The following is a 54,371-nucleotide window of genomic DNA, read 5'->3' on the forward strand; positions in this document are numbered from 1 at the left end:
TGGCTCGCCGCGACGACCTGGGCCGTCTGCTCCGGCCCGTGAACCAGATCGGTCAGCTCCTGCGCCAGCCGCCGCTGCCCCGCTCTGGCGGCGGGCCGCTCCGCCGTCGCCGTCTCGAGTTCGGCGATCTCGTCGCGGTCGAGGAAGGTCAGCAACTTGAGGTACTCGGACACACTCGCGTCCGGCAGGTTGAGGAAGTACTGGTACCAGGCGTACGGCGAGGTCAGTTCCGGGTCGAGCCACACGTTGCCGCCGCCGGTGGACTTGCCGAGCTTGCGGCCGTCGGCGTCGGTGACCAGCGGCGTGGTCAACCCGTGGACCTGCGCACCGTGCACTCGCCGGACCAGGTCGACGCCCGCGACGATGTTGCCCCACTGGTCGGACCCGCCGACCTGGAGCGTGACCCCGTGCCGCTCGTAGAGCTCCCGGTAGTCGTGCGCCTGCAGAAGCATGTAGCTGAACTCGGTGTACGACATGCCGTCGCCTTCGAGCCTGCGCTTGACCGTGTCGCGGGCCAGCATCGTGTTGATCGAGAAGTGCTTGCCCACGTCCCGGAGGAAGGTCGGCAGGGACATGGATCCGAGCCAGTCGAGGTTGTTGACCTCGACCGGCTTCAGGTCGGGGTCGTCGAAGTCCACGAACCGGGCCAGCTGGCCGCGGAGGCGCTGCGCCCATTCGCGGACGGTTTCCTCCGAGTTGAGCGTGCGCTCCCCCACGTCCCGCGGATCGCCGATCAGGCCGGTTCCCCCGCCCGCGAGCAGGACGGGCCGGTAGCCGGCGTTCTGGAAGCGGCGCAGGGTCAGCATCTGCACGAGATGCCCGGCGTGGAGGCTGGGCGCGGTCGGGTCGAATCCCGTGTAGACGGACACGGGGCCGGCGCTGAGATCGCGCCGCAGCGTCTCGATGTCCGTGGACTGGGTGATCAGTCCCCGCCAGGTCAGCTCGTCAAGGATGTGCTCACTCACGCGCCCATTGTCCCCGGCCCGCCGCCGCGGACCGCTGCGGCCCCGGTCACCGGCGCGCGCGACCGCCGCGCCGGTAGGTGCTCACGGCGGGCGACCCGTCGATCCAGAACCGCCACGGCACGTCCTGGGCCGCGGCGACCCCGACCCGCGGCCCGGTGCGGATGCGTTCGGCCGCGACGTCGTCGCCCTGCAGCAGCCGCACCGGCGACGCCCCGTCGGTGAGATCGACGCCGTTGTGCGCCGCGTCGAGCCCCAGCAGTGAGGTCAGGACCGCGGGCCCCTTGGCGACGGCACCGTTACCGCGGGCGGTGGGCCGCCGCGATCGCGCCAGCTCCCGGCCCTCGATCACCTCACCGGCCCGCACGAGCACGGCGCCCGGCTTGCCGTCGGTGAGTCCCACGACATTGGCACAGAAGTGCATGCCGTAGACGAAGTAGACGTACAGATGCCCGGCCGGGCCCCACATCACGTCGTTGCGGGGCGTCCGGCCGCGGTAGCAGTGCGACGCCGGGTCGTCGAGTCCGCGGTAGGCCTCGACCTCGGCGAGCCGCACCCGCACCGTGCCCTCGTCGCTGCGCGATTCGAGCACACAGCCCAGCAGCCACGGCGCCAAGGCGACCGGATCGACGGCGAGGTCGTCACGGCTCACCACCCGCACTGCGTCGTCGATCATGCCGGGCAGGATAGCGTCATCGTCACGGCCGCCCGTCCGCCCGCGCGGGCGTGGCCGCCCACGCCCGGTGCCCGGAGGCACGTTCGACGAGCCGGTCCCGCTGCTCGGCCACCCTCGCCGGGGCGGTCCCGCCCTTGGCGTCACGGGAGGCCACCGAGCCCGCGACGGTCAGCACCTCGCGCACGTCCGCCGTCAACTCCTGGTGGATCGCCGACAACTCGTCGTCGGTCAGGTCGTCGAGACCGACACCGCGCCCTTCGGCCACCCGGACGCACTCGCCCGCCGCCTCGTGGGCGCTGCGGAACGGCACCCCCTTGCGCACCAGCCACTCGGCGACGTCGGTGGCGAGCGTGAACCCGGCCGGCGCCAGCGCGGCCATCCGGTCGGTGTGGAACGTCAGCGTGCCCAGCATTCCCGCGAGCGCGGGCAGCAGCAGCTCGAGGTGCGCCACCGAGTCGAAGACCGGCTCCTTGTCCTCCTGCAGGTCGCGGTTGTACGCGAGCGGCTGCGCCTTGAGCGTCGCCAGCAGGCCCGACAGATTGCCGATGAGCTTGCCCGACTTGCCGCGGGTGAGCTCGGCGACGTCCGGGTTCTTCTTCTGCGGCATGATCGAACTGCCGGTGGCCCACGCGTCGTCCAGCGTCACGTAGCCGAACTCCGCGGTGTTCCAGAGGATGACCTCTTCGGCGATCCGCGACAGGTTCACCCCGAGCATCGCGACGGCGAACGCGAACTCCGCGGCGAAGTCCCGCGACGCGGTGCCGTCGATGGAGTTGTCGACGCTGCCGTCGAAGCCGAGTTCGGCGGCGACCGCCTCCGGGTCGAGACCGAGCGACGACCCCGCGAGCGCACCCGATCCGTACGGCGACTCGGCCGTGCGGGCGTCCCAGTCGCGGAGCCTGCTCACGTCCCGCAGCAGCGCCTGCGCGTGTGCCAGCAGGTGGTGCGCCAACAGCACGGGCTGGGCGTGCTGCAGATGCGTTCGGCCCGGCAGTACGGCGTCCGGATGCCGGTGCGCCTGCGCGACCAGCGCGTCGACGACGTCGAGGGCGCCGGTCACGATGCGCCGGGCGGCGTCCCGCAACCACATGCGGAACTGGGTCGCCACCTGGTCGTTGCGGGACCGGCCCGCGCGCAGCTTCCCGCCCAGCTCGGCGCCAGCCCGCTCGAGCAGCCCCCGTTCCAGTGCGGTGTGCACGTCCTCGTCGGCGATCGTCGGCGTGAACGCGCCGGAGGCCACGTCCTCGGCGAGTGTGTCCAGCGCCGCGAGCATGCTCTCCAGTTCGCCGGAGCTGAGCAGCCCGGCACGGTGCAGCACCCGGGCGTGCGCCCGCGATCCCGCGATGTCGTACGGAGCCAGCACCCAGTCGAAGTGCGTCGACGCCGACAGCGCAGCCATGGCGTCGGCTGGGCCGCTGGCGAACCGCCCGCCCCAGAGCTTGACGTTGTCGTTCATCAGTCGGTCCCGTACTCCATGGCGGCCTCGTCGAGCGGCGTGGGCGTCTCGCTCGAGGCCTCGGGGTTGTCGGTGATGCGGTCGGCGCCGCCCGAGGGCAGTTCGCCGAACAGCGTGCCGTTCTCGACGAGCACCTGGCCCTGGTCGAGCGGCTGCTGCGCGTAGAACTCGAGCTTGTGCCGCGAGTCGGCGATGTCGAGGTTGCGCATGGTCAGCTGGCCGATGCGGTCGGTGGGGCCGAACGCGGCGCCCTCGACCCGCTCCATCGACAGGCGCTCGGGGTGATACGAGAAGTTGGCGCCCTCCGTGGCCAGGATCGTGTAGTCCTCGCCGCGGCGCAGTCGCAACGTCACCTCGCCGGTGACCAGCGAGGCGATCCATCGCTGAATCGCCTCCCGCATCATCAGCGCCTGCGGGTCCAGCCACCGGCCCTCGTAGAGCAACCTGCCGAGCTTGCGGCCCTCGGTGTGATAGTTCTCGACCGTGTCCTCGTTGTGAATCGCGTTGAGCAGCCGCTCGTAGGTGATCCACAGCAGTGCCATGCCCGGCGCCTCGTAGATCCCGCGGGACTTGGCCTCGATGATCCGGTTCTCGATCTGGTCGGACATGCCCAGGCCGTGGCGGCCACCGATGGCGTTGGCCTCGACCACGAGGGCGACCGGGTCGTCGAAGGTCCGGCCGTTGATCGCCACCGGCCGGCCCGCCTCGAACCGCACCGTGACGTCCTCGGCCGGGATCCGTACATCGTCATCCCAGAACTTCACGCCCATGATCGGGTCGACGGTCTCCAGCGAGACGTCGAGGTGCTCGAGGGTCTTCGCCTCGTGCGTGGCGCCCCAGATGTTGGCGTCGGTGGAGTAGGCCTTCTCCGCCGGATCGCGGTACGGCAGGCCGTGCTCGGTGAGCCACTCGCTCATCTCCTGGCGCCCGCCCAGCTCACGCACGAAGTCCGGGTCCAGCCACGGCTTGTAGATGCGCAGCTCCGGGTTGGCCAGCAGGCCGTAGCGGTAGAACCGCTCGATGTCGTTGCCCTTGAACGTCGAGCCGTCGCCCCAGATGTCGACTCCGTCGGCCTGCATCGCACGGACCAGCATCGTGCCGGTGACCGCGCGGCCGAGCGGTGTGGTGTTGAAGTACGCCCGCCCACCGGAACGCAGGTGGAACGCACCGCAGGCCAGCGCGGCCAGCCCCTCGTCGACCAACTGCCGCTTGCAGTCGACGATGCGGGCGATCTCCGCGCCGTAGTCCTTCGCGCGGCCGGGCAGGCCGTCGATGTCGTCCTCGTCGTACTGCCCGATGTCGGCCGTGTAGGTGCACGGCACCGCGCCCTTGTCACGCATCCACGCCGCGGCCACGGATGTGTCGAGACCGCCGGAGAACGCGATGCCGACGCGCTCGCCCTTCGGCAGGGACATGAGAACCTTGCTCAATTTCGCTTCCTTACGTTCTGGGGTCAGTCGGGGTCGGTCGGGTGACGGTCGGCCAGCTCGGTCAGCAGGCGGGCCAGTGCGGGGCCACCCGCAGGTTCGCGGGCGATCACCATGACGGTGTCGTCGCCCGCGATGGTGCCGAGCACGTCGCCCAGCGCCGCCCTGTCGATCGCGCTCGCCAGGAACTGCGCCGCACCGGGCGGGGTGCGCACCACGGTGAGGTTGGCCGAACCCTCCGCCGACACCAGCAGCTCACCGAGCAGCCGCGACAGCCGCGACGTGCCGCCCTGCACGCCCTTGACCGGACTGCCGTCCTCCGGGATCACGTACACCGGTGCGCCGGAGTCGGCACCGCGGAGCTTCACGGCGCCCAGCTCGTCGAGATCCCGCGACAACGTAGCCTGTGTCACCTCGACGCCTTCGGCCGCCAACAGCTTCGCCAGTTCGGTCTGGCTACGGATCGCCACGGTCGACACCAGCTCGGTGATCCTGGCCTGCCGCGCCACTCGGGAATGAGTCATCGTCGTGTCCTGCTGGACACCCTCCCCTGTTGTGGCGCGAAAGCGTGCCACAACAGGGGCCCAACCCGGTCGGCTTTGGTGAGCCAGGCTCCGCAAGCTCCGCCATCGTCGCTCACGCAGCCTCCTCACGGTCCATCAACCACGTCAGCAGCGCCTTCTGGGCGTGCAGCCGGTTCTCCGCCTCGTCCCACACCGCGCTCGCCGGGCCGTCGATCACCTCGTCGGTGATCTCCCAGCCGCGGTGCGCGGGCAGGTCGTGGAGCACGATCGTGTCCTTCCCCGTGCGGCGGAGCAGATCGCCGTTGACCTGGTACGGCCGGAACGGGGCGACCCGGTCCTTGCCGTCGTTCTCCTGGCCCATCGACGTCCAGGAGTCGGTCGTCACGACGTCGGCACCGTCCACGGCCGCGTGCGGATCGGTCAGCACCGAGGCGCTGCCGCCCGTTTCGGCGGCACGCTTGTGCACCGCGTCCAGCACCCACGGCATCGGGTGGAACCCCGCGGGGGCCGCCACCCGCACATGCATGCCCGCGGTGACCCCGCCCAGCAGCAGCGAATGGGCCATGTTGTTGGCGCCGTCCCCGAGATAGGTCAGGGTCAGCCCGGCGAGCGAGCCCTTCCGCTCCCGCACGGTCTGCAGGTCGGCGAGGATCTGGCACGGATGGAACTCGTCGGTGAGCGCGTTGATCACCGGCACCGTGGCCACCGACGCGAGCTTGTCGATGCGCGCCTGGGCGAACGTACGCCACACGACGGCGTCGACGTACCTGGCCAGCACCCGCGCGGTGTCCTCGATCGTCTCCTCGCGCCCCAACTGCATGCTGCGCCCGTCGACGACGACCGGATGCCCGCCGAGCTGGGCGATGCCCACCTCGAACGAGAACCGCGTGCGCGTGGAGTTCTTCTCGAAGATCACCGCGATGGCTCGCGGACCGGCGAGCTGGTCGCCGTGCGGCCGCTTCTTCAGTTCGTCGGCCAGATCGAGGATCGCGGACTGCTCGTCCGGTGTCAGATCGTCGTCACGGAGGAAATGGCGTGGCATGTCAGTCCTTTGCCTCGAGCGCCGAGGTCAGCACGGCCGGCAGCGCCGACACGAGCTCACCGGCCTGATCCCGGGACAGGACCAGCGGCGGCGCGAGCCGGATCACGTCCGGCTGGATGGGGTTGATGAGGAAACCGGCTTGCTGGGCGGCTGCCGCGGCCTTGCCCGCGACCGCTTCGGTCAGCTGCACACCGAGCAACACGCCGCGGCCGCGCACACCCGCGACGAGCGGATGGTCGAGCGCCTCGACACCGGCGGCGAGATCCTTGCCGACCGTCTGCACGTGATCGAGCAGCCCGTCGGTGGAAATCGTGTCCAGCACGGCCAGGCCCGCGGCGCAACACACCGGGTTGCCGCCGAACGTCGTCCCGTGCTGACCGGGCTCGAACAGGCTCGCCGCGTCACCGAAGGCCAGGCACGCGCCGAGGGGCAGTCCGCCGCCGAGGCCTTTCGCGAGGGTGACGATGTCCGGCGTGATGCCCGCCTGCTGATACCCGAACCAGCTGCCGAGCCTGCCGATGCCGGTCTGCACCTCGTCGACCACGAGCAGCGCACCTCGGGCTCTCGTGATCTCCCGTGCCGCCTGCAGGTATCCCTCCGGCGGGACGACGACACCGTTCTCGCCCTGCACCGGCTCGACGACGAACGCCGCGGTGTCGTCGTCGATGGCTGCCTCGAGCGCGGCGACGTCGCCGTACGGGATGTGTTCGACACCGGGCACGAGCGGTTCGAACGGCTCCCGTTTGGATGGCTGGCCGGTGAGCGCGAGTGCGCCCATCGTGCGGCCGTGGAACCCGCCGTCGGTGGCGACGACCTTGGTGCGGCCGGTACGCCGGGTGAGCTTGAACGCCGTCTCGTTCGCCTCGGCGCCCGAGTTGCAGAACAACGCCTTGCCGCCGGCAGCACCGGACAGCTCCAGCAGCCGTTCGGCGAGCGTCAGCGCAGGCTCGTTGATGTAGAGGTTGGACGTGTGGCCGAGCGTGCCGACCTGGCGCGTCACCGCCTCGGTCACAGCCGGGTGCGCGTGGCCGAGCGCGTTCACCGCGATGCCGGTGAGGAAATCCAGATACCGCGTGCCGTCGGCGTCCCACACCACCGCGCCCTCGCCGCGCGCCAGCGACAGCTGCGGAGTGCCGTAATTGTTCATCATCGCGGCCTGCCACCGCCGCTGATAGTCCTGATTGGACATTACAAGCCCTCCTGCGAACCGTCGGGCAACACCATCGTGCCGATGCCGCGTTCGGTGAACACCTCGAGCAACACCGAGTGCGGGATCCGGCCGTCGATCACGTGCCCGCTGCTGACACCACCGCGGATGGCGCGCACGCACGCCTCCATCTTCGGGATCATCCCGCTGGCCAGCTCCGGCAGCATCACCTCGAGCCGGCTCACCCCGATCTTGTCGATCAGCGACGAACGGTCCGGCCAGTTGGCGTACAGGCCTTCGACGTCGGTCAGCACGACGAGCTTCTCGGCCCCGAGCGCATCCGCGAGCGCACCCGCCGCCGTGTCGGCGTTCACGTTGTGCACCACACCGTCGGCGTCCGGGGCGACCGTCGACACCACGGGGATCCGACCGGCGTTGACGATGTCCTGCACCGCATCCGGATTCACCCCGGCGACCTCGCCGACCAACCCGATGTCGACACTCTCGCCGTCCACCGTGGCCTGTTTCCGTTCGGCGGTGAACAGGCGCGCGTCCTCCCCCGAGATACCGACCGCGTACGGACCGTGCGCGTTGATCAGGCCCACCAGCTCCCTGCTGACCTGGCCGACCAATACCATCCGCACCACGTCCATGGTCTCCGGCGTCGTGACGCGCAACCCGCCCTTGAACTCGCCATCGATGCCGAGTCGGTCCAGCATCGAGCTGATCTGCGGCCCGCCACCGTGCACCACGACCGGGTGCACGCCCGCCAGCCGCAGGAACACCATGTCCTCGGCGAACGCGCGCTTGAGCTCGTCGTCGACCATCGCGTTGCCGCCGTACTTGACGACGACCGTCGCGCCGTGGAACCGCTGCAGCCACGGCAGCGCCTCGATCAGCACGCCCGCCTTCTCCGACGCCGTGGCCAGGCGCTCGTCGGCGGGGACCAGGGATTCCGGATCACTCATGTCGAATACGCCGAATTCTCGTGCACGTACGCGTGCGTCAGATCGTTGGTCCAGATCGTGGCCGACTCCGTCCCCGCCTTCAGGTCGACCGTCACGCTGACCTCGCGCTCGTTCAGGTCCACCAGTTCGCGCGAGTCCCCCGGCTCGCCGCCGCGGCAGATCCACACGCCGTTCATCGCCACGTCGAGCTCACCAGGCTCGAACACCGCGCCGGTCGTCCCGACCGACGCGAGGATCCGGCCCCAGTTCGGGTCCTTCCCGAACACCGCCGCCTTGAACAGGTTGCTCCGTGCGACCGACCGGCCCACCTCGACCGCGTCGTCCTCCGACGCCGCGTTCACGACCTCGATGGCGATGTCGTGATCGGCACCCTCCGCATCGGACAGCAACTGCTGGGCCAGGTCGTGGCACACCTCGGTCAGCCGCGCCGTGAACACCGCCTCGTCGGGCTTGACCCCCGAGGCGCCGCTGCTCATGAGCAACACCGTGTCGTTCGTGGACATACAGCCGTCCGAATCGAGGCGATCGAAGGTCACCCGCGTCGCCGCCCGCAACGCGCGGTCCGCCACCGCGGAATCCAGCTGCGCATCGGTCGTGATCACCACCAGCATCGTGGCCAGCGCCGGGGCGAGCATGCCCGCACCCTTCGCCATCCCGCCGACCGTCCAGCCGTCGCCGGAACGCTCCGACTCCTTGCTTCGCGTGTCCGTCGTCATGATCGCCTCGGCAGCCGCGGTCCCACCGCCGGCCGACAACGCATCCGCCGCACGCTCGATACCCGCCGAAAGCTTGTCGCGGTCCAGCTGGTCACCGATCAGGCCCGTCGAACACACGACGACGTCGATCGCACCCATGCCCAACCGCTCGGCCACCAGCTCGGCACTGGCATGCGTCGTCTGGAATCCCTCCGGCCCCGTGTAACAGTTCGCACCACCGGAGTTGAGCACCACGGCCTTCGCCCGGCCGTCCGCGGTAACCTGCTCACTCCACAACACCGGATTCGCCTTGCACCGATTCGACGTGTAGACACACGCCGCCACATCGGACGGACCGTCGTTCACCACGAGCGCCACATCGGACGTGCCACTCGCCTTCAGCCCCGCCGTGACCCCCGACGCCCGAAAGCCCTGGGGAGACGTGATCGTCATGGTGTCGCCTCCAACGTTCGCGATGCGGCCGCAGCCCCCTGCGCCGCATCCGCGCCTACAGGTACGTCGGCGGCATGCTCCACCGCCTCCGCGGGAACAAGTACGTCGGCGGTCACCCCGGCCGCCTCCGCGGGAACAAGTACGTCGGCGGTCACCCCGGCCGCCTCCGCGGGAACAAGTACGTCGGCGGTCACGGCGCGACCCCCGCCGTCGGCAACCCGGTCGTCTCGTCGAGACCGAGCGCGATGTTCATCGACTGCACCGCACCGCCCGCGGTGCCCTTCGTCAGATTGTCGATCGCCGCCACGACCACCAGCCGGCCCGCCTGCTCGTCGACCGAAACCTGGAGTTGCACCGTGTTCGACCCCACGGTCGCCGACGTCGTCGGCCACTGCCCCTCCGGCAACACCTGCACGAACGGTTCGTCGGCGTAGGCCGCCTCGTACACCCGCCGAGCCGCGGCCGCGTCGCCGGTCAGCGGTGCACTCGCCGTCGTGAGGATCCCCCGCGGCATCGGAGCCAGCACCGGCGTGAACGACACGGTGACCTTCCGGCCCGCGACCGCGCTCAGGTTCTGCACGAACTCCGGGGTGTGCCGGTGCGCGCCGGCCACGCCGTACGCACTCGTGCTGCCCATGACCTCGGATCCGAGCAGGTGCGGCTTCAGGCTCTTACCGGCCCCCGACGTGCCCGTCACCGACACGATCGTCACGTCCGTCGTCACCAACCCCGCGGCCACGGCTGGCGCTAGCGCCAGCGAACCGCCCGTCGGGAAGCAACCGGGCACCGCGACACGGCGCGTCCCGTGCAACCGTTCGCGGGCACCGGGCAGCTCCGGGAGGCCGTACGGCCAGGTACCGGCGTGCTCGCCCCCGTACCAGTGCTGCCAGTCGGCGGCGTCGCGCAACCGATGGTCCGCGCCCAGGTCCACGACCAGTACATCCGGACCGAGCTGCTCCGCGATCGCACCGGAATGACCGTGCGGAAGTGCGAGGAACACCACGTCGTGCCCGCCGAGCGTGTCGGCCGACGTCTCGCCGACCACACGGTCGGCCAACGGCGGCAGATGTGGTTGCAGACTTCCGAGCGGGGTACCCGCACTGCTGGCGGCCGTCAGCGCGCCGATCTCCACGTCCGGATGGGCTAGCAACAGCCGCAGCAGCTCGCCACCGGCATATCCGGTGGCGCCGGCCACCGCAACCTTCACCGTCATACGAATGATTATGCATGACGATGCAAGTCCAATACAGTCGGGGCGACGGACACCACGCCATCGGATGAGCACCCGCCCCGCGCGAGCGCTGCAGCTCGGCTTCACCACAACGCGACGTCACCCCCGCGCCCCGCGACGACGTCACCACGGCGCCCCGCGACGTCACCACCGCGTCAGGACACCCCACAACGTCAGGGCGCCTCACGTCACAGCACCACACGTCACGGGTTCGAACACCAGGGACGCAACGGCGTCAACTCACCACAGCGCGCTACGCAACCGCGACTCAACCACGCCGCGACTCGACAGCACAGTCTCGTCAGCGCCGCTGTGGATCAACCCCGCAGCGCCACAACCCCGCAGCGCCACGACACCGCAGCGCTACAACCCCGAAGTCGATCCACCGCGCGGTGTCTCAGGCGTGCTGTGCCACAACCGGACAGTGCCTCAGCTGCGCAGCGTGGCGCCGAACCGTTCGGTGACCGCGGCGACCGCGGCGTCCCGCGCCTCGTTGGCCTCCTCGGCCGTGAGCGTGCGGTCGCCCGCTCGGAACCGCAACTTGTACGCCAATGACCGCTTGCCCTCGCCGACCTGCTCGCCGGTGTAGAGGTCGAACAGCGCCACGTCTTCGAGCAGCTCCCCACCGCCGTCGCGCAACGCCGCGGCCACCTGCGCCGACGGCACGTCCGCGTCGACGACCAGCGCCACGTCGAGCAGCACGGGAGGGAACGCCGAGATCGACGGCGCGGGCCGCACCTCTCGCAACGGCAACCCGTCGAGGTTAAGCTCCATCGCGACCGTGCGCTTCGGCAGTTCCAGTGCCTCGAGCACCTTCGGGTGAAGCTCGCCGGCGTAACCGACGGTCTCGCCGTCGGCGATCAGCCGGGCACAGCGGCCCGGGTGCCACGGCAGCGTATCGGCGGCCTCGATCTCCAGATCGGTCCTCGCCGCCGCAGCGACGAGGCGCGCCGCCTGGATGGCGTCGGCCCAACCCGCCGGTTCGCCTTTGCCCCACCAGCCGTCACGCAGCCGCTGCCCCGCGAGGACCACGGCGACGTGCCGCGGCTGTTCGGGCACGGCGGCCTCGAGCGCCGCCAGCTCGTCGGGGTTCGGACGACCGTCGACTCCGGGGTCCGGCGCGGCGGCGCGCTCGTCGCCGCCCAGCACGACCTGTCCGATGTGGAACAGCGAGACGTCCCGTGTGCCGCGGGAGATGTTGCGCTGCACCGTGTCGAGCAGCCCCGGCAGCAGCGTCGTCGTCAGCTGGTTCTTGTCCGCCTCGAGCGGGTTCCGCACCGCGACGGTGCTGCGCCGGGGGTCGTCGGCGGGCAGGGACAACGCGTCCCACACCGATGCCGACACGAACGGGAACGGCAGCACCTCGACGTAACCTGCCTCGGCCAGCGCCCGCGATACGGCGCGCTCCCGCCGCTGGGCCTCGGTCAGCCCTCGTCCCGCGGGTGCGGGCGGCAGCTCCGACGGAATGCTGTCGTAGCCCTCGAGCCGCAGCACCTCTTCGACCAGGTCGGCGGGCTGGATCAGGTCGCTGCGCCAGCTCGGCGGTACGGCGTGCACGAGGGTGGTGCCGTCGTCGGCCGTGTCCACGGCCACCTTGCAGCCGATCTGCGTCAGCCTGCCGACGGTGACGCCGCGCTCGTAGCGCACGCCCGCGACCCGGTCCGGCAGGTTGATCGGCATCGTCACCGCGGGCGCGGGCTCGACCTCGCCGACCACGGTACGGCCGGGCTGGATGCTGCCGTCACCGTGCTGGCGCAGCAGCTTCGCCGCCCGCTCCACCGCGGCCTCGCACAGCTGGGGATCGGTGAACCGCTCGAACCGCTTCGCGGCTTCGGAGAACAGCCGGTGCCTCCGCGCGGTGCGGCTGATCGACGCGGGATCCCAGTGGGCCGCTTCCAGCAGCACGTCCGTGCTCTCGGTGCCGATCTCCGTGGTGGCACCGCCCATCGTGCCGGCGAGCGAGATGACGCCCGTGTCGTCGGCGATCACCACGTCGTCCGGGTCGAGAGCACGCTCGGCGTCGTCGAGCGTCGTGAGTTTCTCGCCCTCCTCGGCCCTGCGCACCACGATGTCGCCCTTGATCGCGCCGGTGTCGAACGCGTGCAGCGGATGGCCGAGCTCGAGCATCACGTAGTTCGTCACGTCGACGGCGAGCGAGATCGGTCGCATCCCCGCGAGCAGCAGCCGGCGGCGAATCCACCACGGCGTCGGCGCGCCCGCGTCGAGGCCGGTCACGCGGCGCAGCACGAACCGCGGGCAGCCCTGCGGATCCTCGACCCGCACCGGCCACGCCTCTCCCTCGGGCTCGGGCACGTCGAGCTTCGCCGGATCGCCGAACGGCACGTTCAGCGCGCACGAGAGCTCCCGCGCCAGCCCGCGTACCGACAGCGTGTAGCCGCGGTCCGGCGTCGGCGTCAGCTCGAGGACCGTGTCGTCGAGGTCGAGGATCTCGCGTGCGTCGTCGCCGGGCGAGGCTGTGCCGGGGGGCAGCACCAGGATGCCGGAGTGGTCCTCACCGATGCCCAGTTCTCTGGCCGAGCAGATCATGCCCTGGCTGAGGCGCCCGTAGGTCTTGCGCTCGCTGATCGTGAAGTCACCGGGCAACGTCGCACCCGGCAGCGCGACGACGACCAGGTCGCCTTCCGCGAAGTTGGTGGCGCCGCACACGATGCCGTTGGTCCGCGGCTTCGGCAGCCCGGCATCGACCTCGGTCTCGTCCGCGTCGTCGCCCTCGGCGTCCGCCGTGTCCGCCTCGTCGGTGTCATCGGTCTCGTCGGAACCGGCCTCGCCGATCTCCACCCGGCAGTAGCGGATCGGCTTCTTGAACTCGGTCAGTTCCTCGACCTCGGCGACCCTGCCCACCACGAGCGGCCCGGTGACCTCGCCGACGCGCTCGACCGACTCGACCTCCACACCGAGGTTCACGAACGCCTCGACGAGTGTGTCGGGGGTGACCTCGTCGTCGAGCTCGAGGTGTTCGGTCAGCCAGCTGACGGGGACTCGCACTACGCCTCCTTGCTGCCACGGTGCGGACGCATCGGAATCCGCATCGCAGGGTTACCGGAACGGTGGTGGGAACGGGCGCCGGTCACGGTGCCGTGCCGGGGTCCGGGGCGGGCCATCAGGCCTCCGTCCCGAACGGCGCGGTGAACCGGATGTCGCCTTCCACCATGTCCCGCATGTCGGGGATGCCGTTGCGGAACATCAGCGTCCGCTCGAGCCCCATGCCGAACGCGAAGCCGGAGTAGATCTCGGGGTCGACGCCGCACGCACGCAGCACATTGGGGTTCACCATGCCGCAGCCGCCCCATTCGACCCAGCCCGCGCCGCCCTTCTTCTCCGGGAACCACACGTCCACCTCGGCGGACGGCTCGGTGAACGGGAAGAAGTGGGGGCGGAACCGCGTTCCCGACTCCTCACCGAAGATCGCCTTCGCGAACGCGTCGAGCGTGCCGCGCAGGTTCGCCATCGTCAGGCCCTTGTCCACGGCGAGACCTTCGACCTGGTGGAACACGGGCGTGTGAGTCGCGTCGAGCTCGTCGGTACGGAAGGTGCGACCCGGGCACACGATGTAGACGGGCAGGTCGCGGTGCAGCAGTGTGCGCGCCTGCACCGGTGAGGTGTGGGTACGCAGCACGAGGTTGGAGTCCTCCTCGCCCGCGTAGAACGTGTCGGCCAGCTGCCGCGCCGGGTGGTCCTTGCCGAAGTTCAGCGCGTCGAAGTTGAACCACTCGGCTTCGAGCTCGGGGCCTTCGGCGATCTCGTAGCCCATGCCGACGAACACGTCGGCGATGCGCTCGGCGATCGTCGTCACCGGGTGCCGGGCACCGCGGGGCACCCGGTCCCAGGGCAGCGTGACGTCGACGGCCTCGTCCTGGAGCACCTTCTCGTCCCGCTCGGCCTTGAGGGCGGCCAGGCGCTCGTCGTAGGCGGTCTGCACCGCCTGCCGCGCCTCGTTCACGCGCTTGCCCGCGTCGGCCTTCTCCTCCTTGGGCAGCGAGCCGATCGCGCGGCGCGCCTGCGGCACGGGCGCCTGGTCGCCGAGGTGAGCGGGCTTGACCGCCGCCAGCTCGTCGAGGTCTGCCGCAGCGGCGAAGGCCTGCTCGGCCGCGGTCACCGCCGCCTGCAACGTCTCGGGTGCAAGTGCCTCTCCCCCGATGGCGGACTGCTTATCGCTGGCTTCGGACATGTCTCCTCGGCGCGTGAGCTGGTGAGATCGTCAGGACACGGGACATGCCCCGCGGCGTCTGCCGACGCCTCTTCGGATTCTAATGACCGGCCCTGCGCTGCCACCGATCACCCTCGGTGCGCACAACAGGACGCCGCGGACGGCTCACCCGTCGCGGACCACGCGGGCGTACAGGCACACCGCGGCAGCGGTCGCGAGGTTCAGACTCTCGGCACGACCGGCGATCGGGACGCGCACCGCGTCGTCGGCGGCCGCGGTCACCTCGGCGGGCAGGCCGTGGGCCTCGTTGCCGAACAGCCACGCGATCGGACCGTCGAGCGAGACCTCGGGCAGCTCCTGCTCCGCGTGGCCGTCCGTCGCGATCGTGCGCAGCCCGGCCCGGCCGCAGGCCTCGAGCACGGCGGCCGTGTCTCGTTCCCTGGCGACCGGCAGGTGGAACAGGCTGCCGGTGGAAGCGCGGACACACTTGCCGTTGTGCGCGTCGACCGCGTCACCCGCGAACACGACGGCATCGGCACCGGCGGCATCGGCCACGCGCAGCACCGTGCCCGCGTTGCCGGGATCGGCGATGTCGCAGAGCACCGCGACCAGGCGTGGCTGCCCGCTGAGCGCCTCGTCGAGCGGCACCGTCACGGTGTCGCACACCGCGATAAGCCCCTGCGGTGAGACCGTCTCGGACAGCAGTTCGGCGGCGCGGCGGTCGATCAGCGACACCCGTGGCGCCTCGGCGACGAGGTCGGCGTGCCGCTCGGCAGCCGTCTCGGTCACGAACAACTCGTGCACCCGTCCGAAGCGCAGGGCCTCGCGCACGGCCTGGGCGCCCTCGGCGAGGAAACGCCCGGCGTCGTCGCGGCCCGACTTCGTGGTCAGGCGCCGAGCAGCAACGACCCGGGGCGTCTTGTGCGTGAACACGGTGACAGCCCCGGGTCGTGACGTGCGCGCGGTCAGGCCGACTTCTTCTCGTCGGTGTTGACGTGCTGCTTGGCCACCTCGGCCAGCGAGGCGAACGCCTCGGCGTCGTTCACGGCGAGCTCGGCCAGGATCTTGCGGTCGACCTCGACACCGGCGGCCTTCAGGCCCTGGATGAGCCGGTTGTAGGTGATGCCGTTCTGACGGGCGGCCGCGTTGATCCGGGTGATCCACAGCTGGCGGAAGTCACCCTTGCGGGCACGGCGGTCCCGGTACGAGTACTGGAACGAGTGGAGCGTCTGCTCCTTGGCCTTGCGGTACAGCCGCGAACGCTGGCCGCGGTAGCCGCTGGCCATGTCGAGTGTTGCGCGACGCTTCTTCTGGGCGTTCACCGCCCGCTTGACGCGTGCCACGGATCCATCCTGTCGTTCGGGGGGCGCCTGGCGCCCCGGTGGTTACGGCGGGTGCGGGAAAGTCAGCGACCGAGGAGCCGCTTGACGCGGGGCACGTCGGAAGCGGCGACGTCGGTCGTGCCCTCGAGGCGCCGGGTGAGCTTGGTGGGCTTGTGCTCCATCAGGTGCCGGCGACCGACACGCTGACGACGGAGCTTGCCCTTGCCCGTCACGCGGACGCGCTTGGCCGTCCCCTTGTGCGTCTTGTTCTTCGGCATTCTTCCCTCTTTCGAACGGCAGCACGCCGGCTCGCGGCGTGCTGCACACGTGGCCGCCCGGAAGCGTCCGTATCGCTCCCGGGCGAGCTGCCGTGATGGGGGCCGGTCAGGACTCGGCGCCCTCGGCTTCCTTCGTCGCCTTCGACTTGGTCTTCGTCTTCTTGTGCGGGGCCAGCACCATGATCATGTTGCGGCCGTCCTGCTTCGGCTTCGACTCGATGAAGGCGAGATCCGACACGTCCTCGGCAAGCCTCTCCAGCAGACGGAACCCCAGCTCCGGGCGGGATTGCTCGCGACCGCGGAACATGATCGTGACCTTGACCTTGTTGCCCTGAGCGAGGAAGCGGGACACGTGCCCCTTCTTCGTCTCGTAGTCATGCGGGTCGATCTTCGGCCGCAGCTTCTGTTCCTTGATGACGGTCATCTGCTGGTTGCGGCGCGACTCGCGGGCCTTCTGCGCGGACTCGTACTTGAACTTTCCGTAGTCCATGAGCCGGGCTACCGGCGGCCGCGCCTGCGGGGCCACCTCGACGAGGTCGAGATCGGCCTCTTCGGCGAGCCGCAGGGCGTCCTCGATGCGGACGATGCCGACCTGCTCGCCGTTCGGTCCCACGAGGCGAACCTCGGGGACTCGGATGCGCTCATTGATGCGCGTCTCGGAGCTGATGGGGCCTCCTTGGTCCAAGTGTCGCTGGTTCTCGTTCGACCCTGGTGCCCACAGTGCCCACATACCACGGGCCCCGGTCACCGGTACTCTGAGTACCTCGGTGCGGGGCCCATCAATCCGATCGCGGCCTCGAAGCTTTGCAGCGGTGCTGCGTTGCCACGAGACGTTCCGCTGGCATTCACCGGACGGCGAATACTGCGGGACCGGACCCGGCCGCCTTCGCATGGCGGCGACGCGGGTGGGAGCGGGGCTCCACTTGCGGCCCCCGATCGCTCGGGAGCTGGTCGCACATGGAAGGGTACCAGACGTGGTCGACGACTCTTTCAACACACCGGAAACCGGCGATAATCCCGTAGCCGGAGCGGCCGCCTCGGCGGTCTCCCCGGACGCCGCGGACCCGGCCGAGGCCGTGCGTGAGCTCGAGGAGATCCCCAGCGTCGAGGTCATCAGCCGCGCGGCGGTGATGCTGCTGTCGGCGGCGGCCGAGCGGCTCGGCCTCGCCGACGAGGACCCGGAGTCCAGCCCGCGCCGCGACCTGGACGAGGCCCGCAGACTCATCACCGCGCTGGCAGGCCTGATCACCGCCTCGGCCGAGTACCTGGGCGTGCACGCCGCTCCCCTGCGGGACGGTCTGCAGTCGCTGCAGAAGGCGTTCCGCGAGGCGTCCGCCGTCCCCGACGCCCCCGGCCAGGGTCCCGGCGAGAAGTACACCGGCCCCGTGCACTGAGCCGCACCTCGACGAGCGGCTGTTGCCGCGAGTCCGATCCGCCGCCGACGACCCGCTCGGACGCCTCAGCAGGGCAGCCGCCTAACCGAGCACGGCCATGGCGTCGATCTCCACCAGGAAACCGGGCGGCAGGCCGACGTAGACGGTGGTCCGCGCCGGGAACGGTTCCGGGACGAGCGCGTTGTAGGCGGCGTTCATCTCGGCGAAGTGCGCCGGTTCGGTGAGATAGACGCGCAGCATGACGACGTCGGTCATACTCGCGCCCGCCTCGTCGAGGATCGCCTCGATGTTCGCCAGCACCTGCCGGGTTTGGCTGCCGACATCGCCCGCCACGACCTCGCCGGTCGCCGGGTCGATGCCGACCTGGCCCGCGACCTGCACGATGTTTCCCTTGCGCCGAGCCTGTGAGTAGTTGGCGACCGGCTTCGGCGCTCTGCCGGTACTGATGCTCGTCATGGCCGTCCACCCTACGGATCGAAAGACTGGCGATGGACCTGTTCTCGGCCCGTGCCGCGGCCGCACGGGACCGCCTCCGCAGGCGGTTCGGTTCCGCCGCCGACACGTGGTGGGCCGAAATGCCCGGGCTGTTGCGCGACCTGGCTGCACGTTGGGAACTGGACCTCGGCGAACCGGTGGGCAGCGGCAACACGTCGCTGGTCCTGCGATGCCGCACCGCGGGCCGCGCCGCGATCCTCAAGATCACTCCCGACGCCGCGATCGCGACGGCGGAGGCGGCGGCACTTCGGGTGTGGGCGCCGACCGGCCGGGTGCCGGCCGTGTACGCCGAGGCCGGCGGCGCGTTGCTCCTCGAGGCGCTCCCTTCGGAGACCACGCTGGCAGACCGGCCGGCACCGGCCCCGCTCCACGACGTGGCGGACCTGATCCGCGCGCTCCACGGGAGCAGCTCGGCGGACCGCGCCGCCGATCGGGGTTTCGGCCCGCCGACGGACCGTACGGACCTGCTGTTCACACTGTGGCAGGACCGTGCGGCAGGCGATCCCGACCAGGTCGCGGCGCTCGCACGGGGGCACGCGCTGGCACGGGAACTCGCCGCGGCGCCGCCGCGGCTCGTGCTCGCCCACGGCGACCTGCATCCGGGCAACGTGCTGCCGCCCGGGAACGCGGCGCGCGGGCTCGTGGCGATCGACCCGCGGCCGTGCCTCGCCGACCCGGCTTCCGACGCGATCGACTGGGTCGTCCTCGGCGACCCCGCGCGCTGGCGCGCCACGGCTGGGGAGCTCGCGGACCTGATCGACGTCGACGTGGAGCGGTTGTGGGCGTGGTGCCGCGCGTTCGCGGCCCGGCTGGCCGCCACCGAGGACGATCCCGGCCGCCGTCACGCCTTCCGCGACATCGCCGCGTAGCGCACCTCGGGCCTGCCGACCCCGCCGTAGTGCGGCTTACGCCGGGCGAGTCCGCTGTCGGCGAGGTACTCCAGGTACCGGCGCGCGGTGACCCTGGCGACGCCGACCGCGTCGGCCACCGCGGCCGCCGACATGCCCTCGCCGTCGTCGGACGCGTCCTCGCGCGCGGCATCGGCGAGTACGGCCGAGATCGCCTCGAGCGTCTCGCCGCTCATGCCTTTCGGCAGGGCGGCGTGCTCGGTGGTGCGCAACGTGGCGAGCATCCGGTCGACCTCCGCCTGCCCGTCGACCTCGCCGGGCTGGGCGGCGCTGTCGCGGAACCGCGCGTAGCTCTCGAGTTTGTCCCGCAACGCCGCGAACGTGAACGGTTTCAACAGGTACTGCACCACCCCTGCCGACACCGCGGCGCGCACGACGCCCAGGTCGCGGGCGGAGGTAACGGCGATGACGTCGACCGTGTTGCCGTCGGCCCGCAGGGTGCGGCACACGGCGAGGCCGTGGGTGTCGGGCAGGTAGAAGTCCAGCAGGACGAGATCCACGGGCCGGGTGCGGCAGAACCGCACCGTCTCGGCACCGGAATGGACGACCCCGGCGACGGTGAAGCCGGGAAGTCGCTCGACGTACGCACGGTGCGCCTCGGCCGCGACCGGATCGTCCTCCACCACCAGCACCGCAATCATCCTGCCGCGAAGCCTACCCAGTACGACTCAACCGGCACTGCCGTCCCGGCCGGCGCCGCCGTCCTGGTCGCCGGCTCCACCCGCCGGGTCCGCGGCTCCGATGTCGTCCCCGGCGGCGGTGTCGTCCGGGGCAACGGTGTCGTCCGGGGTGCGTGCCGTGGACCGGCCCAGCGGAATCCGCGCGGTGAACACCGCACCACCCACGTCGGCGGCGCCCTCGTCACCGCGGGAGACGTCGACCGTGCCACCGTGCCGGCGCACGGTCTGCCCGACGAGGGCCAGCCCTAGCCCCCGGTCGCCGGCGGTCCCGTCCGGCTTGGTCGACCAGCCTCGCCGGAAGATGCCCGGTACGACGTCCGGTTCGAGGCCGGCACCGCTGTCGGCGACACGCAGCAGCAGTTCGGTCTCGTCGGCTCGCACGGTGACGGCCACTCGCGGTGCGCGCTCGGCCGCGTGGTCGACGGCCGCGTCGACGGCGTTGTCGATCAGGTTGCCGAGGATCGTGATGAGATCCCTGGCCGGCACGGCGAGTGCGGTCTCGTCCACCGAACTGTCGGGGGTCAGCGTCAGATCGGCGCCGCGCTCGGCGGCCTCGCTGGACTTTCCCAGCAGCAACGCCGCCAGCACCGGCTCGGAGACCGCGCCCACCACCCGGTCGGTCAGCTCCTGCGCCGTTTCCAGTTCGGCCGTCGCCAGCGCCACGGCCTGGTCGGTCCTGCCGAGTTCGACGAGCGAGACCACCGCGTGCAGCCGGTTGGCCGATTCGTGCGCTTGGGAACGCAGCGACTCGGCGAAACCGCGCACCGTGTCGAGCTCGCCGGTGAGTGACTGCAACTCGGTGTGGTCGCGGAGGGTCACGACGTTGCCCATCGCCCGGTCCCGCGCGTGCACCGGCGCGGTGTTCACGAGCAGCACCCGCGTGTCGGTGATGTGCAGTTCGTCGGTGGCGGGCTCGCGCGAGACGAACGTGCGCGCGAGGTCGGCGGCGAGGTCCAGATCGCTCACGGCGGTCCCCGCGGGATCGGTCGCCACGCCGAGCAGCTCGCGCGCGGCGTCGTTGCACAACACCACGACGCCGTCACCGTCGACGAGCACGAGGCCTTCCCTCACCGACCGCAGGATCGCCTCGTAGTACTCGAACATCGACGACAGTTGCGCCGGAGCGACGCCCCGGGTCTGCCGTGCGAGCCGTCTGCTGACGAGGTAGCTGCCCGCACCGCCGATGAGCAGCACGCCGCCCGCCACGAGCGCCACGAGCACGAGCCGGCCGGTGAGCTCGTGCGACAGCGCCTTCAGCGTGATGCCCACGGCTACCAGCGCCACGATCCTGCCCTGCGCATCCCGTACCGGCGCCACCGCACGCACCGAAGGGCCGAGGGTGCCGGTGTAGGTCTCGGTCAGCAGCCGCCCCTGCAGCGCAGGTCCGACGGTCCCGATGAACGGCTGCCCGATGCGCCGCGGATCCGGATGCGTGATCCGGGTCCGGTCCGGCGCCATGATCGTGATGAAGTCGACGCCGGTGTCGGCGCGCACTTTCTCCGCGAAGGGCTGGAGCGCGCTACTGGGGTCCCGCCGTGCAACGGCCTGGGGCACGTCCGGCGAATCGGCCAGCGTCACCGCGACCGACGTCACCTCCTCCCTCGCGGCCTCCTCGGTCGCGTCCGAGGCGTCGATGTACGCCAGGACCGCGCCGACCGCGACCAGGACGGCCACCACGACCAGCTGCAACACCAGGAGCTGCCGCGCCAGGCTCCACCGTCTCGGTGGCGCGGTCGATCGAACACGCACGACTCCCATGAGAGCAGGCGCCCGCGAACGAAATGAACACAAGGTGGACTTCGCTCACGGCGCCGCCGATAGTCGCCGGTAATCCAGTGGTGATCTCCGTGGCGGTCACGCACGTCCGCACCCGCTGCCGGAACGCGGCACGTCACGACCTCATCGCAGGCGACATTTCGTGAGGAGGCAACGTTGCCCGAATCGTCCACGACGGAGCCCGAGATCTCCGAGCAGGCGCCCAAACGCCGAGACAGGATGCACTACCTGTACATCTTCGTGATCGTCGCAGTGCTGCTCGGTATCGTCGTCGGTTTCGCGTTTCCCGAGACCGCGACGAATCTCAAACCGCTCGGGAGCGGTTTCGTCGATCTGATCAAGATGATGATCAGCCCGATCATCTTCTGCACCATCGTGCTGGGTATCGGCTCGGTCGCGAAGGCCGCGAGCGTCGGCAAGGTCGGCGTGCTGGCGGTCGGCTACTTCCTGGTCATGTCGACCTTCGCGCTCGGCATCGGCCTGGTCGTCGGCAACATCCTGCACCCCGGTGAGGGGATGCAGTTGGACCCGAACGCCGTGTCCGAGGTCCAGAACCAGGCGTCCGAAGGCGGTGAGGGCACCGTCGACTTCCTGCTCGGGATCATTCCCGAATCGATGGTGTCGGCGTTCACCGACGGCTCGGTACTGCAGACGCTGCTCGTCGCGCTGCTGGTCGGGTTCGCACTGCAGAAGATGGGACCCACGGGCAAGCCGGTGCTACGGGGTATCGAGCACATCCAGCGCCTCGTGTTCCGGGTCCTTGCGATGATCATGTGGGTGGCCCCGGTCGGCGCGTTCGGAGCGATCGCGGCGGTGGTCGGCGAGACCGGCTGGGAGGCGCTGCGCAGCCTCGCCGTGATCATGATCGGGTTCTACCTGACCTGCCTGGTGTTCATCTTCGCCGTACTCGGCACGGTGCTGTGGCTCGGCGCGCGGGTGAACATCTTCAAGCTCCTCGGCTACCTGGGCCGCGAGTTCCTGCTGATCGTGTCGACCTCGTCGTCCGAGTCGGCGCTGCCGCGGCTCATCGCGAAGATGGAGCACCTCGGCGTCTCGAAACCGGTCGTCGGCATCACGGTGCCGACCGGGTACTCGTTCAACCTCGACGGCACGGCGATCTACCTGACGATGGCGACCCTGTTCATCGCGACCGCCCAGGGCAGCCCGCTGTCGATCGGCGAGCAGATCTCGCTGCTGGTGTTCATGATCATCGCGTCGAAGGGGGCCGCAGGCGTGTCCGGGGCGGGCATCGCGACCCTCGCGGGCGGTCTGCAGTCGCACCGGCCCGAACTCGTGGACGGTGTCGGATTCATCCTCGGTATCGACCGGTTCATGTCGGAGGCGCGTGCACTGACGAACTTCGCGGGCAACGCCGTGGCCACCGTCCTCATCGGATCGATCACCAAGGGACTCGACCGCGACCAGCTGCACCGCGTGCTGACCAAACAGGACCCGTTCAACGAGGCGACCCTGATCGACGACCACGGTTCCCCGGGTGCCGACGGCTCCGGTGCCGGCGACGCCGGTGACGCCACGGGCGACGGTCCCGAGGCGGAACGGCAGGACAGGCAGCCGGCGACGGTCTGATCCGCCGCGGTGATGCGGACCCGCGTGCCACCCGGCGCACGCGGGTCCGCCATATCGCCGCGGGGACCGGCTTGCGCGCCGGCAGGTCCCCGCGGCCCTCGCGTGGCGTCAGGTCGTGGTCGCCGTCAGGTACGCACGCAGGCCACGGAGGCCGCGGCGCATCATCAGCGCGTGGTTGAGCCGGAACACCGGATGGGCCACCGGCGACAGCGTCCGCAGCACCGGTTTCCGCGCCACGACCTGCTGCCGGATGTCCAGGCGTGTACCGCAGCCGCCCGGTTCCAGCCGTCCGGTCAGCGTGCCCTCGAGATCGCCCGACAGTGCCACAGCCACCCGGCCGGCGGACTCGTTCTCCTCGACCCGCGTCATGCGCAACCGCAACGCCAACGGCAGGCTCGCGCGGCAGACCAGTTCGGCCGTGTCGTCATCCACTTTGGTCACCGACCGCACGTCCGGCCACCACTCCGGGTATCCGGCGAGGTCGACGAGTGCCGCGAACACGGCGTGCGACGGGGACGGCACCAACCACGAGGTTCGGAACTGATAGCGGTTCAGCGACACGCCTCGTAGTGTCCCAGCAATCCGCGTGGTGGCCCAGCAGCGCGACACTCGCGTCCGGCGATGACCGGTGTGACCCGATCCGTCGGCGGGCCGGCCGGTCAGCGGTCGAGGTACGGCTTGAGGAACCGGCCCGTGTAGCTGTCCGGGTTGGCCGCCACGTCCTCGGGGGTGCCCTCCGCGACGAGGGTTCCGCCGCCGCTGCCGCCTTCGGGCCCCATGTCGATGACCCAGTCCGAGGTCTTGATGACGTCGAGGTTGTGCTCGATGACGATCACCGTGTTGCCCTTGTCCACCAGGCCCTGCACCACGTCCAGCAACCGGCGGATGTCCTCGAAGTGCAGACCGGTCGTCGGCTCGTCGAGGATGTAGACCGTCTGCCCGGTGGAACGCTTCTGCAGCTCGCTGGCGAGCTTGACACGCTGGGCCTCACCGCCCGACAGCGTCGGCGCGGGCTGGCCGAGCCGCACGTATCCCAGCCCGACGTCGACCAGCGTCGACAGGTACCGGTGGATGGGCTTGATCGGCTCGAAGAACTCCGCGGCCTCCTCGATCGGCATGTCGAGGACCTCGGCCACCGTCTTGCCCTTGTAGTGCACCTCGAGGGTCTCGCGGTTGTACCGGGCGCCCTTGCACACCTCGCACGGGACGTAGACGTCCGGCAGGAAGTTCATCTCGATCTTCAGGGTGCCGTCGCCCGCGCACGCCTCGCAGCGGCCGCCCTTGACGTTGAACGAGAACCGGCCCGCCTGGTAGCCGCGCACCTTGGCCTCGGTCGTCTCGGCGAACAGCTTGCGCAGCCGGTCCCACACGCCCGTGTAGGTCGCCGGATTGGAACGCGGGGTACGGCCGATCGGCGACTGGTCCACGCGCACGAGCTTGTCCACGTTCGCCATCCCGTTGACACGGGTGTGCCTGCCCGGCACCTGGCGGGCGTTGTTGAGCTTGTTCGCCAGCACGGTCGCGAGGATCTCGTTCACGAGCGTCGACTTGCCGGAACCGGACACCCCCGTCACGGAGATCATCGTGCCGAGCGGGAACGAGACGTCGATGCTGCGCAGGTTGTGCTCGCGCGCGCCCACGACCGTCAGCTGGCGCTTCTTGTTCACCGGCCGCCGGATGTCCGGCACCGGGATCTCCTTGCGGCCGGCCAGGTAATCACCGGTGACGGACTTCTTGCTCTTCACCAGCTTCGAGTACGGCCCGCTGTGCACGACCCGCCCACCGTGCTCGCCGGCGCCGGGGCCGATGTCGACGACCCAGTCGCTGGCCTTGATGGTGTCCTCGTCGTGCTCGACGACGATGAGCGTGTTGCCCAGGTCGCGCAGCCTGCTGAGCGTGTCGATCAGTCGCTGGTTGTCCCGCTGGTGCAGGCCGATGGACGGCTCGTCCAGCACGTACAGCACGCCGACGAGGCCGGAGCCGATCTGCGTGGCCAGCCGGATGCGCTGCGCCTCGCCGCCGGACAGGGTGCCCGCGCCGCGGTCGAGCGAGAGGTAGTCGAGTCCGACGTCGAGCAGGAAGTGCAGCCGGGCCTGGATCTCCTTGAGCACCGCTCCGGCGATCATCGCCTGCCGCTCGCCGAGCACGAGCCCGTCGAGGAATTCCGAGGCCTCGGACACCGACAGGGCGCAGACGTCGGCGATCGACCGCTCGCCGTAGTCGCCGTGTTCGAGGGTGACGGCGAGGATCTCCGGTTTGAGGCGCGTGCCCTGGCACGACGGGCACGGCACCTCGCGCATGTAGCCCTCGTAACGCTCCCGCGTGTGCTCGGACTCGGTCTGTTCGTGTCGCCGTTCCAGGAACGGGATGACACCTTCGAAGTTCGCGTAGTAGCTGCGCCGCCTGCCGTACCGGTTGCGGTACTGCACGTGGACCTGTTCGTCGACGCCGTAGAGCACGGCCTTCTGCACCTTGGCCGGCAGCTTGCGCCACGGCGTGTCCATGCGGAAACCCATCGCCTCCGACAGCGACGTCAGCAGCCGTTCGAAGTAGTCGGCGCTCTGCCCGCCGCTCCACGGCTGGACCGCGCCGTCGCCGAGTGCGAGGTCCTCGTCAGGGACGATCAGTTCCGGGTCGACCTCCTTGCGGATGCCGATGCCCGTGCAGTCCGGGCAGGCACCGTAGGGCGAGTTGAAGGAGAACGACCGGGGTTCGAGGTCCTCGACCGTGAGGGCGTGCCCGTTCGGGCACGCGAGGTTCTCGGAGAAGCCGCGGATGCGGTGCGGATCGTCCTCCGGCAGATCGACGAACTCCAGCTCGACGAGCCCGTCGGCCAGGCGCAGCGCGGTCTCGACCGAGTCGGTGAGCCGCTGCTTGGCGCTCGGCTTGACCTTGAGCCGGTCGACGACGACGCCGATGTCGTGCTTCTCCTGCTTCTTCAGCTTCGGCGGCTCGGTCAGCGAGTACACCGTGCCGTCCACGCGGGCCCGCGCGTAGCCCTGCTGCTGGAGGTTGGAGAACAGGTCCACGTACTCGCCCTTGCGGCCGCGGACCACCGGCGCGAGGACCTGGAAGCGCACGTCGGCCTCCATGTCCAGTACCTGGTCGACGATCTGCTGCGGGGTCTGCTTGCTGATCGCCTCGCCGCACTGCGGGCAGTGCGCCTTGCCCGCCCGCGCGTACAGCAGCCGCAGGTAGTCGTAGACCTCGGTGATCGTGCCGACCGTCGAGCGCGGGTTCCGCGACGTGGACTTCTGGTCGATCGACACCGCGGGCGAGAGGCCCTCGATGAAGTCGACGTCGGGCTTGTCCATCTGGCCGAGGAACTGCCGTGCGTAGGCCGACAGCGATTCGACGTAACGCCGCTGCCCCTCCGCGAAGATCGTGTCGAACGCCAGGCTCGACTTGCCCGATCCGGACAGTCCCGTGAACACGATGAGGCTGTCGCGCGGCAGGTCGATGTCGATCCCGCGCAGGTTGTGCTCGCGGGCGCCGCGGATTACAAGACTGTCAGCCACCGGCGATGGTCCCTTCACTGGTGCATGGCGGTGCGGGCCGCGACAGGGCCCGCGTGACGCGAGGTCGGACACGGGGCGAGCAGAACGCGGGCCCCGGCGCTCTCCATGCTAGGTCGGCCCCCCGACAGAATCGGCGCCGCCGTCGCGCGGCGCGGCTCACCCGCGGGTGGGGACGGCGGCCTCGCCGGGCCCGGAACCCTCGCCGGCGTCCGCCGCGGTGGCCACATCCCGGCCCGCGCGGCCGGTGCCGACGTCCGGGCGGGTTTCGGCCTGCCGCCTCTTCGACGGCCCCAGCAACCGGTACAGCGGACGTTCGACGAGAACGGTCAGCGCCCACGCCGCCAGCACGATCGCCGTCAGCACCAGGCCCATCCGGAGCCACCACGGCTCGATCTCCATGCCGGTGAGCACCCGCGCGACGACATAACCGAGCTTCTGGTGCACGAGGTAGATGCCGAAGCTGATCCCGGCCAGCCACGAGATCGGCCTCCGCAGCAGCCCCAGCACCCGGTCCCAGTCCGGCCCCCGTGCCGCCAGACACATCAGCCCGAGCATCACCCCGAGGCAGGTGACGATCAGCCACTGCGGCTCACTCGATCGGAACAGCTGGAGCCCCAGAACCGCGGCCAGCATCGCGGCGAGGTTCGGCCCGGCGAGCCGGCGCTGCGACCACAGCCAGATCGCCGCACCGGCCGCGAACAGGTGCGCGAAGTACAGTCCGGTCGCCGTCGGCACGACCCTGGCGATCCCGCTCAGCACCGGCGAGACTGCGGACACCGCGATCACACCCCACACCGCGACCGCGGGCCGGAACCGGTGCGCCCCGTGGCGGCGCCAGTACCAGCACAGCGCAGCCGCCGCGCCGAACGCCGCGACCTGCACCGGCAGCGTCCAGTACGACGCGTCGATCCTGCGGTGCATGTTCCCCGTCCACTCGTGCACGAGCAGCAGGTTCCGCACCAGATCGCCCGCCCCCGGCAGGTACCAGGGGCCCTCCTCCTCGCCGTTGAAGATCGGCGCGACGATCCGCAACACGAGGAACGTGACCAGCATCGCGACCACGTAGGCCGGCAGGATGCGCGCCAACCGGGACTGCAGCCACCGGCCCGCGCTCAGTTTCCGCACGGTCGGCCCCATGAAGTAGCCCGACAGCACGAGCAGGGTGAACGTGCCGAACGGCAGCCGCAGCGACACCGGGTACGCCTCGATGTCGGGGATCAGCGCGGCTCCACCGGTGACATGCCCGGCCACGACGAAGGTGATCGCGACGACCCGGATGACGTCCCAGCTCATACGCCGGTTCGTGGTGGCGCCCCGGTCCGGTGCCGCTGAGGTCACGTCGCTCCCCCTCCGACATCGCCGCCCGCCCGTCGGTGCAGCCTGGTCCGGACCTGGGACTGTAGCGACGGTGCCCGTCGCCTCCGCCCCGGGGCACGTAATACGGTGTGGAGCGTGAACGTCGTCGAGTCCTACACCGGTCACGTCGAGCCGGGCGGGGACGCCGCCCGCCGCACCCTCGATGCGCTGACCATCACGAAACTGTCGGTCGGCCCGATGGACAACAACGCGTACCTGTTGGTGTGCCGGGCGACGAACGAGGCACTGCTGGTCGACGCAGCCAACGACCCCGAGCGCATCTCGGATCTGATCGGCCACGCCGAGGACCGGCCGACGCTGCGCACGATCGTCACGACGCATCAGCACCCCGATCACTGGCAGGCACTCGGCGCGGTGGCGGGCGCGAACGGGGCCTACACCGCGGCGCACCCCGCCGACGCCGATCCGCTGCCCGTGCCTCCGGACCACCTGGTCGAGCACGGGGACACGGTTTCGGTCGGGGACTCCACCCTCGAGGTGATCCACCTGCGCGGGCACACCCCGGGCTCGATCGCACTGCTGTACCGCGATCCGACCGGCGGCCCGCACCTGTTCACCGGTGACTCGCTGTTCCCGGGCGGGGTGGGCAAGACGAACTCCGAGGAGGAGTTCCGCTCGCTGCTGGACGACGTCGAGACGCGGGTGTTCGGCGAGCTGCCGGACGAGACGTGGTTCTACCCCGGCCACGGCGACGATTCCACGCTCGGGGCCGAACGTCCGAAGCTGGCGGAGTGGCGCGACCGGGGCTGGTGAACCGCCGCTGCTGGTGAAACCTCAGTGGCGGCGGATGCGTGCCAGCCACGCGGGCAGATCCACCAGCTCGCCCGGCCGGACGCCGAGCCCGTCCGCGTGTTCCTGGGAATGAGCCACCGCGCGATACCGGTGAGCCGTCAGCTCGTCGACCGTCCACCCGTCGGTGAACGCCTCCCGGATCGCCGAATCGCTGATCCTCGGACCGAAACCCGGCTCCTCTGTCTCGGCGAGCGCGACCAGGTGCACCGTCGCGCCCGTCCGCGTGACCCGGTGCAGCGCGTCCGCGTAACGACGCCGGTCGGCGGCTCCGAAGACGTGGAACAGGGCGCTGTCGACGACGGTGTCGAACGGCGCGCCGAGGTCCCCTCCTGCCGCGCCGTCGCCGAGGGCGAGTGCGTCGGCCACCCGGAACGTGGCCGCCACGCCGCGTTCGGCCGCGATGCGACGGGCCAACGCGATCGCCCCGTCGGAGAAGTCGATGCCCAGCACGTCGTGGCCGCGTTCGGCCAGGTGGATCGTGTGTTCTCCGGCGCCGCAGCCCGCGTCGAGCACCCGGCCGGTGATCCGCCCCGCCTGTTCCAGCTCGACGACCGCGGGCTGCGCCTGGCCGATCACCCAGTCCGGCGTCCCCTCGGCGTAGGCGCTCTCGAAGATCTCCCGTCCGACCGTTTCCGTCATGACGCTCCCCTTGGTAGGTGACTCGGGTGGCTCTGTCTTGTAGGCGGCTCTGTCTGGCCGCTCCCCGGGCTGCCCAGTCATCCGATCGTGCGGCCGAGCGGGGTGATTCGACTGGCGCGGCGGTCCGGAGTTCCGGCCGATCGGCCGGGCGGCCCGAGTCCAGCGTGCAACCTCGAGCGCCCTGGAGGTCAAGACATCCGCGGCGCGCCCGATGGGAACGACGCGCGACTTAGGTTGGTTGTCGGCCCGTGAGTCCGCGACCAGCCTGATCACATGCGGATCACACGTCGGACACTCAGCGTGACCACCGGACTGTTGTTACTGCTCGCCACGGCGGCACCCGCGGGTGCCCAGGGCCCGGCGACGGATGAGGGCGCGACGGCCCCCGACCGCGGCGTCTACGAGATCACCCCCGACGCAGCCGACCGGGGTGCGATCTCCCGGTCGGGCGTCGACGTCCTCGGCTCCCGCGGCGACACGCTCACCGTCGTCGCCGACCCGGCGCAGGCCTCGCAGCTGCGCGGTGCAGGGGTCGACCTCACCACGATCGGCGACTTCGACGCGATGCTCGCCGAACGCAATCCCGACCCGTCGGAGGCGAGGGCCGCCGCGGACGAGTTCCCCGAGGGCGACGAGGGATTCCACACCTACTCCGAACTGACCACGCTGCTCGAGAACGCTGCGGCCGACCACCCGGACATCACACAGCTCTCCGACGTCGGCAGCAGCCACGAGGGCCGCACGATCCCGCTCATGAAGATCAGCGCCGACGCAGCGCAGGACTCCGACGAACCCGAAGTGCTGTTCACCTGCAACCAGCACGCCCGCGAACACCTGACCACAGAGATGTGCCTGCGCATCGTCGAGCGCTTCACCGACGGCTACGGCACCGACCAAACCGTCACCGACTTCGTCGACAGCCGCGAGATCTACGTGATCCCGACGGTCAACCCGGACGGCTCCGAGCACGACATCGAAGGCGGCCAATACCAGGGCTGGCGGAAGAACCGGCAGGGCCAGGGCACCGATCTCAACCGCAACTGGGGTTACAAGTGGGGCTGCTGCGACGGATCCAGCGGTGATCCGGCTTCCGACACCTACCGCGGCGAGTCCGGGTTCTCCGCGCCCGAGACGGCGGCGGTGCGCGACTTCGTGAACTCCCGCGTCGTCGGAGGCGAGCAACAGCTCGAGGGACACATCGACTTCCACACCTACGGTGAGCTGGTGCTGTGGCCGTTCGGGCACACCACCGACGACGTCACCGAGGACATGACCGAACAGCAGGCACAGCGGTTCCAGGACGTGGGCCGGGAGTTGGCCGACAGCAACGGCTACACCCCGCAGCAGTCGAGCGATCTCTACGTCACCGACGGCGACGTCAACGGCTGGATGTGGGGCGAGCACCGGATCCTGAGCTTCACGTTCGAGATGTACCCGGCCGACGGCTTCGGACTCGACGGGTTCTACCCCGACGACGAGGACATCGCGCCGGAGACCGAGCGCAACGACCAGGCGGTCGACATCCTCCTCCGGGAGGCGGGGGCGTAACGAGTGCTGCAGGCGGTGGGCCGGTGGACGGAGATCCGCCGGCCCACCGCGTGTCCTGCGTTCAGCACCGCGTGTCCTGCGTTCAGCACCGCGAGCGCTGCGCCCGACGCGGGACCGGGCGACCCGGCGGGCCTACTCCCCTGCCGAAGCCTGCCGTCCGTCCCGTTCGGCGTACCGGCGGCGCAGCTGTTCGGTCCGTTCCTCCGGCCACGGGCAGCGCACGTCGCCGTGCAGCGCGGCGAACAGCAGCTCCAGGTGCGTGTGCCAGGCCGCGAGCGCGAGCGCCGCATCGGCCGAGACCGGCAGGGTCTGCGTGACGACGAGCCGCGTGCCGATCGGCTCCTGGTCGCGCAACTCAAATCGGACGGCACCGCCCGCCACGGCGTAGTCGACAGCCCGGCCCGGTTCGACACCGGTCACCGCGCCAGGCTCCAGGTAGCCGTGGGTGAAGCGCACCGGCGCCGCTGCGCCGACCACCGGCGGGTCCCCCTCGGTGAGCGTGGACCACACCACCTCCGGGTTCTGCACGAGATCGCGTTCGACACGCATCTCGACGGTGTCCCCGTTGCGCGACCACGTGCCGTCGGCGAGGCGGTACTCCTCGACGTAAGTCTCCGCGCGGCCCAGGAACCACAGCCTGTCGCGGTCCGGCGGCGCGGTGCCGTCGAGCACGGCGGCGAGCCCGTCGAGGCACTGTTCCCAGCCGGGGCCCTGCCGTGCCACCGACGGCCGATCTCCCGTGGTGTCGGTGCCGTTGAGCGTGTGACTGAACCGCAGCAGGCAGCCACCGGCCTCGGCCACGAGCTCGAACCGCAACACCGACCGCGCCCAACGGAAGGCGTAGACCTTCGGCGGCTCGCATTCGAGGACCTGCCCCTCCGCGAACTCCCCGCGCATGTCCGTGGTGAACCGCATCGGTGCGCCGACTTCGGGGACGGTGTCGACTTCGGGGACGGTGCCGACTTCGGGGACGGTGTCAACGCCCACCGGGAACCACTGCGCCACCTCGGCAGGGTCGGTGAGGGCACGCCACACGCGTTCCGGAGGGTGGGCCAGGCTGCGCTCGAACCGCAGCACGGGCCTGCCGTCGATGTCGTCAAGCGCTCCGAGGTCGATCCGGCGCACCGTGGCCTGCAGCGCGTCGAGGCAGCCCTGCCAACCGGTGAAGGTCTGCTCGGCCCACGGATTGTCCGCGAACGTGTGCTCGAACGTCAGCACACAGCCGCTGCCGTCCGGCTCCAGCGTCAGCCGCAGTCGGTGCTCACCGGTCTCCTCGTCGAACTCGGTGAAGGCCAGGCGGCGATGCGGCTCCAGCTCGGTGATCTCGGCGTGGAGGTCGGTCGGGGTGCCGTCCGGTTCGCGGAACCGGATGATGCCGCCGACCCGCAGGTCGAGTTCGGCGACCGGGAACGGATACCAGGCGCTGAGATGCTCGGGGTCGGTCAGCGCTCGCCACACCTTGGCGGGCGGGTGGGCGTACCGGCGTTCGAACCGCAGCTGCCAGCCACCGTCGATGCGCCGTTGGGTGTCGGTCACGTCTACTCCTCCGTCTCGGGGTGGTCCGGCATCTCGTCGAGGTGGCGTTCGAGCGCGTCGAGACTGTCGGACCACAGCCTGCGGTACGGCTCGAGCCAGGCGTCGATCTCCGCGAGCGGCTGCGGCCGCAGCCGGTACCACCGTCGTTGCGCGTCCTGCCGCACGGAGACCAGTCCGGCCTCCCGCAACACGCGCAGGTGTTTCGACACGGCAGGCTGCGTCAGGTCGAGCCGCCCCGCCAGCTCACCGACCAGGCATTCGCTCCCACGCAGCAGGTCCAGGATCTCCCGTCGCCGTGGCTCCGCGAGCACTTCGAACGTATTTGCCACATCAGTAATATAACTACCTCGGCATATTCTGTCCACGGGACCCACATCTTTCGAGCGCACGAATGCGCACGCGCGTGTTAACCTGGGCGCATGACCAGCGCGACGACAGCCTTGGAGGACGTGCTCGCCCGCACCGGACTCAAGGTGGACGCCACCGAGTTCCTGGCGCTCGTCGAGCAGGCCGCACGACGCCTGTCCCCCGGCGACCCGGACCCGGCACACTTCTTCTCGGCCGCACAACGCGACGTCCTCACCGACGTGGGCCTCGACCTGTCGGCCGCCGGCGCGGCCGAACCGGATCCGCGCGCCAACGCCGTCGCCACACAGGCGGTGTTCGCCGACTCCGCGCTGACCGTCACCGAGACGGCCGCACGGCTCGGCGTCGACGACAGCCGCGTCCGCCACCGCCTCAAGCAGCACCGCCTGGCCGGCTGGAAGGGACACGGCGGATGGCGACTGCCCGCATGGCAGTTCACCGCCGACGGCGCCGTACCCGGCCTCGACGTCGTGCTGCGCGCCGTCCCCGACGACCAGCCCGCGCTGGCCGTCGCCGGGTTCATGACCACGCCACAGCCCGACCTGCTCATCGGGGACACGCCCGCGACACCCCGCGACTGGCTACTCGCAGGCGGTGACCCCGCGCGCGTCGCCGAACTGGCCGCTACCCTCGGAACGCCCGCCTGAGCCCTGTCGGGCTACGCCCCGTTCCCGACCGCATTCATCCCCCGACCGCGCACCGAGGAGCACGTCGGCACAGTCATGGCACGGTTACCCCTGCCTCCCCCGGGCGAGGTCCTCCGCGAGCACCTCCGCCGGGACGAGGACATCGTCGCGGTCCATCCGGCCACACGGCTCGTGCGCGTCTTCGCGGCACGTGGCAACCATCCCCAACGCTGGGACACGTTCCGCCGCACGGGGCCGATCGCCCACGCCCGGTTCGATCCGCACCCCGTCGCGGAAACGCCGGAGCACCGGCCCGACCACGGCGTCCTCTACTTCGGACTGTCGGTGCGCACGAGCATCGCCGAGGTCTTCCAGACGACATCCACAGTGGACCGCAGGACGCGAGGACCTCACCTCGTCGTCGTCCGGCCGTCCCGCACACTGCACCTGCTCGACCTGTCCGGCCTGTGGCCCACGCGGGTCGGCGCGTCCCAGGAGATCTCCAGCGGACCGAAGAAGGTCACCCAGGCGTGGGCACGGGCGGTCCGCGCCGAACTGCCCGACCTCGACGGGCTCTGGTACCGCTCGTCGATGGACGGCGGGGAACCCGCGGTGTGCCTCTGGGATCCCCCGGCAAGCTCGGCTCTGCCGGCGTCACCCGACATCCTGCTGGGACTCGATCACCCGGGGCTGGACGTACCGCTGGCGCGGGTGTGCCGCGAACTCGGCTACGTCCTCCTCGACTGAGCCTCCCGCGCCACCGCATCCACCGGAACCGCCGAGCGCAGCGCCGCTCGCGTCCGGCCTCCATGCCATTTCCGTTGACCGACCGGTCAACTAGCGCTACGGTCTCGCCATGGGACGGACCGGCGACACCCGCGAGCGGATCGTTCGCACGTCCGCCCGGCTGCTGCTGTCCCGCAGCTACGGCTCGGTGAGCGTGGACGACGTATGCACCGCGGCCGACGTGCGAAAAGGCAGCTTCTACCACTTCTTCCCCTCGAAGGCCGAGCTGGCGAAGGCCGTCGTGGACCTCCACACCGACGCGCTGATCGACCGGCTCGCGGCCACCTCCGGCGAGTCAGCGGCGGCGCGGCTCCACGGGGTCGCCGACGCCGTGGGAGCCATCCAGGCCCGTTTCGAGTCCACCTTCGGCAGGGTGGTCGGCTGCCCATTCGGCAACCTCGCCGCCGAGTTGTCCACCGTCGACGACGCGTTGCGCGACCACCTGGCCTCGGCTTTCGCACGATGGGAGCGCGAGTTCGCCGTGATCTGCCACCGGGCACAGCAGGACGGCGCACTGCGCGACGGGGTGGACCCCGACCGGCTGGCGCACTCCCTGCTCGCCCACACCCAGGGCCAGATCCTGCTGGCGAAGGTCGGCGGTCACTCCGCGGCCGACGTCGCCACGACGCTGCACGACCTCATCGACGTGCATCTGCGAGAAGGGGCGGTATGACAGTGCAGTCCGCGCGGTCCGAGGTGGACTTCCACTTCGACCCGATGTGCCCGTTCGCCTACCACACCTCACGCTGGATCCGAGAGGTCCGCGCACACACCGGACTGACGGTCAACTGGCGGTTCTTCAGCCTGGAAGAGATCAACCGGTTCGAGGGCAAGAAACACCCGTGGGAACGGTCGTGGTCGTACGGCTGGTCCCTGATGCGCATCGCCGCACTGCTGCGCCGCCGCGACGCCGCGCTGCTCGACGCCTGGTACGCGAGGATCGGCCGGGAGCTCCACCTGGACGGCGGCACACCGCACGAGCCGGACACGGCGCGGCGGCTGCTCACCGAGATCGGCGCGGACGCCGCACTGCTGAACGAGGCGCTCGCCGACCCGTCCACCCACGACGACATCAAGGCCGACCACCAGCGTGTGCTGGACGCGGGCGGTTTCGGCGTGCCCACGCTGCTGTTCCCCGACGGGCAGTGCCTGTTCGGCCCGGTGCTGGTGGACCCACCCGACGGTGCCGCCGCCGTGCGGCTGTGGGATGTCGTCACCGGCATGCTGGAGTTCCCGCACGTCTACGAGTTGCAGCGGCCCAAGGCCGCCCGCGACGAACGGGCCATCGCCGACGCGCTCGACCCGTACCTGCGCGGCAGGGACTGGGTGAGCGTCGACAGAGGACGGATCATCGAACTCGGAGACGAACGGGAGACCACCTCGTGACCACGACGACCGGCTTCGACAAGGACGCGATCACCGGGGCGCTCGCCGCGCAGTGGGAGTCACTGGACGCCCTACTGGCGTCGTTGCCCGCGGCGGCATGGGACCGGCCGAGCGCACTGCCCGGCTGGACCGTACGCGACGTCGTCGCGCACGTCATCGGCACCGAGGCATCGCTGCTCGGCGAGCAGACTCCGGACCCGGACATCGACGTGACCGAACTGCCCCACGTGCGCAACGAAATCGCGGCGTTCAACGAACGCTGGGTGCAGTCCATGCGGGACTGGGACGCACCGCGGATGCTCGACCGGTTCCGCGACGTCGTCTCCCGCCGCGGCGAGGCCCTGCGGGCGATGACGCAGGAGGACTTCGACGCGCCGTCGTGGACCCCGGTGGGACGCGGCACGTACGGCCGGTTCATGCGCATCCGGGTCTTCGACACCTGGCTGCACGAGCAGGACGTCCGTGACGCGGTCGGCCTGCCGGGGCACGAGGCCGGTCCGTGCGCGGAGCAGTCGTTCGACGAGCTCGCCGAATCGCTCGGCTTCGTCATCGGTAAGCGGGCGGCTGCCCCGGACGGAGCCGGTGTGACCCTGGAGCTCACCGGACCGCTGCGACGCACCGTGCACGTCGCCGTCGACGGCAGGGCCGCCGTGGTGCCCGAGCTCCCGGGTCCGGCCACCGCCACGCTGCGGCTGGAAGCGGGACTGTTCGCGCGGCTCGCCGGTGGCCGTGTGGCCGCCGAGGACCGGCTGTCCGATGTGGAGTACTCCGGAGACACGGAACTCGGCAGGCGGATCGTGCGCAACCTGGCCTTCACCATCTGACCCGACGGGTCCCGTCCTCGATCGTCTCGTCCGCGAGTCCCCGCGGACGAGACGATCGAGATGGTCGGGGCGGCCTCAGCGCACCGGCAGGTGGCGCGCCCACCAGTCGAGCACGGCCTCGAACCGCTGCACCCGGTGCCGCGGCTTGCCGCTGCGACTCAGTTCGTGTCCCTCGCCGGGGAACAGCAGGAACTCGGTCTCCGCCCCCGCCTTCTTCAGGGCGACGAACAGCCGCTGGGCCTGTTCCAGTGGACAGCGCCAGTCCTGTTCGGAATGCACCACCGCGAACGGGATGCGGACGTCGGCCGCGTAGGTCAGCGGGCTGCGCTTGCGCTGTTCGTCCGGGTCGCCGCCGACGTAGACGTCGGTGAACGTCCAGCCGATGTCGGAGCTTCCGGCGAACGAGTCCCACGCGTTGACGGCACGCTCACTCCACGCCGCGCGGAACCGCTCCCCGTGATGCGCGGCGAGCCAGCCGGTCATGAACCCGCCGTACGAACCGCCCATCACCCCGACCCGATCGGCGTCGGCGTCGGGGCGTTCGAGGACGGCGTCGAGCAGCGCCAACAGGTCGTCGGCGTCGACGGTGCCGAGCGCGTGCAGTACGGCCCTGCCGTGCGATTCGCCGTAGCCCGCCGAGCCGCGCGGGTTGCCCAACACGACGGTGTAGCCGGCCGCGGCGTACACCTGTGCCTCGTCGAACAGGCTCCACTCGTAGGCCGCGAACGGCCCACCGTGGACGACGAGCAGTACCGGATGGGGCCCGTCCCCCTCGGGTGTGACGACCCAACCGTGTACCGGGTAGCCGTCGGCGGAGGTCGCCGTGACCTCGTCGGCGGGACGGATCGCGCGGCGGCGCAGCCGTTCGGAGAAGCCCGTGAGCGTCGTGAACGCACCGTCACCGTCGTCGAGCAGCACCTCGCCCGCGTCCTCGGGCCCGGCCTGCACCACTGCGACCCGGTCGCCCGCCACCGTGAACGACCGCACGGCCGCCCGTTCCCCGGTGACGACCGGAAGCTCCACCAGCGCGGCCTCCGACCCCGTTCGCGGCACTCGCCGCAGCTCGGCCGCACCACGGTTGGCGACGACCACGAGCACGTCGTCGCCGTACGGCGCGGGCGGTCCCGCGACAGCCACGCAGTCGACCGATTCGGCGTCGGTGAGCCTGCGCGGCGGATGCGATCCGTCCAGCGGGGCCGACCAGAGGCCGGTGTTGGTCGCCGCGCGCGCGAACCCGTCGAACGCGGCCGCGTAGAACAGGACCGTGCCGTCGGCGGTCACGGCGGGGTTCTCCGCCCGGCCCTCGGTCCGCACGACCAGGCGCGGCGCCCCGCCTCCCGCGGGCACGGCGTAGAGATCGGCGTGCATCGTCTCGACCCGGTCCCACTCGCGCGGCGCGGCCACCAGCACCGTCTCGCCGTCCGGAGTCCACGCCGGGTCGGCCACCGACGCCGCGTCGTCGGTCAGCGGTTGGGGTTCGAGATCCGGTTCCTCGGCCAGCGCGTCGATCACGAACAGCCGCTGCGGACGGTCGCGGAGGAACCCGACGTTGTCGATGCGGTAGTCGTATCGCGTGATCCGCCGCGGCGCTTCCTCCCCGGGTTCCGGGGTCCCCTCACCGTCGGCGGTGCCGTACCGGCCGGCCTCCGGCACCCGCGCGACGAACGCGATCCGGCGCGAATCCGGAGCCCAGACGGGCGTGCCCGCGCCAAGCGGCAACGCGGTCAACGCCCACGACTCGCCACCGGCGGCCGGCATGACACGCAGCTGCGCGGGGTCACCGCCCTCGCTGCGGAGGAACGCGACCCAACGGGCGTCCGGCGAGATCGCCGGTGCGGAGTCGTGGCGGTGGTCCGGACCGGCGTCGCTGTCGCGGCGCGCACCGCTCTGGTCGGCGCCACGGGTCCAGGCCGTCACCCCGTCGTGGCCGACGCGGTGCAGTCCGCCGACGTAGGCGTTCGCGGCGACATCGGGACGGGTGACGGAAACGAGGAGGAGCTCCCCTGACAGGGCGGGCCTGCCGGGGACCTGCTGCAGTTCGATATCGGTAGGGCGCACGACGCGCAGCCTACCTGACCTTTAGCGGCGCTAACGACCTTTTCCGTCGAACCGCGGCGCTGGCAGCCCTGGCCCTCACCACCACGGCCCTCATCACCACGACCTCACCACCGCGGCCCTCATCGCTCCGGCCCTCATCGCTCCGGCCCTCATCGCTCCGGCCCTCATCGCTCGTCGTCCGGCACCGCACGATCGGCGGACTTCTCCTCCGGCGCCGCGGCATGGAGGTTCAGCCCCGACTGGCCGACCACGCTCGGATCGCGCTTGGCCTTCGCGAGGCTCGCCACGGTCGTCACCGTCAGCACCACGACGATGACACCGAGGGACATCCAGTTGTTGATCTCCAGCCACGCGGGCGTGACATGGTACTCGTGCAGCGCGTGGAGCACGAGCTTCACGCCGATGAACGCCAGGATGATCGCCAACCCCTGCGACAGGTACACGAGTTTGCTGACGAGGCCGCCGAGCAGGAAGTACAGCTGCCGCAAGCCCATCAGCGCGAACGCGTTGGCCGTGAAGACGAGGAACGCCTCCTGCGTGATCCCGAAGATCGCCGGGATGGAGTCGACCGCGAAGAGCAGGTCCGCACTACCGATCGCGACGATCACGAGTGCCATCGGCGTCAGATACCGCTTGCCATCGCGCTTGACGATCGAGTGGTGCCCCTCGTAGTCGTCGGTCACCCGGAACGCCTTCCTGGTCAGGCGCGTGACCAGGTTCTCGTGGTACTCCTCGTCCTCGTCCTTCTGCCGCACCATGTTGATCGCAGTGAAGATCAGGAACCCGCCGAACAGGAAGAAGATCCACACGACCTGCGCGATCGCCCACGCGCCGATCGCGATGAACACGCTGCGCATGGCCAGCGCGATCACGATGCCGATCAGCAGCACCCGGTGCTGATGGATCGCCGGGACCTTGAACGACGACATGATCACCATGAAGATGAACAGGTTGTCGACCGACAACGAGTACTCGGTGATGTAACCGGTGAAGAACTCGACACCGGGACCGTGCCCGGCCAACAACCACAACCCGACGCCGAACGCCACGGCGCAGGAGACGTAGAACACCACCCAGCGAGCCGCCTCACCCGTGGTGACCTCGTGGGGTTTGCGGTCGACGATCACCAGGTCGATCACGAGCAGCACGATCAGGCCGCCGATGGTGGCGGCCCACAGCCAGAACGGCACGGACATGGACGATTTCCTCCGGTTAGCGCGACGGTGCTATCCGGAGGTCTCTTCCGCCCGCAGGCCTTCGGCAGACTCGTGGGCCGGCGGCGCCGGGTGCGTCGGGATCGCAGCCGTGCTGACGACGTCGCCGTGACGGAATACTCCCCTCCGTGGGGAACACAACCGTTCCATCCTTACCCCGCGCTGCGGCGCCGCGCTACTTGTAGCCACCATCCGGTTCGTCACCCCACGCGTAACATCGATCACACATGACAGTCCCGACCCCGGAAACCGGGCATGCCCGGACGAACCGCCTACGTCCCGCCCCAATAGTGTGAGCACCGTGTCCCGCCTTCTCCGCAGCCGCGGCCGACGCCTGACGGCATTGGCCGCCGTCGTCGTGCTTCTCGCCGCCGGCGGTCTCCTGCTGTTCCGTGACGGCGAACGACCGCCCACCTACCGCACGCAGGCCGCGACGATCGACGTCGCGGCCTCGCCCGGTTCGGCCGACCGCGAGCAGCTCGACACCACCGTCTACGTGCCGGAGGAGACGCCCGCACCCGCCGTGCTCCTGCCGCACGGTTTCGGCGGTGACAAGGACAGCGTCGCCCGCGACGCCCGCGAGCTCGCCGAACGCGGGTTCGTCGTGCTGACCTGGTCCGCGCGCGGTTTCGGCAACAGCACCGGCACGATCTCACTCGGTGCTCCCGATCGCGAGGTGGCCGACGCCTCCCGGCTGCTCGACCACCTGGCCGGCATGCCCGAGGTGGTCTCCGACGACGACGGCGACCCCCGTGTCGGCGTCACCGGTGCCTCCTACGGCGGTGCGCTGGCACTGCTGCTGGCGGGCACGGACCCGCGCGTGGACGCCATCGCACCGGCGATCACGTACAACGATCTACGGCAGTCGCTGCTGCCGAACAACGCCACCGACGACGACCTCGCGACCGCGACCCCCGCGCCCGGCGCGGACACGGGTACCGGGGTGCTCAAACGGTCCTGGATCGGCACGCTCTTCTCGGCGGGCTCGGGAGCCCCGTCTACGACAGCGGGCGCAGGACCCGACGCCGTCGAACCGGGCGACGACGGGGACAGCGACGACGCGGCCGCAGCACCGGGCCAGGGCAACGGCACGGGGCAGGCTCCCGATCCGGGCCGGCCACAAGACGGCTCCGGAGGGAACACCGACGGCGGCGACCGAGGCTGCGGCCGGTTCAGCGCCGAGGTCTGCGCGGCCTACGTCGACGTGGCCACCGACGGGGCCGCCGAGCCCGAGACGCTCGACCTGCTCCACCGCGTCTCCCCCGCGTCCGTCGCCGACGACATCACCGTGCCGACGATGCTGGTGCAGGGCGAGCACGACACTTTGTTCGGTCTCGATCAGGCCGACGCCAACGCCCGCCAGATCGCCGATGCGGGAGGCGAGGTGTCGGTCGTCTGGTACGCGGGCGGCCACGACGGCGGCGGACCCGGCTCGCAGCTCCGCGGTCTGATGGCCGATTTCCTCTGGCATCACCTGACGGGCGAGGGCGACGATCCCGCGGCCCCGTTCTCCTACGACGTGACCGGTGCGATCCGGCCCGACGGCGCCCCGTCGGTCCGCAACGTCGAAGCCGGCTCCTACCCCGGCGTCAACGGCCGTGACGTCCAGCGCCGAGCCGTGCGCCTCGTCGGCGAAGACCAGACCGTCGTCCGCCCGCCGGGCGGCACGCCCGCGTCGGTGAGCGGCATCCCCGGGCTGAACCGCATCGTGTCGGGCTCGTCCCAGCTGTCGGGCCTGTTCGCGATCGATCCGCCCGGTCAGGCCGCCGTGTTCACCTCGCGGCCCATGACCGAGCAGCTGCTCGTCACGGGCGCCTCGACCGTGCGCCTGTCCGTCACGCCGCAGCCCGCATCGATGCCGGGGTCCTCACCCTCCGGCGACAACGGCACCGGCGGCAACGGCGACAACGGCGGTACCGGCAACGACGGTGGGGCCGGCAACGGCGATCGCGCACAGGACGGCGGCGACTCCGAGCGGAACGGTTCGGGAGGCGGCCGGTCCGACCCCGATGCGACGGACCGGAACGGCGCGAACGCGCAGGGCGGCGGCTTCACCCCGTCCGAGGCGGTGCTGTTCGCCAAGGTGTACGACGTCGGCCCCGACGGAACCCGCACCCTGCCGGGCAACGCCGTGTCTCCCATCAGGGTGCCCCTCGCCGCCGACGGTTCACCGACGGACGTGACCGTCACCCTGCCCGGCATCGTCCGGCCGGTCGAGACCGACCACCGACTGCAACTCGTGATCACCACGACGGACCAGTCGTACAACACACCTGACCAGCCCGCAGGATTCCGCATCGCGCTCGGGCGGTCCGCCGAGCTGTCGGTACCGGCGGTCCCGGGGACGACGGCGACGTCCGGCTGGCCCGTCGCCCAGCTCGCGGGCATCGGCGGTGCGCTCGCCCTCGCGGTACTGGTCGGCGTGATCGGCAGGATCCGCCGCAGGCGTTCGCACCGGGTCGACCCGGACCTGGCCGACACCCCGATGGTGATCTCCGGCCTGACGAAGTCCTACCCGGGCGGACTGACCGCCGTCAGCGACCTGTCGTTCCGGGTCGAGCCCGGACAGGTCCTCGGTCTGCTCGGGCCCAACGGCGCAGGCAAGACCACGACGCTGCGCATGTTGATGGGCCTGATCACGCCGACAGCGGGCGAGATCCGCGTGTTCGGCCACCGCGTCACACCGGGCGCCCCGGTGCTGTCGCGCATCGGCTCGTTCGTCGAAGGCTCCGGATTCCTGCCGCATCTGTCGGGAGCGGCGAATCTCGAACTCTTCTGGCAGGCGACCGGCCGTCCCGCCGACAAGGCCCACATCGACGAAGCGCTCGAGATCGCAGGCCTGGGCGATGCGGTGCACCGCAAGGTCCGCACCTACAGCCAGGGCATGCGCCAGCGGCTCGCCATCGCACAGGCGATGCTCGGGCTGCCGGAGCTGCTCGTGCTCGACGAGCCCACCAACGGCCTCGATCCGCCCCAGATCCACCAGATGCGCGAGGTGCTGCGCCGGTATGCGGCGACCGGCCGCACGGTCGTGGTGTCCAGTCACCTGCTGGCCGAGGTCGAGCAGACGTGTACGGATGTGGTGGTGATGCACCGTGGCAGGCTGATCGCCTCCGGTGGGGTCCACGACATCATCGCGGCGGGCGGCGAGGCGACGTTCCGCGTGGACGACGCCGAACGCGCCGCGGAGATCCTGCGCGGGCTCGACGGCGTGTCCGATGTGGAGATCACCGACGGCCTCGTGCACGCCGACCTCGGCGAGCTGCCGCGCAGTGCGGCCGTCGCGACGCTCGTGCGCGGCGACGTGTCGGTCGAACAGGCAGGACCACGCCGCCGGCTCGAAGACGCGTTCCTGCAACTCGTCGGGGAAGGTGAGGGCTGATGAGCGACGTCGAACGCGCCGCACCGGACGCGGCGGGAACCGAGGCGCACGCGCACGCCGTGGACCAACACGGCGTGCACACCGACCCCGCCGCACTGGACGAGCTCACCGACGTGGCCGGTGCCGAACCGACCACGGGACTCGGACCGGACGGGGCCGTGACCGGCTACCGCGCAGCACGGACACTCCGGCTCGGCGTGGAACTGCGGCGACAGCTGCGCAGGCGGCGGACCCAGCTGCTGCTGGCGTTCGTCATGCTGCTGCCGTTCATCCTGGTCGCGGCGTTCGAGATCGGCGAGGCGGAGGCCAACCCGCGCTCGGGCGGGTTCATCGACCTGGCCACGGCCAGCGCCCCGAACTTCGTCGTCGTGGCACTGTTCGTGTCCGGCTCGTTCCTGCTGCCGATGATCGTGGCGCTGTACTTCGGCGACACGATCGCAAGCGAGTCCTCGTGGTCCAGCCTCAAGTACCTGCTGGCCATTCCCGTGCCCCGGCACCGGCTGCTGCGGCAGAAGGCGGTCGCGTCGGCGCTGCTGTCGGCGTTGACGATCGCGCTCCTGCCGGTGTCGGCACTCGTCGCAGGGACGATCTGGTACGGCACGGGCGAGGCTGTCAGCCCTACGGGCGACTCGATTCCGTTCCCGGACAGCCTCCTCGCGCTCGCGCTGGCGACGGCCTACCTGCTCGTCCACCTGGCATGGGTGGCGGGACTGGCCCTGCTGCTGAGCGTCTCGACCGACGCCCCGCTGGGCGCGGTCGGCGGCGCGGTGCTGGTGTCGATCCTGTCGCAGATCCTCAACCGGATCACCGCGCTCGGCGATCTGCGGGACTTCTTGCCGACGCACTTCTCGTTCGCATGGATGGACCTGATCGCCACCGACGTCGAGTGGACCCGCATGGCCTCCGGCGCCCTGTCGGCGACGCTGTTCGCCACCGTGTTCGGACTCCTCGCCGCGCGCAGATTCGCCACGAAGGACGTCACCAGCTGAGGCCGCGAGGCGCGGGTTTCGCGCGGCGCGCGCGTCGGCGGGGCACGGGTACCGGCGCGCTCGCCGGTGAGGGGCCGCAACGAACGTCGAGGGCATGACATCCGGCCCGGAATGACCGACAATTCCGAAACAGGATCGTCACCGCCGCATGCGGCCCCACACCCGGCAAGGAGGCCACCATGCCTCGTCCCGTGTACTTCGAGGTCTACGCGAGCGACCCCGAACGGGCGATCACGTTCTACACGACCGTTTTCGAGTGGCATTTCGAAAGATGGGCGCCGAACGCGTCGTGGGAGATCACCACGGGCAGTGGCGCCGGCATCGACGGCACTCTCGTCCAGCGGGACGGGCCTCCGCCGGAGAACGGCGCGGCCTCGACGACGTGTTCGCTCACGATGGAGGTCGACGACCTGGACCTGATGGTGCGCGAGGTGCAGCAGGCGGGCGGCTCGCTCGCCGGTCCCGAACAGACCGTCCCCGAGCTCGGCAGACTCGTCTACTGCCGTGACCCGGAAGGCACGCTCTTCGGCATGTTGGAACCCGACCCGAGCGCGGGCTGACACCGCCGGCGGCCGCAGGTCGCCCGCGGCCGCCGGTCACTGTTGGCCGGCGGCGTCCATGCCGCGGAGCTCCTTCTTCAGCTCGGAGATCTCGTCACGCAGCCGGGCCGCCAGCTCGAACTGCAGGTCGCGGGCGGCCTGCATCATCTGGTCGGTCATCTGCTGGATGAGGTCGGCGAGTTCGGCCCGGGGCATCGAACTGGGTTCGCGGTCCACGAGCACGCCCGAGCTGCGCACCTTGTCGCCCTGTTCCGGCTTCTTGCCGCGCGAGGCGTTGCGGCCGGACCCTCCGACGTCGACCTCCTCCTCGGAGTCCTCGGCCTCGGTGTAGACGCGGTCGAGGATGTCGGCGATCTTCTTGCGCAGGGGCTGCGGGTCGATACCGCGCTCGGTGTTGTAGGCGACCTGCTTCTCGCGTCGCCGGTTCGTCTCGTCGATGGCGTACTGCATCGAGTCGGTGACCCTGTCGGCGTACATGTGCACCTGGCCGGACACGTTCCGCGCCGCACGGCCGATCGTCTGAACCAGGGACGTACCGCTGCGCAGGAAACCTTCCTTGTCGGCGTCGAGGATCGCCACCAGTGACACCTCGGGCAGGTCGAGGCCCTCCCGCAGCAGGTTGATGCCGACGAGCACGTCGAAGTCGCCGGAGCGCAGTTGCCGCAGCAGTTCGACCCGGCGCAGCGTGTCGACCTCGGAGTGCAGGTAACGCACGCGGATGCCCAGTTCGAGCAGATAGTCGGTGAGGTCCTCGGCCATCTTCTTCGTGAGCGTGGTGACCAGTGTCCGCTCGTTCTTCTCGGCGCGGGTGCGGATCTCGTGCACCAGGTCGTCGATCTGGCCCTCGGTCGGCTTGACGACGACCTCCGGGTCGACCAGTCCGGTCGGGCGGATGACCTGCTCGACGAACTCGCCGCCCGCCTGGCCCATCTCGTACGGGCCGGGCGTGGCCGACAGGTACACGGTCTGGCCGATGCGGTCGGCGAACTCCTCCCACGTCAGGGGCCGGTTGTCGAGCGCGCTCGGCAGGCGGAAGCCGTGGTCGACCAGCGTGCGTTTACGGGACATGTCGCCTTCGAACATCGCGCCGATCTGCGGCACCGTCTGGTGCGACTCGTCGATCACGAGCAGGAAGTCCTCGGGGAAGTAGTCGATCAGCGTCGCCGGCGCCGATCCGGGCGCGCGGGCGTCGATGTGGCGCGAGTAGTTCTCGATGCCGGAACAGAGTCCGACCTGCCGCATCATCTCGATGTCGTAGCTCGTGCGCATGCGCAGTCGCTGGGCCTCGAGGAGCTTGTTCTGCTTCTCGAGCTCGGCCAGCCGCTCCTCGAGTTCGGACTCGATCGCGTGCACGGCCTTTTCCATCCGCTCGGGCCCTGCGACGTAGTGCGTGGCCGGGAAGATGCGCACCTCGTCGACCTCGCTGACGATGTCACCGGTCAGCGGGTGCAGGTAGTAGAGGCTGTCGATCTCGTCGCCGAAGAACTCGACCCGGATCGCGAGTTCCTCGTAGGCGGGGATGATCTCGACGGTGTCACCGCGTACGCGGAACGTGCCGCGGGCGAAAGCCAGGTCGTTGCGCGTGTACTGGACGTCGACCAACGCCCGCAGGAACACGTCGCGGTCGACCTCCTCCCCGACCGCCAACCGTGACGACCGGTCGAGGTACGACTGCGGTGTGCCGAGACCGTAGATGCAGGACACACTGGCCACCACGATCGTGTCGCGGCGCGAGAGCAGGTTCATCGTCGCCGAGTGGCGCAGCCGTTCGACGTCGTCGTTGATCGACGAGTCCTTCTCGATGTAGGTGTCCGTCTGCGGAACGTACGCCTCGGGCTGGTAGTAGTCGTAGTAGCTGACGAAGTACTCGACGGCGTTGTTCGGGAACAGTTCCCGCAGCTCGTTGGCCATTTGCGCGGCGAGCGTCTTGTTCGGCTGGAGCACCAGCGTCGGGCGCTGCACTCGCTCCACCAGCCACGCCGTGGTCGCCGACTTGCCCGTACCGGTGGCGCCGAGCAGCACGACGTCCTTCTCGCCCGCGGTCAGCCTGCGGTCCAGTTCCTCGATCGCGGCCGGCTGGTCACCGGCGGGCTCGTACTCGCTGACGACCTCGAACCGGCCACCCTTGCGCGGGATGTCGGAGACAGGGCGGAACTCGGAGTGCGCCAGCACGGGGTGTTCGGTCGCGAATGCCACGCCCTCCAGGGTAGGCGTGCCCACCGACAACTTCCGCCCGGCAGTCGCAGTCGCTCAGCGTGCACACCGTGACCTCGCCGGCGACGGCGATCCGCCGCGGCACCAACGGTCACCGCACCACATGGCACCGCACCACCGGTCACCGGCACCACCGGTCACCGCACCAACCGTCACAGCGGCAACAGCTGTCACTGTCGCATCAGCAGTCACAGCAGGACGAATCGCAACAGTCGCAGTCGCAGGAGCCTTTCGGCTTTCCGTCGCACGGGCCGGGATACGGATCGCGGCAGCAGAACTGGCAGCTGCAGCACATGTAGAGGCCGACGCAGCAGCCCAGGGCCGGATTGCGCCGGTGGGGCGGAACCCGGAATTTCGGTAACCACAGCCCGCCGCCCTGCCCGTCCTGCACCGGTCCGGGCCTGTCTTTCGCCGCGGCGCTCGGACCCGACACGTGGCGGGACTCGCTGCCGGTTCGCGCGGCACCGGCCTGGCCGTCGAAGCCGCCTGCGCTGCCCGCATGGCCGAACGTCCGCGTGACCGCCCGTTCCAGCTCGTGCACGAGCAACGCGTGCACGAGCCCGTGGTGGCTCAGCGGGACCTGGTCGAGCGTGAGCCGGACCCCCAGTACCGCGTCGTCGCACAGCCGCCGCGCCTCGGCCAGGTCGGTGCCGGCCGCCGGCAGGGGGTTCCACGTGCCCGTCGCCGCGTCCGCCGCGAGGTCCTCGACGGCGTCGAGCAGGTGTGCGATACGCCCGAACAGGCGGCCCGCCTCGGCCAGTGCGTCCGCATTCTCGGGCCTGCCCGCCAGCACGGCCGTGTGCGCGAAGGCAGCCGCCGTCGCGTGCTCGGTCGGCGCGGTCGCGGCAAGCACGGAGTCGCCGACGGTCAGGTCCCGTTCGATCGCAGGCTGCGCACCGATCGAGGACGCGAGGGCCGCCGTGTCGAGACCGAGCCGTCCGCCCGCTTCGGCCGCGCGGTCCGCCCAGCCGGCCGCGACGCGCTGGGCGACCGGTCCGACGGCGCGCCGGCCGAGCATCCCGTCGCCGTCCACGACGTGGTCGGACACCTTCGCCGACGCCAGTACCAGCGACACCGATGCCGCGAGCCGCGCGCCGTCGCCGACGGCCACCGAGGCACCGCGCATGCCGCGCAACGCGCACGGCCCTGCCGTCCGCCGCGCAGGGCCGGTGTCGGACTGGGCATCCACGAGCGCCGAGATCAGCAGCCCGTCGTAGTTGGTCGCCGTACGCGCCAGCTGCCCGTGCTCGTCCCGCAGCGCCAGGCACAGCCCGCACAGGTGCGCCATCCACTCCGTCCGGAGCCGTTCGGACAAGCGATGCCGGCACGGCCTGATGATTCCGAACATGCCTCGACCCCCATTCAGCGGATTCGTATCCTAGCCACACGCCGCCGATGGCACGTTCCGGCTCGACGCGGTCCGGTCGGCACAGCAAGATGGCCGTCATGCATCCGCCGAAGCGGGAAACGTTCGACGTTGCAGCCGGCACCAACACCGACCCCAAGGGCGTCGTGCGCGACGTCGACGAGTACCGCGTCGAGGACTTCGGCCTGTACATGGCGCGGCCGACGCCGGGACGGCGCCAGTTCCGCTACCTCGAGTCGTGGCTGCTGCCGTCCCTCGGACTGCGGATCAGCGACTTCTGGTTCAACCCCGGTCACGAACGGGACCAGGACTTCTACCTCGACGTCGTCGGTGTCACGACCGACCGCGGCGGGGCCTGGCACACCACCGACCTGTACCTGGATCTCGTACTCCGGCAGCACCGCGGCGTCGATGTGATCGACACCGGTGAGCTGCTGGAGGCGGTGCAGGACGGCCTCGTGAGCTGCGGCGAAGCGACCGGCGCGCTGGAGACCGCCTACAGCACGGTGGGCGCGCTCGCCCGCCACGGCCACGACCTCGGCGCCTGGCTCGCGACCCAGGGCATCACGCTCACCTGGAAACGCCACCCGTAGGGCCGGCGGTTCCCGTGCGGCGACCCCGGCCCACTCCCGTCCGCCGCAGCGCCGTGGGGCGAACCGGGTCGTTCAGACCTCCCAGCCGGTCTCGACCGCCCAGCGTTCGGCGCGGACGAACGCGGCGTCCACCCAGGACTGCTTCTCCTCGGAGTAGTTCAGCGAGCTCGCATCGCCCGCGTGGGCACGGGCGAGCCGCTGTTTGATGTCGGCGTACACCCGTGCCTCGGCCGGGTTGGCCTGCAGCCAGTCGCGGAACAGGAGCGCGAGCCGCCACGCCGGCCCCTCGGCCGATCGGACGTGAAGGTTCACGGGCCGCTGCGGATCGGCGCCGTAGTGGAAGCGCTTGTCCCACCGGGCAGGCGCGGTCGCCTCGTCCTGCGGCTGGTCGAACCAGTGTCCCTCGGCACGTACGAATCCGGCGTCGGACAGCGCCTCCGAGATCAGGTCGGCTTCGTCGAGCGAGCGCACGGTGAGCTGCAGGTCGAGGGTGTCCTTGGCGACCAGACCGGGCACGGCCGTCGACCCGATGTGGTCGGCGCGGACGGCCTTGTCGCCGGCGGCCGCGCGTACCCGGGACAGGAGCCGTTCGGCCTGCGCGGGCCACGTCGGATCGGGTTCGACGAGTGCGGGCGGCTTCGGGGCGCGGGGGCGCCGCCGGCGCACGTTGGCTTCGAAGGGCACGAGCCGCTCGTGCCAGAGCGCATCGACCTGGGCCTGGACCAGGTCGGCGGTTCCGCTGTTGTCGAGCCACACGTCGGCCGCGGCTGCGCGCTGCTCGCGCGTCGCCTGCGCGGCGATACGGGCTCGCGCGTCCTCGGCGTCCATCCCCCGGCTCTCCCCTAGCCGCCGGACACGGAGATCCTCGTCGGCGTCCACGACAAGCACAAGGTGGTAGTTGGCCCCCATGCCGCCTTCGACCAGCAGCGGGACGTCGTGCACGACGATGGCGTCGGCGGTTGCCTGCCCCATCAGTTCGACGGTCCGCCTGCCGATTCTCGGGTGCGTGATCGCGTTCAGTCGGGCCCGTGACTCGTCGTCGGCGAACGCCTTCGCGGCGAGGGCCGCGCGGTCCAGTTCGCCCTCGGGCGTGAGCACGTCCTCGCCGAACGTCTCGACCACCTCGGCCAATCCGTCGGTCCCCGGTTCGACGACCTCCCTGGCGATGCGATCCGCATCGATCACCGTGGCCCCGAGTTCGGCCAACCTGGCCGCCACCGTCGACTTACCCGCACCGATTCCACCGGTCAGCCCTACACGCAGCATGGGCGCATTCAACCAGTTGCCATCAGTGACGCACCGTCCGGCGTCGATCAAACCGTTATCCAGCAAATTCGGGTGACACGCCGACGTGTTCCACCACTGTCCGGCGCTGGTTACCTACTCTTCCGCGCAACGGCTATCGCCCACACGGAGGAACGATGCCTACCACCACATACGTCGGGAAACATCGCCTGGGTACTCCAGGCCTGGTGCACTGCGTCATGCACCAGGCTGTCGCGAAGGCGCTCGACGAGCACCGGCGCAACTGGCTGACCGCACTGCTCGTGCCGGCCAAACACAGCCTGGCGGGTCTTCGCCGCCGAGCCCGCGCCGCGGCACACGAACGCGCCTGGGCGCCCGCCCCCGCCCGCGCCACCGCCTGAGCTCGCGACCACAGTCCACGACCACGTGACCGCTACCGCCTGACGTCCCGGCGCGCCCTCCTCCGTAACGCACGGCCCCTGGCCCATTGCCGCACGACGCGGCAATGGGCCGTTTTCGTTTCGCCTTGCAGCACCGCCGACGGCCAACCGGTCACCCGCGACGCCCTTCGACGGCGCCGCACAAACGACGGTGGCCCCGGTCCGCGATCGGACCGGGGCCACCGTTCGACTGCTCAGCGCGCGAGCTGACGCCTCGACGAGGCGTTCACGCTACTCACGCACCGCCGGAGAGCTTCTCCCGCAGCGCCGCGAGCTGCTCGTCGCTGGCCAGCGTGCCACCGCTCTGGGCGGGCTGCTGCTCCGACGAGGCCGAGGAGGAACCCGTCGAGGGCGTCGAGGACGTCGACGCTCCGCCACCGGAGGTGTAGCTCTGGTCGCCGCCCTCGACGCCGGTCGCGGCGTCGGCCGCCGCGGCGGCGTTGGCAGCGGCCGCCTCGGCGACCTGCTTCATGTGCTGCTCGTAGCGGGCGTGCGCCTCGGCGTACTGCTTCTCCCACTCCTCACGCTGGGCGTCGTAGCCCTCCTGCCATTCCTGCGTGTCGGGGTCGAAGCCCTCGGGGTAGATGTAGTTGCCCTGGTCGTCGTACTCGGCGGCCATGCCGTACTGCGTCGGGTCGAAGTCGGCGTCCGGCGTGAAGCCCTCGTTCGCCTGCTTCAGCGAGAGCGAGATGCGGCGACGCTCGAGGTCGATGTCGATGACCTTGACCATGACCTCGGTGCCGACCTGGACGACCTGCTCCGGGATCTCCACGTGGCGCTCGGCCAGCTCGGAGATGTGCACCAGGCCCTCGATGCCCTCCTCGACACGGACGAACGCGCCGAACGGGACGAGCTTGGTGACCTTGCCCGGGACGATCTGGCCGATCGCGTGCGTACGGGCGAACTGACGCCACGGGTCTTCCTGGGTCGCCTTCAGCGACAGGGACACGCGCTCGCGGTCCATGTCGACCTCGAGCACCTCGACCGTGACCTCCTGGCCGACCTCGACGACCTCGGACGGGTGGTCGATGTGCTTCCAGGACAGCTCCGAGACGTGCACCAGGCCGTCGACGCCGCCGAGGTCCACGAACGCACCGAAGTTGACGATCGAGGAGACGACGCCCTTGCGGACCTGGCCCTTGGCGAGCGCGTTGAGGAACTCGCTGCGGACCTCGGACTGGGTCTGCTCCAGGTAGGCGCGGCGGGACAGGACCACGTTGTTGCGGTTCTTGTCCAGCTCGATGATCTTGGCCTCGAGCTCACGGCCGACATACGGCTGCAGATCGCGCACACGGCGCATCTCGACGAGCGAGGCGGGCAGGAAGCCACGGAGGCCGATGTCGAGGATGAGGCCGCCCTTGACGACCTCGATGACGGTGCCCTTGACGGGCTCGTCCTTCTCCTTGAGGTCCTCGATCGTGCCCCAGGCGCGCTCGTACTGGGCGCGCTTCTTGGACAGGATCAGCCGACCTTCCTTGTCCTCCTTCTGCAGGACAAGGGCCTCCACCTCGTCACCGACGGCGACAACCTCGGCCGGGTCGACATCGTGCTTGATGGACAGCTCACGAGAGGGGATGACGCCCTCGGTCTTGTAACCGATGTCGAGCAGCACTTCGTCGCGGTCGACCTTGACGATCGTGCCTTCGACGATGTCACCATCGTTGAAGTACTTGATGGTCTTGTCGATCGCGGCGAGGAAGTCTTCCTCCGTCCCGATGTCGTTGACGGCGACCTGGGCCTGCTCGGCACTCGGGGCGGTGGTGGTGTCGATGGTCATTAGGTGGGTTGCTCCGGTAGCGGATAGATGTCGTGGGGTTTGCAGTTTGCCGAAGCCCGGCATCTGACGTGACCGGCCTCGGTGATGCGGGGACGGCCGATACATCGACGTCGGGCAGCGCAGGACGGGTCACCGGGTGATGACCGTGCATTCGTCCAGGCGTCTCCGACGCTGATCGCGCCACTGCGCCGCAACGGCCGCCGAGGATCATCTCGAGGTGCGCGACCACACCACCTCGCACGAAACTCGGGAGGCGAGAGGAAGCGCGAAACCCACTGCGCTGACAATCATCGTACGCGGCCGGTTGTGACCCGCACAATCAGGGGTGCACGCGTGATCACACCGCTTCGCGGAGGAGAATGCCGTCGTGTCCGAGACACCTTCCGCCGCCGGTTCCGCCGCGCGCGACCCACGGTATGCGGACACCGAGCGCGCTCTCGGCACCGCGCGGGTCGCCTACCGCACCGTCGGCTCGGCCGAGGCCGAACGCGCCAGCCTGGCCTGGTGGGACGCCGACGCCGACACCTATCTCGGCGAGCACGGTGAGCTCCTCGGCGAGGCGGATTTCGTGTGGTGCCCGGAAGGCGTCCGAGAGGAGCAGGCCCGGCTGCTCGGCCCCGCCGACGCCCTCGACGGAGCCGACGTACTCGAGCTCGGCTGCGGATCCGCACCCTGCGCCCGCTGGCTCACCGCGCAGGGCGCCGGCGTGGTCGCGCTGGACCTGTCGGCGGGCATGCTGCAGCACGCCCGCGCCGCGGAGCGGCGCACCGGCCTGGCACCGACCCTGCTGCAGGCCAACGCCGAAGCCCTGCCACTACGCGCGGGCGGGTTCGACATCGCGTGCTCGTCGTTCGGGGCCCTGATGTTCGTCCCGTCGCTCGAGACCGTGTTCGCCGAGGTGGCGCGCATTCTGCGACCCGGCGGCAGCTGGGTGTTCTCGGTGACCCACCCGATGCGGTGGATCTTTCCCGATGATCCGGGGCCGACCGGCCTGACGGCCGTCGAGCCGTACTTCGACCGCACGCCGTACGTCGAACAGGACGGGCGCGGCATCGCCACCTACGTCGAGTACCACCGCACGCTCGGCGACTACGTCCGCGCGCTGACGTCCACCGGCTTCCGCCTGCTGGACCTGGTCGAGCCGGAATGGCCGGAGGGACACACCCGGGTCTGGGGCCAGTGGAGCCCGCTGCGCGGCAAGCTGTTCCCCGGCACCGCGATCTTCCGCACCCAGCGGGTCTCCTGACCGTCCGCCGGCGACACGCGCCCGGCACCCCACACTGCGCCGCGGCCAGGCACGCTCTACTATTTGAACTGACCAGTCAGTTCAAAAGGATGACGTATGCAGCTGATCGCCGACCGGGTCGGAATCGACGGCCCCCACGGCCCCCTCGTGCCACAGACTTCGCTCACCGTGGCCTCCGGTGAGCTCGTCATTGTGAAGGGCGACCCCGGAACCGGCATCTCGGCGTTCGGCCTCGCCCTCGCAGGGCGACTCCGGCCGTCGACCGGCACCGTCACCGTTCACGACGACACCGACGAACCGGCCACGCCGGACGACTCCCCAGCCGACGAGTCCCCTACCGACATCCCCGGCGACGAGCAGGGCGACCCCGGCGACGCCGGCAACGGAGTCGTCGCGCTTCCCGAGGACGCGGAGCCCGGCGACGCCCCCACCGACGACGCCGTGGACACGGCCGACACGGACGCGGCGGACACGGACGCGGTGGACGGCGGGGCCGACACGGGTGAGGAGACCGGCCGACGAGCCGGACGATCCGCGGACTCCCCGATCACGGCGCCCGGAGCCGTGGCGGCCCGGGTCGCGGTTGTCGACGCCCCCGGTGTCAGCGAACCCGACGACGCACTGCCGCTGCGCGTCGTCGTCGGCGAGGAACTGGCGCTCGCGGGCAGGCCCGCGAACAAGGCGGCGGTCAGCCGCTGGC

At 70.5% G+C, this 54,371-nt stretch carries 48 protein-coding genes (1 of these 48 only partly in view); 17 read left to right on the forward strand and 31 right to left on the reverse strand.

The window, feature by feature from the left end:
• From tyrS to infC, 16 genes are all read right to left on the reverse strand, one after another.
• Positions 1-965, reverse strand: partial view of a tyrosine--tRNA ligase gene (gene tyrS, locus FB384_RS21135; RefSeq protein ID WP_183786555.1) — the 5' portion only. The gene continues 310 nt to the left of window position 1, outside the view; only the first 965 of its 1,275 coding nucleotides appear in the window; the start codon lies at positions 963-965; the stop codon falls past the left edge of the window.
• Positions 966-1,011: 46 nt separating this feature from the next.
• Positions 1,012-1,638, reverse strand: a complete 627-nt coding sequence (locus FB384_RS21140) for a DNA-3-methyladenine glycosylase (protein ID WP_183786556.1) — start codon at positions 1,636-1,638, stop codon at positions 1,012-1,014.
• A gap of 22 nt (positions 1,639-1,660) precedes the next feature.
• Positions 1,661-3,094, reverse strand: coding sequence for an argininosuccinate lyase (argH, locus tag FB384_RS21145; protein ID WP_183786557.1), 1,434 nt, complete (start codon positions 3,092-3,094; stop codon positions 1,661-1,663).
• On the reverse strand, positions 3,094-4,524 hold the full coding sequence (gene argG / locus FB384_RS21150) for an argininosuccinate synthase (RefSeq protein ID WP_183786558.1): 1,431 nt from the start codon (positions 4,522-4,524) through the stop codon (positions 3,094-3,096). Before argG ends, argH begins: the two co-directional genes overlap by 1 nt.
• Positions 4,525-4,547: 23 nt before the next feature.
• Complete coding sequence (locus tag FB384_RS21155) at positions 4,548-5,096, reverse strand: arginine repressor (RefSeq protein ID WP_258937835.1); 549 nt, start codon at positions 5,094-5,096, stop codon at positions 4,548-4,550.
• A gap of 61 nt (positions 5,097-5,157) precedes the next feature.
• Positions 5,158-6,087: an ornithine carbamoyltransferase gene (gene argF / locus FB384_RS21160; RefSeq protein ID WP_183786560.1), complete on the reverse strand. Its 930-nt coding sequence runs from the start codon at positions 6,085-6,087 to the stop codon at positions 5,158-5,160.
• Position 6,088: 1 nt separating this feature from the next.
• Entirely contained in the window at positions 6,089-7,276 is a 1,188-nt protein-coding gene (locus FB384_RS21165) for an acetylornithine transaminase (RefSeq protein ID WP_183786561.1), read from the reverse strand.
• The gene (argB, locus tag FB384_RS21170) at positions 7,276-8,202 is read right to left on the reverse strand and encodes an acetylglutamate kinase (RefSeq protein ID WP_183786562.1); all 927 of its coding nucleotides are present in this window, start codon (positions 8,200-8,202) and stop codon (positions 7,276-7,278) included. Before argB ends, FB384_RS21165 begins: the two co-directional genes overlap by 1 nt.
• The gene (gene argJ, locus FB384_RS21175) at positions 8,199-9,350 is read right to left on the reverse strand and encodes a bifunctional glutamate N-acetyltransferase/amino-acid acetyltransferase ArgJ (RefSeq protein WP_183786563.1); all 1,152 of its coding nucleotides are present in this window, start codon (positions 9,348-9,350) and stop codon (positions 8,199-8,201) included. Before argJ ends, argB begins: the two co-directional genes overlap by 4 nt.
• A gap of 190 nt (positions 9,351-9,540) precedes the next feature.
• On the reverse strand, positions 9,541-10,563 hold the full coding sequence (gene argC, locus FB384_RS21180) for an N-acetyl-gamma-glutamyl-phosphate reductase (RefSeq protein WP_183786564.1): 1,023 nt from the start codon (positions 10,561-10,563) through the stop codon (positions 9,541-9,543).
• Between the two features lie 447 nt (positions 10,564-11,010).
• Positions 11,011-13,587 carry a phenylalanine--tRNA ligase subunit beta gene (gene pheT / locus FB384_RS21185; protein ID WP_183786565.1) on the reverse strand — a complete coding sequence of 859 codons (2,577 nt, stop codon included), beginning with the start codon at positions 13,585-13,587 and terminating at the stop codon, positions 11,011-11,013.
• Positions 13,588-13,702: 115 nt separating this feature from the next.
• Positions 13,703-14,770 carry a phenylalanine--tRNA ligase subunit alpha gene (gene pheS / locus FB384_RS21190; RefSeq protein WP_183786566.1) on the reverse strand — a complete coding sequence of 356 codons (1,068 nt, stop codon included), beginning with the start codon at positions 14,768-14,770 and terminating at the stop codon, positions 13,703-13,705.
• Between the two features lie 144 nt (positions 14,771-14,914).
• On the reverse strand, positions 14,915-15,682 hold the full coding sequence (locus tag FB384_RS21195) for a TrmH family RNA methyltransferase (protein ID WP_258937830.1): 768 nt from the start codon (positions 15,680-15,682) through the stop codon (positions 14,915-14,917).
• Between the two features lie 32 nt (positions 15,683-15,714).
• On the reverse strand, positions 15,715-16,092 hold the full coding sequence (gene rplT, locus FB384_RS21200) for a 50S ribosomal protein L20 (RefSeq protein WP_183786567.1): 378 nt from the start codon (positions 16,090-16,092) through the stop codon (positions 15,715-15,717).
• Between the two features lie 62 nt (positions 16,093-16,154).
• Positions 16,155-16,349 (reverse strand): 50S ribosomal protein L35, encoded by a 195-nt coding sequence (rpmI, locus tag FB384_RS21205; RefSeq protein WP_183659239.1) that lies wholly within the window; start codon positions 16,347-16,349, stop codon positions 16,155-16,157.
• 106 nt (positions 16,350-16,455) lie between these two features.
• Positions 16,456-17,079, reverse strand: a complete 624-nt coding sequence (gene infC / locus FB384_RS21210) for a translation initiation factor IF-3 (RefSeq protein ID WP_183659378.1) — start codon at positions 17,077-17,079, stop codon at positions 16,456-16,458.
• A gap of 244 nt (positions 17,080-17,323) precedes the next feature.
• Between infC and FB384_RS21215 the strand changes: the two genes are divergently transcribed.
• Positions 17,324-17,743, forward strand: coding sequence for a DUF1844 domain-containing protein (locus FB384_RS21215; RefSeq protein ID WP_372497761.1), 420 nt, complete (start codon positions 17,324-17,326; stop codon positions 17,741-17,743).
• 81 nt (positions 17,744-17,824) lie between these two features.
• On the opposite strand, the gene FB384_RS21220 is transcribed toward FB384_RS21215, so the two are convergent.
• Positions 17,825-18,199, reverse strand: a complete 375-nt coding sequence (locus tag FB384_RS21220; RefSeq protein WP_183786568.1) for a RidA family protein — start codon at positions 18,197-18,199, stop codon at positions 17,825-17,827.
• Between the two features lie 32 nt (positions 18,200-18,231).
• Here FB384_RS21220 and FB384_RS21225 point away from each other — a divergent pair, with 32 nt between their 5' ends.
• Positions 18,232-19,107: a phosphotransferase gene (locus FB384_RS21225; protein ID WP_183786569.1), complete on the forward strand. Its 876-nt coding sequence runs from the start codon at positions 18,232-18,234 to the stop codon at positions 19,105-19,107.
• Here FB384_RS21225 and FB384_RS21230 read toward each other — a convergent pair.
• Positions 19,080-19,787 carry a response regulator gene (locus FB384_RS21230; protein ID WP_183786570.1) on the reverse strand — a complete coding sequence of 236 codons (708 nt, stop codon included), beginning with the start codon at positions 19,785-19,787 and terminating at the stop codon, positions 19,080-19,082. The two genes, FB384_RS21225 and FB384_RS21230, sit on opposite strands and share 28 nt — an antisense overlap.
• A gap of 27 nt (positions 19,788-19,814) precedes the next feature.
• Positions 19,815-21,575 carry a sensor histidine kinase gene (locus FB384_RS21235; protein ID WP_323985390.1) on the reverse strand — a complete coding sequence of 587 codons (1,761 nt, stop codon included), beginning with the start codon at positions 21,573-21,575 and terminating at the stop codon, positions 19,815-19,817.
• A 246-nt stretch (positions 21,576-21,821) separates the two neighbouring features.
• Between FB384_RS21235 and FB384_RS21240 the strand changes: the two genes are divergently transcribed.
• Positions 21,822-23,189 (forward strand): cation:dicarboxylate symporter family transporter, encoded by a 1,368-nt coding sequence (locus FB384_RS21240; protein WP_183786604.1) that lies wholly within the window; start codon positions 21,822-21,824, stop codon positions 23,187-23,189.
• A gap of 108 nt (positions 23,190-23,297) precedes the next feature.
• Here FB384_RS21240 and FB384_RS21245 read toward each other — a convergent pair whose 3' ends face one another.
• The 3 genes from FB384_RS21245 to FB384_RS21255 form a co-directional block, all read right to left on the reverse strand.
• A complete protein-coding gene (locus FB384_RS21245; protein WP_183786572.1) occupies positions 23,298-23,750 on the reverse strand; it encodes an SRPBCC family protein in 453 nt (150 codons plus the stop codon).
• 98 nt (positions 23,751-23,848) lie between these two features.
• A complete protein-coding gene (gene uvrA, locus FB384_RS21250) occupies positions 23,849-26,707 on the reverse strand; it encodes an excinuclease ABC subunit UvrA (protein ID WP_183786573.1) in 2,859 nt (952 codons plus the stop codon).
• Between the two features lie 156 nt (positions 26,708-26,863).
• On the reverse strand, positions 26,864-28,045 hold the full coding sequence (locus FB384_RS21255; protein ID WP_323985391.1) for an acyltransferase family protein: 1,182 nt from the start codon (positions 28,043-28,045) through the stop codon (positions 26,864-26,866).
• A 114-nt stretch (positions 28,046-28,159) separates the two neighbouring features.
• Here FB384_RS21255 and FB384_RS21260 point away from each other — a divergent pair, with 114 nt between their 5' ends.
• Positions 28,160-28,837 (forward strand): MBL fold metallo-hydrolase, encoded by a 678-nt coding sequence (locus tag FB384_RS21260; RefSeq protein ID WP_183786574.1) that lies wholly within the window; start codon positions 28,160-28,162, stop codon positions 28,835-28,837.
• A 21-nt stretch (positions 28,838-28,858) separates the two neighbouring features.
• Here the strand turns inward: FB384_RS21260 and FB384_RS21265 are convergent, their stop codons facing one another.
• Complete coding sequence (locus FB384_RS21265; RefSeq protein ID WP_183786575.1) at positions 28,859-29,515, reverse strand: SAM-dependent methyltransferase; 657 nt, start codon at positions 29,513-29,515, stop codon at positions 28,859-28,861.
• 273 nt (positions 29,516-29,788) lie between these two features.
• Here FB384_RS21265 and FB384_RS21270 point away from each other — a divergent pair, with 273 nt between their 5' ends.
• Positions 29,789-31,063, forward strand: coding sequence for a M14 family metallopeptidase (locus FB384_RS21270; protein ID WP_183786576.1), 1,275 nt, complete (start codon positions 29,789-29,791; stop codon positions 31,061-31,063).
• A gap of 132 nt (positions 31,064-31,195) precedes the next feature.
• Here the strand turns inward: FB384_RS21270 and FB384_RS21275 are convergent, their stop codons facing one another.
• Together FB384_RS21275 and FB384_RS26945 are read right to left on the reverse strand one after the other, a co-directional pair.
• Entirely contained in the window at positions 31,196-32,599 is a 1,404-nt protein-coding gene (locus FB384_RS21275; RefSeq protein ID WP_221213495.1) for an SRPBCC family protein, read from the reverse strand.
• A gap of 2 nt (positions 32,600-32,601) precedes the next feature.
• Complete coding sequence (locus tag FB384_RS26945; protein WP_183786577.1) at positions 32,602-32,928, reverse strand: ArsR/SmtB family transcription factor; 327 nt, start codon at positions 32,926-32,928, stop codon at positions 32,602-32,604.
• Positions 32,929-33,018: 90 nt separating this feature from the next.
• Here FB384_RS26945 and FB384_RS21290 point away from each other — a divergent pair, with 90 nt between their 5' ends.
• The 5 genes from FB384_RS21290 (at position 33,019) to FB384_RS21310 (ending at position 36,587) form a co-directional block, all read left to right on the forward strand.
• Positions 33,019-33,612 carry a MerR family transcriptional regulator gene (locus FB384_RS21290; protein ID WP_183786578.1) on the forward strand — a complete coding sequence of 198 codons (594 nt, stop codon included), beginning with the start codon at positions 33,019-33,021 and terminating at the stop codon, positions 33,610-33,612.
• Between the two features lie 75 nt (positions 33,613-33,687).
• Positions 33,688-34,338, forward strand: a complete 651-nt coding sequence (locus tag FB384_RS21295; protein WP_183786579.1) for an RES family NAD+ phosphorylase — start codon at positions 33,688-33,690, stop codon at positions 34,336-34,338.
• Between the two features lie 109 nt (positions 34,339-34,447).
• Positions 34,448-35,050 (forward strand): TetR/AcrR family transcriptional regulator, encoded by a 603-nt coding sequence (locus FB384_RS21300; RefSeq protein ID WP_183786580.1) that lies wholly within the window; start codon positions 34,448-34,450, stop codon positions 35,048-35,050.
• Positions 35,047-35,763 carry a mycothiol-dependent nitroreductase Rv2466c family protein gene (locus FB384_RS21305; protein ID WP_183786581.1) on the forward strand — a complete coding sequence of 239 codons (717 nt, stop codon included), beginning with the start codon at positions 35,047-35,049 and terminating at the stop codon, positions 35,761-35,763. Before FB384_RS21300 ends, FB384_RS21305 begins: the two co-directional genes overlap by 4 nt.
• Positions 35,760-36,587, forward strand: coding sequence for a maleylpyruvate isomerase family mycothiol-dependent enzyme (locus FB384_RS21310; RefSeq protein WP_183786582.1), 828 nt, complete (start codon positions 35,760-35,762; stop codon positions 36,585-36,587). The genes FB384_RS21305 and FB384_RS21310 overlap by 4 nt, the downstream gene beginning before the upstream one ends.
• Before the next feature lie 75 nt (positions 36,588-36,662).
• On the opposite strand, the gene FB384_RS21315 is transcribed toward FB384_RS21310, so the two are convergent.
• Together FB384_RS21315 and FB384_RS21320 are read right to left on the reverse strand one after the other, a co-directional pair.
• Positions 36,663-38,645: a S9 family peptidase gene (locus tag FB384_RS21315; protein ID WP_183786583.1), complete on the reverse strand. Its 1,983-nt coding sequence runs from the start codon at positions 38,643-38,645 to the stop codon at positions 36,663-36,665.
• A 164-nt stretch (positions 38,646-38,809) separates the two neighbouring features.
• Positions 38,810-39,841 (reverse strand): TerC family protein, encoded by a 1,032-nt coding sequence (locus tag FB384_RS21320; protein WP_183786584.1) that lies wholly within the window; start codon positions 39,839-39,841, stop codon positions 38,810-38,812.
• A gap of 310 nt (positions 39,842-40,151) precedes the next feature.
• On the opposite strand from FB384_RS21320, the gene FB384_RS21325 reads away from it, so the two are divergent.
• The 3 genes from FB384_RS21325 (at position 40,152) to FB384_RS21335 (ending at position 44,790) form a co-directional block, all read left to right on the forward strand.
• Entirely contained in the window at positions 40,152-43,241 is a 3,090-nt protein-coding gene (locus FB384_RS21325; protein ID WP_323985392.1) for an alpha/beta fold hydrolase, read from the forward strand.
• On the forward strand, positions 43,241-44,230 hold the full coding sequence (locus tag FB384_RS21330; RefSeq protein ID WP_183786585.1) for an ABC transporter permease: 990 nt from the start codon (positions 43,241-43,243) through the stop codon (positions 44,228-44,230). Before FB384_RS21325 ends, FB384_RS21330 begins: the two co-directional genes overlap by 1 nt.
• Positions 44,231-44,409: 179 nt before the next feature.
• Positions 44,410-44,790 carry a VOC family protein gene (locus FB384_RS21335; protein WP_183786586.1) on the forward strand — a complete coding sequence of 127 codons (381 nt, stop codon included), beginning with the start codon at positions 44,410-44,412 and terminating at the stop codon, positions 44,788-44,790.
• 36 nt (positions 44,791-44,826) lie between these two features.
• On the opposite strand, the gene uvrB is transcribed toward FB384_RS21335, so the two are convergent.
• Positions 44,827-46,986: an excinuclease ABC subunit UvrB gene (uvrB, locus tag FB384_RS21340; protein WP_183786587.1), complete on the reverse strand. Its 2,160-nt coding sequence runs from the start codon at positions 46,984-46,986 to the stop codon at positions 44,827-44,829.
• 199 nt (positions 46,987-47,185) lie between these two features.
• The gene (locus tag FB384_RS21345) at positions 47,186-48,352 is read right to left on the reverse strand and encodes a DUF5685 family protein (protein WP_183786588.1); all 1,167 of its coding nucleotides are present in this window, start codon (positions 48,350-48,352) and stop codon (positions 47,186-47,188) included.
• A gap of 89 nt (positions 48,353-48,441) precedes the next feature.
• Here FB384_RS21345 and FB384_RS21350 point away from each other — a divergent pair, with 89 nt between their 5' ends.
• Positions 48,442-48,963: a DUF402 domain-containing protein gene (locus tag FB384_RS21350; RefSeq protein WP_183786608.1), complete on the forward strand. Its 522-nt coding sequence runs from the start codon at positions 48,442-48,444 to the stop codon at positions 48,961-48,963.
• Between the two features lie 72 nt (positions 48,964-49,035).
• On the opposite strand, the gene coaE is transcribed toward FB384_RS21350, so the two are convergent.
• A complete protein-coding gene (gene coaE / locus FB384_RS21355) occupies positions 49,036-50,229 on the reverse strand; it encodes a dephospho-CoA kinase (RefSeq protein ID WP_183786589.1) in 1,194 nt (397 codons plus the stop codon).
• A gap of 155 nt (positions 50,230-50,384) precedes the next feature.
• Between coaE and FB384_RS21360 the strand changes: the two genes are divergently transcribed.
• Positions 50,385-50,609: a hypothetical protein gene (locus tag FB384_RS21360; RefSeq protein WP_183786590.1), complete on the forward strand. Its 225-nt coding sequence runs from the start codon at positions 50,385-50,387 to the stop codon at positions 50,607-50,609.
• Positions 50,610-50,883: 274 nt separating this feature from the next.
• On the opposite strand, the gene rpsA is transcribed toward FB384_RS21360, so the two are convergent.
• On the reverse strand, positions 50,884-52,425 hold the full coding sequence (gene rpsA, locus FB384_RS21365) for a 30S ribosomal protein S1 (protein ID WP_183786591.1): 1,542 nt from the start codon (positions 52,423-52,425) through the stop codon (positions 50,884-50,886).
• Positions 52,426-52,792: 367 nt separating this feature from the next.
• Here rpsA and FB384_RS21370 point away from each other — a divergent pair, with 367 nt between their 5' ends.
• Both FB384_RS21370 and FB384_RS26950 read left to right on the forward strand, forming a co-directional pair.
• Positions 52,793-53,671: a class I SAM-dependent methyltransferase gene (locus tag FB384_RS21370; protein ID WP_183786592.1), complete on the forward strand. Its 879-nt coding sequence runs from the start codon at positions 52,793-52,795 to the stop codon at positions 53,669-53,671.
• A 96-nt stretch (positions 53,672-53,767) separates the two neighbouring features.
• Positions 53,768-54,371: ATP-binding cassette domain-containing protein (locus FB384_RS26950; RefSeq protein WP_407676104.1), on the forward strand; the 604-nt coding region annotated here is incomplete at its 3' end.

The sequence above is a fragment of the Prauserella sediminis genome (assembly GCF_014195435.1).
Classification (GTDB): domain Bacteria; phylum Actinomycetota; class Actinomycetes; order Mycobacteriales; family Pseudonocardiaceae; genus Prauserella; species Prauserella salsuginis.

Excerpts from the sequence above, each read along its gene's own strand:
- FB384_RS21290 (WP_183786578.1), top strand. The coding sequence starts at position 33,019 with ATGACCAGCGCGACGACAGCCTTGGAGGACGTGCTCGCCCGCACCGGA.
- FB384_RS21305 (WP_183786581.1), top strand. The coding sequence starts at position 35,047 with ATGACAGTGCAGTCCGCGCGGTCCGAGGTGGACTTCCACTTCGACCCG.
- FB384_RS21330 (WP_183786585.1), top strand. The coding sequence starts at position 43,241 with ATGAGCGACGTCGAACGCGCCGCACCGGACGCGGCGGGAACCGAGGCG.
- FB384_RS21230 (WP_183786570.1), bottom strand. The coding sequence starts at position 19,787 with ATGATTGCGGTGCTGGTGGTGGAGGACGATCCGGTCGCGGCCGAGGCG.
- FB384_RS21335 (WP_183786586.1), top strand. The coding sequence starts at position 44,410 with ATGCCTCGTCCCGTGTACTTCGAGGTCTACGCGAGCGACCCCGAACGG.
- argF (WP_183786560.1), bottom strand. The coding sequence starts at position 6,087 with ATGCCACGCCATTTCCTCCGTGACGACGATCTGACACCGGACGAGCAG.
- FB384_RS21220 (WP_183786568.1), bottom strand. The coding sequence starts at position 18,199 with ATGACGAGCATCAGTACCGGCAGAGCGCCGAAGCCGGTCGCCAACTAC.
- argH (WP_183786557.1), bottom strand. The coding sequence starts at position 3,094 with ATGAACGACAACGTCAAGCTCTGGGGCGGGCGGTTCGCCAGCGGCCCA.
- rpsA (WP_183786591.1), bottom strand. The coding sequence starts at position 52,425 with ATGACCATCGACACCACCACCGCCCCGAGTGCCGAGCAGGCCCAGGTC.
- FB384_RS21350 (WP_183786608.1), top strand. The coding sequence starts at position 48,442 with ATGGCCGTCATGCATCCGCCGAAGCGGGAAACGTTCGACGTTGCAGCC.
- FB384_RS21270 (WP_183786576.1), top strand. The coding sequence starts at position 29,789 with ATGCGGATCACACGTCGGACACTCAGCGTGACCACCGGACTGTTGTTA.
- FB384_RS21360 (WP_183786590.1), top strand. The coding sequence starts at position 50,385 with ATGCCTACCACCACATACGTCGGGAAACATCGCCTGGGTACTCCAGGC.
- coaE (WP_183786589.1), bottom strand. The coding sequence starts at position 50,229 with ATGCTGCGTGTAGGGCTGACCGGTGGAATCGGTGCGGGTAAGTCGACG.
- FB384_RS21300 (WP_183786580.1), top strand. The coding sequence starts at position 34,448 with ATGGGACGGACCGGCGACACCCGCGAGCGGATCGTTCGCACGTCCGCC.
- pheS (WP_183786566.1), bottom strand. The coding sequence starts at position 14,770 with ATGTCCGAAGCCAGCGATAAGCAGTCCGCCATCGGGGGAGAGGCACTT.
- rpmI (WP_183659239.1), bottom strand. The coding sequence starts at position 16,349 with ATGCCGAAGAACAAGACGCACAAGGGGACGGCCAAGCGCGTCCGCGTG.
- argJ (WP_183786563.1), bottom strand. The coding sequence starts at position 9,350 with ATGACGATCACGTCTCCCCAGGGCTTTCGGGCGTCGGGGGTCACGGCG.
- FB384_RS21225 (WP_183786569.1), top strand. The coding sequence starts at position 18,232 with ATGGACCTGTTCTCGGCCCGTGCCGCGGCCGCACGGGACCGCCTCCGC.
- FB384_RS21240 (WP_183786604.1), top strand. The coding sequence starts at position 21,822 with ATGCACTACCTGTACATCTTCGTGATCGTCGCAGTGCTGCTCGGTATC.
- FB384_RS21140 (WP_183786556.1), bottom strand. The coding sequence starts at position 1,638 with ATGATCGACGACGCAGTGCGGGTGGTGAGCCGTGACGACCTCGCCGTC.
- FB384_RS21295 (WP_183786579.1), top strand. The coding sequence starts at position 33,688 with ATGGCACGGTTACCCCTGCCTCCCCCGGGCGAGGTCCTCCGCGAGCAC.
- argC (WP_183786564.1), bottom strand. The coding sequence starts at position 10,563 with ATGACGGTGAAGGTTGCGGTGGCCGGCGCCACCGGATATGCCGGTGGC.
- FB384_RS21345 (WP_183786588.1), bottom strand. The coding sequence starts at position 48,352 with ATGTTCGGAATCATCAGGCCGTGCCGGCATCGCTTGTCCGAACGGCTC.
- argB (WP_183786562.1), bottom strand. The coding sequence starts at position 8,202 with ATGAGTGATCCGGAATCCCTGGTCCCCGCCGACGAGCGCCTGGCCACG.
- FB384_RS21265 (WP_183786575.1), bottom strand. The coding sequence starts at position 29,515 with ATGACGGAAACGGTCGGACGGGAGATCTTCGAGAGCGCCTACGCCGAG.
- infC (WP_183659378.1), bottom strand. The coding sequence starts at position 17,079 with ATGTGGGCACTGTGGGCACCAGGGTCGAACGAGAACCAGCGACACTTG.
- FB384_RS21165 (WP_183786561.1), bottom strand. The coding sequence starts at position 7,276 with ATGTCCAATCAGGACTATCAGCGGCGGTGGCAGGCCGCGATGATGAAC.
- FB384_RS21320 (WP_183786584.1), bottom strand. The coding sequence starts at position 39,841 with ATGTCCGTGCCGTTCTGGCTGTGGGCCGCCACCATCGGCGGCCTGATC.